Origin of the sequence: Rathayibacter sp. AY1C1, assembly GCF_002932105.1 — a bacterium.
In the GTDB taxonomy this organism is placed as follows: domain Bacteria; phylum Actinomycetota; class Actinomycetes; order Actinomycetales; family Microbacteriaceae; genus Rathayibacter.
Map to the genome: position 1 here is coordinate 56,945 of NZ_PSWH01000010.1, position 55,999 is coordinate 112,943.

Consider the following 55,999-nt stretch of genomic DNA (forward strand, 5'->3'; position numbering starts at 1 on the left):
CGCCGAGCTCCTCCCGGCCGAGACCGCCGCCTACGGCATGGGTGCCGCGATGCTCGTCGCCGGGGCCGGAGGCGGCTTCGTCGTGTCGCCGAACCAGACGCTCACCCTCGCCGAGATCCCGCCGGCGCAGGGCGGCGTGGCGGGCTCCGTGGGCCAGCTCGGCCAGCGCGTGGGCACCGCGGTCGGCACCGCCTGCGCCTCCGCCGTCTTCTTCGCGACGCTGGCGAGCGAGCAGGGGATGGCGGAGGGGCTGGACCGCTACCACGACGCCTTCCGCAACGGCTACTTCGTCACCCTCGGGCTGATCGCGCTCGCGCTCGTGCTGGGTCTGCTCGATCTGCGCCGCCGCCGGGTGACCGCCCGCGGAGCTGAGGTAGACTAGAACCCGTAACTCCACAGTGTGCGACGAACGACCCACTCCAGCGGCCTCCGGGCCGTCGAGTGCTCGCGGGGATGATCGGTTTCGACATTGCCTGCGAAACTGCGAGAAGCGGGTCGAGGATCCAGGGTCATCTCGTGAACGATCTCTGGAAAACACAGGTGCCGAACAGAAGCGCACCGACTTCGCTCTCGCTGCCTAAGCCAGAGTAGATAGTCCGTCAGCCCGTGGGTGCGTCCTCGCCCCGGATCCTGGCGTCATCTAGAGGACTTGCTGCGTCGTTACGCCTGAGGGCGACGCGGGACTTGCACTCGGGCTGGGCCCGTCGACCGATGCGCCGATGGTAAGGGTCGGGGCCGAGCAGAACGCTCTCATCGGCTACACCCGTAGAAGGCGCAGAATCACAGCGATGGACGGGGGTTCGATTCCCCCCATCTCCACCACCGGTCGTCGTCGCACACTGGGAGCTCCGCTCCGCCGCCCTCACGACGGTCGCACGTCGAGCTGTCTGATCCGCCCGTAGAGGGTGAGCATCGCCAGCCGGTCGTCGTCGTCGTGCGCCGGGCCACCGAGAGCCTGCGGCGGGGCCCAGTCCCGGTAGAGCACGCCCGGCGCCAGCACGGCGACGGCGGTGCCGACCGGGTAGTGCGCGCTGCGGTCCACCGGCAGCTCGGCGAACGCGTCGGGCAGGAGCCGGTGCAGCACGTCCAGCAGAGGACGGAGGCGTACTGCTCGCGCCTCGTGCACGCAGAGGGTCACGGCGTTCATCGCGGCGAGCGCGGCCACCAGGTGCTCGGCGGCGGCGTCGTCGTCGCACCGCTCGGTGACCAGCAGCGAGACCACCCCGCGCGGCTTCAGCCAGCCGAGCGTGGCGGCCTCGGCGTCGCCGTCCACCGAGACGACGCGGTCGGAGGCGTGGGCGTAGTCGTGCAGGAGCCGCGACCAGACGTCGCCCGGGCCGGGCCCGTCGACCTGCGCGACCGCCTCCGCCGCGGCGAGCAGGGAGCTCTGCCGGTGGAGCCTCGGGAACAGGCTGTCCGCCGGTCCCCAGTGCTGCTCGGCCGTGCGCGAGCGCTCGGGGGGTTCCTGATCGTGCCGGTCCTGCATGTCGACTCCTGAGCCGCCGGTCTCCGCGCCCCCTCGCGCCTGCCGGTCGTCCCTTCACCCTGCGCTCCGCCGGAGCGCGTGTCAATGAGCCGAACGGGGGTCGATCGGAGCCGTGGTCAGCGAGCGGAGCCGAAGAGGCTGCCGGTGGTGGAGTCGTCGGCCGGATCGAGGACCGCGCAGACGATCGTGCGGTCCCCGTGGCGCCAGCCGACCTCGGAGGGGACGAGCGAGCGGTACTCGAGGGCGGAGTCGCCGTAGGCGATCCCCATCACGGCGCCGAACTCCGGCTCGCAGCCCGCCTCGGCCTGGGCGAGCAGCGTGTTGCGGCTGGTGTAGCGGTCTCCGGGCTGCGCGAACGTGTGGAAGACCTCCAGTGCGTGCTCCTCGGCGCAGGGAACGACGTCCACGTCGGCGATGCGGTCGTCGCCCGGGTCGGCCAGGCAGTCGCCGCGCCGCAGCGAGAACACGTCGGTGACGCCGGCGGTCGCCACCGTGCCGCCCTCGTCACGCACGGCCTCCGGGCCGTCCGGCCCGACGACGGAGGAGCAGCCCGAGAGGAGCAGGAGGAGCGCCGCCGAGGCGAGCGCGGCCGTCCGGCTCCTCATCGCGGCGCCACGATCGCGAGCACCTCGTCGTGCAGCAGGCCGTTGGTGGCGACGGCGCTGCCGTGCCACGGCCCGTCCTCCCCGTCGGCGGAGGTGAAGCGGCCGCCCGCCTCCTGCACGATCGGCACCAGGGCCGCCAGGTCGTAGGGCTTCACATCGAACTCGCCCGCACCGTCGAGGAGACCCTCGGCGACGAGCATGTAGGGCCACGCGTCCCCGTACGCCCGGTCGCGCCAGACGGCGCCGGCGAGCTCGAGCAACTGCGGGAGACGGCCCGCGCCCTCCCACTGCTGAATGCTGTTGTAGCTGAAGGTCGCCGAGGCGAGCGTGTCGATCCCCGAGACGCGCAGCGGTCGCGGCTCGGCCCCGGCCTCCAGCTCGACGGCCCAGGCGCCGGAGCCCTCGGCCGCCCACCAGCGCGTGCCGAGAGCGGGAGCGGAGACGACTCCGACGACGGGGACGCCGTCGACCGCGAGCGCGATCAGGGTCGCCCAGATCGGGACGCCGCGGAGGAAGTGGGCGGTGCCGTCGATCGGGTCGAGGATCCACTGCCGCGAGGCCTCGCCCGAGGTGCCGAACTCCTCGCCGAGGATCGCGTCGTCCGGACGCTCGGCGGCGAGCAGCGCGCGGATCGCCTCCTCGACGGCGCGGTCGGCGTCGGTGACCGGGGTGCGGTCGAGCTTCGTGTCCACGACGAGGTCGAGCGCGCCGAACCGCTCCCGCGAGATCGCATCGGCCGCGTCCGCCAGGCGGAGGGCGAGTCGGAGGTCGTCGTCGAAGCTCTGGTCACTGCTCTGCGGGGTCACGCGACCACGATACCGGTGGGTCCCGCGGAGCCTCCGATCGCTACCGCGGGCTTTCCGTCGCACTCGATTTGACGAGACGGGGGGAGACGCTGGTAATGTGATCCCTCGGTTCGGCACGCACGATCAGCCGGCCGGAACGCACCTCTAGCTCAATCGGCAGAGCAACTGACTCTTAATCAGTGGGTTCTCGGTTCAAGTCCGAGGGGGTGCACCACCAGCCCCGCACCTCCTCGTGAGGTGCGGGGCTTCGTCGTTCCCGGACCGAGTCCGTTCCCGACCTCCTCGGAGCGCCCGCGGGGGGAGCGCCGGCCCGTACTCACTCGCTGGAGGGTGCGGCGGTCGACGGGTCGAGCAGCGGCAGGACTCCGCGGAAGCCGACGCTCGTGGAGCCGATCCCCGACGTCGAGCGCGTCGGAGGCCTGGCCCTGGTCGTCTGCGGCGGCGGTCAGGCTCAGGGTGATGCCCGTCCGCGTGAAGGCCCGGGCGACGGTGCTCCAGGCGAGGTCGACGTCTCCGTCCGCCGACGCCAACAGGCGCCTGAGCATCCGCACGGTGTCCGGCGCAGAATGCGGACCGACCCCCGTTCGCGTGGCAGGATCTCCGTTCGCTTCCGTTTCCCCTCCAGAAAGGACCGATGTGCCCGAAGACGTCCTCCCCGTGATCGGCTCGATCGCGCTCGCCGTGGTGATCGCGGTCGTGATCGCCGTGGTCGCGACCGCCGTCGTCGCCCTCGTGCTGCGCTCGGTCGGCAAGCGCAAGACCTGGGCGCGCCTGCTGATCCGGCGTCTGCGCATCCCGTTCCGCGTGCTGCTGATGACCATCGCGGTCTGGGCCGCGCTCGCCGCCACCGTGTCGGGCGACCCCTGGCCGGGTCTCGTGCAGCGGGTGTTCCAGATCGCCACGATCGGCGCGGCGGCGTGGGTGATCGGATCCCTGTTCGTGTTCCTCGAGGACCTGGGCGCCGAGCGCTACCGGACCGACACGGCCGACAACCGCCGGGCACGCCGCCTCCGCACGCAGATGACGATCATCCGGAGGGTCGCCGTGGCGGCCGTCGTGGTCATCGCGATCGGCGCCTCGCTGCTGACCTTCCCCGAGGCCCGCACGGCCGGTGCGAGCCTCCTGGCCTCGGCCGGCGTGCTCTCGATCGTGGCGGGCCTGGCCGCGCAGTCGAGCCTCACGAACATCTTCGCCGGGATGCAGCTCGCCTTCAGCGACGCCATCCGCCTGGACGACGTGGTGATCGTCGAGACCGAGTGGGGGCGGATCGAGGAGATCACGCTGACCTACGTCGTCGTCCACCTCTGGGACGACCGCCGCCTGGTGCTGCCCACGAACTACTTCACGACCCAGCCGTTCCAGAACTGGACCCGCACCGGGTCCGAGCTGCTCGGCGCCGTCGAGCTCGACCTGGACTGGCGGGTCAGCCCCGAGCAGATGCGCGAGGAGCTGCACCGCATGCTCGAGGAGACCGACCTCTGGGATCGGCGCACCAGCGTGCTGCAGGTGACCGACGCGACGGGCGGCTTCGTCCGGATCCGGGTGCTCGTCACTGCGAAGGACGCGCCGACGCTCTTCGACCTGCGCTGCTACGTGCGCGAGCGACTCGTCTCGTGGCTGCACGAGAACGACCCCGTCGCCCTGCCGCGTCAGCGCGTCGAGATGGAGCGGGAGCCCGCTCCCGCCGCGACCCCGCGCCGGCACGGGTCCTCCGCCCCGGACAACCTGTTCTCGGGCGACGAGCGCTCGAACGAGCGGGGGGCGATGTTCACGGGTCTCATCGACCTGCGGGACACCCCGAAGCGGGAGCTGCCGCCGAGGGACTGACTCCTGCGAGGACGCCGCTCCCACGGCCGCGCCCGGGGTGCGCGCGGCGAGCGGCGTCCCGCAGGGCGGTCAGCGGTTCACGGAGCTCATGTCGGCGTAGCGGTCGCCGACGGGGGCCTCGAGCGCGCCGAGGACGTCGAGCTGCTCCGCGGTCAGCACGAGGGCGTCCGCGGCGGCGTTCTCCTCGATGCGCGAGACGCGCTTGGTGCCCGGGATCGGAGCGATGTCCTCGCCCTGGGCGAGCAGCCAGGCGATCGCCACCTGCGCGGCGGTCGCGTCCGCCTCTGCCGCCACCCGGTCGACGGCCTCCACGATGCGGAGGTTCGCCTCCAGCGCTCCGTCGGCGAAGCGGGGGTTGTCGCGGCGGAAGTCGTCGCTGCCCAGCTCGGCGACCGAGCGGATGCTGCCCGTGAGGAAGCCGCGGCCCAGCGGCGAGTACGGGACGAAGCCGATGCCGAGCTCGCGGAGGACCGGCAGCACCTCCGCCTCGGGGTCGCGGGTCCAGAGCGAGTACTCGGACTGCACAGCGGTGACCGGGTGCACGGCGTGAGCGCGCCGGATCGTCGCTGGCGCCGCCTCCGAGAGGCCGTAGCCGCGGAGCTTGCCCTCCTGGATCAGCTCCGCGAAGGCCCCGGCGGTCTCCTCGACCGGGACGCCCGGGTCCATGCGGTGCTGGTAGTAGAGGTCGATGCGGTCGGTGCCGAGGCGCGCGAGCGAGCCCTCGACGGCGAGCCGCAGGTTCTCCGGGGAGCCGTCGAGTCCGCGGCCCCCGTCGCCGCGGTGGCGGATCATGCCGAACTTGCTCGCCAGCACCACCTCGTCGCGGCGGCCTGCCAGCGCGCGGCCGAGCAGCTCCTCGTTGGTGTACGGGCCGTAGATCTCGGCGGTGTCGAGGAACGTGACGCCGAGCTCGAGGGCGCGGTGCACGGTGCGGATCGACTCCGCGTCGTCGGTGCCGGCGCCGGTGTAGAACGCCGACATGCCCATCGCGCCGAGACCGAGGCGCGAGACCTCGAGAGCGGCGACGTCGGATCCGAGGGTGATCGTCTTCATCAGTGGGTGGTCCTCTCCTGGTACGCCGCGATCTTGATGTCGATCGCGGCGAGGCTGGCGTGTGTCCGGGCGAGCTGCGCCTCGACCTCCTCGCGGTGCGTCCGGAGCAGCGCGAGGCGCTCCGGCTCCGTGGCGGGCCCGATCCGGAGGAGCCGGGCGTACTCGCGGATCCTCGCGGTCGGCATCCCGGTCGCGCGGAGCTTGGTGAGGAAGTCGACCCAGCCGACGTCGGCCGGCCGGTAGCGGCGGTGCTGCGACGAGGCGCGCTCGACCGGGTCGAGCATGAGCCCGGCGCGCTCGTAGTAGCGCAGGGTGTGCACGGTGAGACCGGTGACGGCGGCGACCTGCGAGATCGACAGCACCTCCGGCTCGGCCGGGGCGGCGGTGGCGGTGGACATGGCGTCAACCTACGACTTCGAGTGCGCTCGAGGTCAAGCGGGAGCGGGCGACTCAGCCGACCTCGCGGCTGAAGCCCAGGAGGGCCTCGGCGATGCGGGCGTCCGCCTCCTCGTGGCTGATGGTCGCCTCGCCGTCGCCCGCCTGCGGCCCGTACCAGCCGAAGTCGGCGTGGTTGGCGCCGTCGATCTCGACGAGGTCGGCGGAGGAGGGCAGCCGGACGCTCGCGTCGGCGACCTTCTCCGGCGTGCTGAGCCCGTCCTCCGATCCGCTGACACTGAGGACGGGGAGCCCGGAGCCCGAGAGGTCGTTCGCGCAGTAGCTGCCGAGCAGCACCAGGCCCGCCACCGCCGGGTCCTCGGCCCACTGGCAGGCCTTCACGCCGCCGAGGGAGTGGCCGCCGACGAGCCAGCGGTCGACGCCCTCGGCCTGGCTGGTGAAGGTCTCGAGCGAGCGGAGATCGAAGAAGGCCAGGTGCAGGATCGGCCGCGTGATCACGACGGTCGCCCCGGCCTCGACCAGCGGAGCCAGGGTCGCCTCGTAGGAGGAGGCGTCGACCTTCGCTCCGGGGATGAAGACCAGGCCCGTGCCGGCCAGCTCGCCGGTCGAGGTCGGCGTCATCACGAGCGCGTCGTCCGTGCGCTCGACCGCGATCGCCGGATCGGCGCGCACGCGGGCGAGGGCGTCCTCGTCGGGGCCGCTGACGATCGAGCTCCAGGTGAGGAAGCCGAGGACCGCGACTCCGAGGACTCCGCCGATGCTCGCGAGCACGATGCGGCGGCGCCTCATCGGGCTGCCGCGATCGCGTCGGCCGCCTGCACCAGGGCGAGGTGGGAGAGGGCCTGGGGAGTGTTCCCCGCGTGCCGGCGGCCCTCGACGTCGTACTCCTCCGAGAGGAGGCCCACGTCGTTGCAGAGCCCGACGAGCCGGTCCATCAGGGTCCGCGCGTCGTCGATCCGGCCGGAGTCGGCGTACTGACGGACGAGCCAGAAGGAGCAGGCGAGGAACGGGTGCTCGCCGCCCGCGAGGCCGTCGACCGAGGACTCGGTCCGGTAGCGGTGCAGCAGGCCGTCCTGCAGGAGCACGCGCTCCAGCTCGGCGACGGTGCCCAGCATCCGCGGGTCGTCGGCGGGGACGAACCCGACCATCGGCAGCACGAGGAGCGACGCGTCGACCTCGGGCGAGCCGTAGGACTGCACGAAGTGGCCGCGCTCGGCGTCGAAGCCCTGGGCCTCGATCTCGGCGCGCACCTCGTCGCGGAGGCGCTCCCAGGTCTCGACCGGACCGGGCAGGCCGTTCTCGCGCACGGCGCGGACACCCCGATCGAGCGCGGCCCAGATCATGACCCGCGAGTGCGTGAAGTGCCGCGGCTCGCCCCGGATCTCCCAGATGCCGTTGTCCGGCCGCTGCCAGTTGGTCTCGACGAAGCCCAGGAGCGCGCGCTGGAGCGGCCAGGAGAACTCCGTCTCGTCCACTCCGGCCACGCGGGCCTCGTGCAGAGCGACCATCACCTCGCCGATCACGTCCGCCTGGTACTGGTCGACGGCGGCGTTCCCGATCCGCACGGGGGAGGCGCCGTCGTAGCCGGGCAGGCTCGGCATCTCCCGCTCGGGCAGGTCGCGCTCGCCGGCGAGGCCGTACATGATCTGCACGTCCTCCGGCGCGCCCGCGACCGCGCGGAGCAGCCAGGCCCGCCACTTCTGCGCCTCCTGCTCGAACCCGTGCGCGAGCAGGGCCTGCAGGGTGAGCGAGGCGTCGCGGAGCCAGACGTAGCGGTAGTCCCAGTTGCGGGCGCCGCCGAACTGCTCCGGGAGCGAGGTGGTCGCCGCCGCGACGATGCCGCCGGTCTCGTCGTCGGTCAGGGCGCGGAGCGTCAGCAGCGAGCGGACGACGGCGTCGCGGTGCGGGCCGTCGTAGTCGATCGCCGACGCCCACTCGGACCACCAGGAGAGCGTGCGCTCCAGCGCGCGGTCGACGTCGAGGCGCTTCGGCGCCCGCTGGTGCGAGGGGAACCACGCCATCGAGAGGTCGACGACCGCGTCCGCGTCGACGTCGAACTCCGCCGCGTGGGCGTGGTCGACGGCCTTCAGCCGCACTCCGCGCACCACGACCGCGTCGGGCCCGGCGACGGCGACGAGCAGCGGATCCTCGTCCGTCCCCTCCTGCCGCACCCACGGCATGGTGCGGGCGTAGTCGAAGCGGATGCGCAGCTCCTGCCGCATCCGGACGGTCCCCGACACTCCGCGCATCCGGCGCACCAGCTCGGCGCGCTCGTCGCGCAGCGGCATCACGTCGACCACCTCGACGACGCCGGTGGGCGTCGTCCACCGGGTGACCAGCGCGAGCGTGTCGCCGAGGTAGTGGCGCTCGCTCGTCGCCTCCCCGTCCACCGGCCGGAGCGACCAGCGCCCCTGGTCGTCGCCGCCGAGGAGGGCGCCGAAGACGGAGGCGGAGTCGAAGCGCGGCAGGCACAGCCAGTCGATCCCCCCGTCGCGGGAGACGAGAGCGGCCGTGCGGCAGTCGGAGAGGACGGCGTAGTCCTCGATCGGGGAGACCATGCGGCGATCCTCTCAGGTGCGGCTGTGGCCTCCCAGTCAAGGCGGAGCGGGGCTCTTCAGCGCCGCCGTAGGGTGAGCCGCATGGCACAGACCGTCTCGACCCTGCTCATCCTCGGAGCGACGGGGGACCTGTCCTCGCGGCTCCTCCTCCCCGCCGTCGGCCAGCTGCTGACCCGCGAGACCGACCGGCGGGTCCATCTCGTCGGCGCGGGACGTGAGGACTGGACCCAGGAGCACTGGCACGAGGTGCTGACCGCCTCCTTCGCCACCGTCGAGGCGCAGGGCGAGGGCGTGGACGCGCTCACCTCCGGCACGCGCTACCAGCAGATCGACGTCACCGATCCGGAGGCGCTCGCCGCACTGCTCGCGAGCTGCGACGGTCCGGTGGCGGTCTACTTCGCCCTCCCGCCGGCGATCGCGGCGAAGGCCTGCGAGGCGCTCGCCGCCCACGACCTGCCGGAGGGCACCGTGCTGGCGCTGGAGAAGCCGTTCGGGACCGACGAGGCGAGCGCGCACGCCCTCAACCAGCGCCTCGCCGCGCTGGTCCCCGAGGACCGCATCCACCGCGTCGACCACTTCCTCGGCCGCGCGACCGTGATGAACGTGCTCGGCCTGCGCTTCGCGAACCGGATCCTCGAGCCGCTGTGGTCGGCCGAGCACATCGAGAGCGTCGAGATCGTCTACGACGAGCAGCTGGCCCTCGAGGGGCGGGCGAGCTACTACGACGGCGCGGGCGCACTGACCGACATGATCCAGAGCCACCTGCTGCAGGTCCTCGCGGTGATCGCGATGGAGCCGCCGTCCTCGCTCGACGCGGCCGACCTCCGGGACGCGAAGTCGATCGTCCTGCGCGCCACCCGCCTGCACGGCGACGACCCCGCCGCGAGCTCGCGCCGCGCCCGCTACACGGCGGGGACGATCGACGGACGCGAGCTGCCCGCCTACGCGGACGAGAAGGGCGTGGACCCCGCTCGCCGGACCGAGACGCTGGCCGAGCTGGTCGTCGAGATCGACACCTGGCGCTGGGCCGGCGTGCCGTTCACCCTCCGCTCCGGCAAGGCGCTCGGGGAGCGGCGGCGCGAAGTGGTCATCCGCTTCAAGCCGGTGCCGCACCTGCCCCGCGGCTTCGTCGGCACCGAGGCGCCGTCCGTGCTGCGGCTGTTCCTCGCGCCCGACCAGATGTCGCTCGAGCTGAACATCAACGGCCCCGGCGACCCGTACACGCTCGAGCGCGCCTCGCTGGAGGCGACCTTCGGCGCGGGCGAGCTGCTGGCGTACGGCGAGGTCATCTCGGGGATCCTCGACGACGACCCGTCGCTCTCGGTCCGCGGGGACGCCGCCGAGGAGTGCTGGCGCATCGTGCAGCCCGCGATCGACGCGTGGCACGTGGACCGGGTGCCGCTCGACGAGTACCCGGCGGGCAGCGAGGGACCCGGGAGCTGGCCGACGCTCTGACGGGCGGCAGAGGCAGGGGCGGCCGCGGGGGATCTCGAGACGGCGGCTGCGCCGCCTCCTCGATCAGCGGGAAGCGCGACGTCGCTCGTCGGGTCGGCCGGAGGGCGAGCCCGCCGGCCGACCGCTCGGGTCAGGAGCGGGTCGCGACGGGGGCGTCGACGGCGACGTCGGCGGGGGCCGGCTCCGCCCAGACGGCGATCGGCTTCGGCTCCCAGGTGAGGGCGGCCGGCTCCACCGGGGGAGTGGAGGCGCGCATCACGGGGATCGCCTCGGTGACCGGGGACGACGTCCGCTCGGCGCCGGCGCGGAGCTGCTCCTCCTGGATGGCGGCGGAGAGCTCGTGGGCGAGGGAGCGCGCGAGCATCCCGTGGAAGATCGGGTCGCGGTCGTCGTGGCTGCGGCGCGTGACGACCCAGGCGCCCTCGGATCCGACGAAGGCAGCGAGCCGCTCGTGGACGACGGCGAAGAGCTCGTCCTGCGTGAGGACGGGGGCCGCATCGACGACCTCGGGGGCCGCCTTGCGACGCCTCAGACGAAACCTCATGACGAACCCCGTTTCCCGTGCCGGCAGCGACTGGGAACAGTGTCGCCGCCACCGGGTCGGGAGACCGGCTGACACGCCGCCCCGCGGGGAGGCGGCGCGTCAGGAGGGCCTAGTGGTCGCGCTTCTTGCCGCGCTCCTCCTTGACGATCTCCTTCGAGTCGTAGGACACGGAGCCCAGGGCGACGGTGACCGAGATGGCCCAGCTGACCCACTGGAGGGCCAGGCGCCAGTCGCGCGGGCCCTTGCGCGTGGTCTGCAGGATCGACCAGCCGCCGACGATCGCGCTGATGACGCTGGAGTTGAGGATGAACTTGCGCATGCGTGTGCCTCCCGTGTTCACCCCGACGCTAGCGGGTGCGAAAGCTCTCAGAGGAACGCTTGACAGCACCGAGGGGTTGTCCCGCTACGGTGGACCGCCGCCGGGACCCGAATCCTCGAGCCGGGGCACGCTGAGGAGAACGGGAACGACATGCGCACGGCTGTGATCGGGGCGGTGCTGCTCGTCGTCGGGGCGGTGGCCGTCGTCACGGGGGTCCTCCCGATGGACGCGCTGGGCGAGCTGGTCGAGCGGACGGCGCCGATCCTCGGCTTCGTGGTCGCGGTGACCGTGGTCGCCGAGCTGGCCTCCGAGGCCGGCGTCTTCACCGTGGTCGCCGAGCGCTCCGCCGAGTGGGGCCGCGGGCGGACCGCGGTGCTCTGGCTGCTGGTGGTGGCGATGGCCGTCGTCAGCACGGTGTTCCTCTCGCTCGACACGACCGCCGTGCTCTTGACCCCGGTCGTGGTCCTGCTCGCGGCGCACGTGCGCGTCCCGCCCCTGCCGTTCGCGATGGCCACGGTCTGGCTGGCGAACTGCGCCTCCCTCCTCCTCCCCGTCTCGAACCTCACCAACCTGCTCGCGCAGCGGCGCCTGGGGGTCGAGGGCCCCTTCGCCTTCGCCGCGCTGACCGCGGTGCCCGCGCTCGTCGCGGCCGTCGTGCCCGTGCTGATCCTCGCGATCCGCTACCGGCGCGAGCTGGCCGGGCGCTACACCCCGGGGGAGCGGACGCCGGTGGAGGACCGGGTGCTGCTCGTCGGCGCGGGGATCGTCGTGGCGCTGCTCCTGCCGGCGCTCGTCTCGGGCCTCGAGGTGTGGATCCCGGCGACGGTCGCCGCGGTCGCGCTGATCGTCCTCTTCGCGGTGCGCCGTCCCGCGGCGCTCACGCCCGCCCTCCTGCCGTGGCAGCTCGTCGTGTTCGCGTCGGGCCTCTTCGTGGCGATGGAGGCGGCGCACCAGCTCGGGCTGGGCGCGGCGCTCGCCGTGGTCGCGGGGGAGGGGAGCGGGACGCTCGACCTGCTGCGCCTCGCCGGCTCCGGCGCGGTCGCCTCCAACCTGGTCGACAACCTGCCCGCCTACCTCGCCCTCGAGCCCGTCGCGGCGGATCCGCTCCGCCTGGTCGCCCTGCTGATCGGCGTGAACGCCGGACCGCTGATCACCCCGTGGGCCTCGCTCGCCACCCTGCTCTGGCACCAGAGGCTGACCGCGCTGGGCGTGCACGTCTCGTGGCGCCAGTACGCGCTCCTCGGACTCGTCGCGGTCGTCCCGACGGTGGGCGGAGCGACGCTCGCCCTCGCCCTCGTGCAGGGCTGACCCCCCCCGTCCCCCGTGCGGGGCCGGCTGATAGCCTCGACGGGCACGACGACGGCTCGACCGACGAAAAGGGACCACCATTCCTCCGCACTCCGCCTCCGCCTCCTCCGCCGCTGACAGGACCGACGCCGGGACCTCGGGAGGGACAGAGCGCAACGCGTTCGTGGTCGTCTCGAACCGCCTCCCGGTGGACCGCGTCGTGGCCGAGGACGGCACCGCGTCCTGGAAGACCTCACCCGGCGGGCTGGTCACCGCGCTCGAGCCCGTGATGCGCGCGAACGAGGGCGCCTGGGTCGGCTGGCCCGGCGTGGCCGACGAGGAGGTCGCCCCGTTCGTCGACAACGGCGTGCAGATCGTCCCCGTCGCCCTCAGCGCGCAGGAGCTCGAGGACTACTACGAGGGCTTCTCGAACGACACGCTCTGGCCGCTGTACCACGACGTGATCGCGCCCCCGACCTACCACCGCGACTGGTGGGACGCCTACGTGCGGGTCAACCAGCGCTTCGCCGAGGCGGCCGCGGCCGTGACGGAGGAGGACGGCGTGGTCTGGGTGCAGGACTACCAGCTCCAGCTCGTGCCGAAGATGCTGCGGGAGCTCCGCCCCGACGTCACGATCGGCTTCTTCAACCACATCCCGTTCCCGCCCTACGGGATCTTCGCGCAGCTCCCGTGGCGCCGGCAGATCGTCGAGGGCCTGCTCGGCGCCGACGTGATCGGCTTCCAGCGCCAGGGCGACGCGGGCAGCTTCCTGCGCGCGGTCCGGCGCCTGCTGGGCTACGACACCCGCAGCACGGTCGTCGAGGTCCCGGTCGAGGAGGAGGCCGTCGGCGGCACCCGCCGCGTCAACCGCTCGCGGCGCGGGGCGAGCGTGCGCCCGGTCGTCGCCCGGCACTTCCCGATCTCGATCGACTCCGCGTCGTTCGAGGCGATGGCGCGCACCCCCGAGATCCAGGCCCGCGCCGCCGAGATCCGCGCCGAGCTGGGCAACCCCGCGACGATCATGCTCGGCGTCGACCGGCTCGACTACACCAAGGGGATCGGCCACCGCCTGAAGGCCTTCGGCGAGCTCCTGGCGGACGGCCGCCTCACCTCCGAGGACGCGGTGCTGGTCCAGGTCGCGAGCCCGAGCCGCGAGCGCGTGGACACCTACCGGCAGCTGCGCGACGACATCGAGCTGCAGGTCGGCCGGATCAACGGCGACTACAGCACGCTCGGGCACCCGGCGATCAGCTACCTCCACCACGGCTACCCGCGCGAGGAGATGGTGGCGCTCTACCTCGCCGCCGACGTCATGCTCGTGACGGCGCTGCGCGACGGGATGAACCTCGTCGCGAAGGAGTACGTCGCGTCCCGCTTCGACAACGACGGCGTGCTCGTGCTGAGCGAGTTCGCCGGAGCGGCCGACGAGCTCAAGCAGGCCGTGCAGGTGAACCCGCACGACATCTCGGGGCTGAAGGACGCGATGGAGGCCTCGGCGCGGATGCCGCGCGTCGAGCGCACCCGGCGCATGCGCGCGCTCCGTCGCCGCGTGCTCGAGAACGACGTGGCGCGCTGGTCCGAGTCGTTCCTCTCGGCTCTCGCGGAGCACGCGGCCGGCCAGCAGCTCGACGTGCGGCCCGCCGCCCGCGGGCAGGAGGCGCCGCACGGCCAGGAGGCCGAGCACCGCGACGACTCGGCGCACGGACAGGCGGCCGAGCTCGAGCGGGAGGCCGCCGACGACCGCGAGCTCGACGGCGGCGCGCGATGAGCGAGGGAGTGCCCGAGCGGCTCGCGGCGGCGCTGCGGGAGCTCGCCGCGGCCGACCGGCTCCTGGTGGCCCTCGACTTCGACGGCACACTCGCGCCCGAGGTCGACGACCCCGCCCGCGCGCGGGCGCTCCCCGAGGCGCGCGAGGCCGTGCTGCGGCTCCTCGCCCTCCCCGGCACCCGGGTCGCGCTGGTCTCCGGCCGGGCGCTCGGGAGCCTGGAGGAGGTCTCGCAGCTGCCGGACGAGGCGCTGCTGGTCGGCTCCCACGGCATCGAGATCCGCCTCGACCCCGAGGAGGACGCGGTCCGGCTCGACGACGACGAGCTCGAGAAGGTGGGAGTGCTCGAGGACGTCCTGAAGGGCATCGCCCGCGGGATCGACAACGTCTGGATCGAGGACAAGCCGGCCGGCTTCGCCCTGCACACCCGCCTCGCGACCGAGCGCCACAGCCGCGTCGCCCACGTCGTCGCCCTCTCCGAGGCGCGCGCCGAGGTGCAGGGGGTCACCGTCCGCGAGGGCAAGAACGTCCTGGAGTTCTCGGTCCGCTCGACCACCAAGGGCGAGGCCGTGCAGCACCTCCGCCGCTACACCGGCGCGACCGCCGTGCTCTACGCGGGCGACGACGTGACGGACGAGGACGCCTTCGCGGTCCTCGGCTCCGGCGACGTCGGCATCAAGAGCGGCGAGGGCACCACCGCGGCCTCCTACCGGGTCCGCGGTCCCGAGCAGGTCGCGCACGCACTCCGGCTGCTCGCCGACCTGCGCGCGGAGTAGCAGCCCCCTTCCGGCGGTCAGCGCCAGCGGGTCCCGGATCGCCGACTCGCCGAGGACGGCCGTCCGCCGACGCGGGGAGCGGCCGTTCGCGACGAGTCGGAGATCCGCGAGGACGTCCGCATCCGGTGCCGCTGCCCGAGGCCGGGGCAGGAACGGGTGCGCGGGCCGGTCCGGGTCCGCCCGGCGAGCAGGGGCACCGCGCGCGAGGCGGTAGCCTCATCGCATGCCGGAAATCGATTGGAAGCCCCGCTCGCGCACCGTCACGGACGGCATCGAGGCCACGACGTCGCGCGGGATGCTGCGGGCGGTCGGGATGGGCGATGACGACTGGGAGAAGCCCCAGATCGGCATCGCGTCCTCGTGGAACGAGATCACCCCCTGCAACCTCTCGCTCGAGCGCCTCGCGCGCTCCGCGAAGGAGGGCGTGCACTCCGGCGGCGGCTACCCGCTCCAGTTCGGCACCATCTCCGTCTCGGACGGCATCTCGATGGGCCACGAGGGCATGCACTTCTCGCTCGTCTCCCGCGAGGTCATCGCCGACTCCGTCGAGACCGTGATGATGGCCGAGCGCCTGGACGGCACCGTCATGCTGGCCGGCTGCGACAAGTCGCTGCCCGGCATGCTGATGGCCGCGGCCCGCCTCGACCTCGCCGCCGTGTTCGTCTACGCCGGCTCGATCGCCCCGGGCTGGGTCAAGCTCTCGGACGGCACCGAGAAGGACATCACGATCATCGACTCCTTCGAGGCCGTCGGCGGCGTCAAGGCCGGGATCATGTCCGAGGAGGACGCCAAGCGCATCGAGTGCGCCTTCGCCCCGGGCGAGGGATCCTGCGGCGGCATGTACACCGCCAACACCATGGCCAGCGTGGCCGAGGCGCTCGGCATGAGCCTGCCCGGCTCCGCCTCGCCCGCCGCCGCCGACCGCCGCCGCGACTACTTCGCCCGCAAGTCCGGCGAGGCCGTCGTCGAGCTGCTGCGCAACGGCACCACGGCCCGCGACATCCTCACCAAGAAGGCGTTCGAGAACGCGATCGCGGTGGCGATGGCCTTCGGCGGGTCGACCAACGTCATCCTGCACCTGCTCGCGATCGCCAACGAGGCCGAGGTCGACCTCACGATCGACGACTTCAACCGCATCGGCGACACGATCCCGCACATCGGCGACCTCAAGCCCTTCGGTAAGTACGTCATGAACGACGTCGACCGCCACGGCGGCGTCCCGGCCGTGATGAAGGCGCTCCTGGACGCCGGGCTGCTCCACGGCGACTGCCTGACGGTCACCGGGAGGACGGTCGCCGAGAACCTCGCCGCGATGGACATCGCACCGCTGGACGGCGAGGTCATCCGCACCCTCGACAACCCGATCCACGCGACCGGAGGGCTCACCATCCTCAAGGGCTCGCTCGCCCCCGAGGGCGCGGTCGTCAAGACCGCCGGCTTCGACGCCTCCGTCTTCGAGGGTCCGGCCCGCGTGTTCGAGCGCGAGCGCGCCGCGATGGACGCTCTGACCGAGGGCCGGATCGAGAAGGGCGACGTGGTGGTCATCCGCTACGAGGGTCCCAAGGGCGGTCCCGGCATGCGCGAGATGCTCGCCATCACCGCCGCCATCAAGGGGGCCGGGCTCGGAAAAGATGTACTACTGTTGACGGACGGACGATTCTCAGGCGGCACAACCGGCCTGTGCATCGGCCACATAGCTCCCGAATCGGTGGACGCAGGTCCCATCGCATTCGTTCGCGACGGAGACCCGATTCGGGTCGACATCGCCGCTCGCTCGATCGACCTACTCGTCGACGAGTCCGAGCTCGCCGCCCGCCGAGAAGGCTGGGCCCCTCTCCCTCCGCGCTACACCCGCGGTGTCCTCGCCAAGTACGCCAAGCTCGTCCGCTCGGCAGCCGAGGGTGCCGTCACCGGGTGACCCGGCCCGCTCCGGCCGGCCGCGCACTCGCGTTCCCGGGCACTCGCCTCCGGCTCTGCCCGCCGCCGCACCACCTCCTGAAGGAATCGACACCCGCATGACTCCGGATCCGTCCGCCGTGCAGCCCGCACCGACGCCCCAGCCACCCCGACCCGCCCACGCTCCCGGGGCCGCCCCCGCGGCCGAGATCCTCACCGGAGCGCAGGCGGTCGTCCGCTCGCTCGAGATGCTCGGGATCGAGGACGTCTTCGGCCTGCCCGGCGGCGCGATCCTCCCGGTCTACGACCCGCTGATGGACTCCTCGAAGATCCGGCACATCCTGGTCCGCCACGAGCAGGGCGCCGGCCACGCCGCCGAAGGCTACGCCTCGGCGACCGGCAGGCTCGGCGTCTGCATCGCGACCTCGGGCCCCGGAGCGACCAACCTGGTCACCGCGATCGCGGACGCCTACATGGACTCGGTCCCGATGCTCGCGATCACCGGCCAGGTGTTCTCGACGCTCATGGGGACCGACGCGTTCCAGGAGGCGGACATCGTCGGCATCACGATGCCGATCACGAAGCACTCCATCCTCGTGACGCGCCCCGAGGACATCCCCTCGGCCCTCGCCTCCGCCGCGCTGATCGCCACCACCGGCCGCCCCGGCCCCGTGCTGGTCGACATCACGAAGGACGCGCAGCAGGACCAGGCGCCGTTCCTCTGGCCGCCGAAGATCGACCTGCCCGGATACCGGCCGGTCACGAAGGCTCACGGCAAGCAGATCCAGGCCGCGGCCCAGCTGCTGGTCGAGTCGAGGAAGCCGGTGCTCTACGTGGGCGGCGGCATCATCCGCGCCCGCGCGGCCGCCGAGCTGAAGGCGTTCGCCGAGGCCTGCGGCGCTCCCGTGGTGACCACGCTGATGGCGCGCGGAGCGTTCCCGGACTCGCACGAGCAGCACCTGGGCATGCCCGGAATGCACGGCACCGTCCCCGCGGTGCTCGCGCTGCAGGAGGCGGACCTGATCCTCGCGCTGGGCTCGCGCTTCGACGACCGCGTGACCGGCAAGGCGGCGCTCTTCGCGCCTCACGCCAAGGTCGTGCACGTCGACATCGATCCGGCCGAGATCTCCAAGATCCGCACCGCCGACGTGCCGATCGTGGGCGACCTGAAGGACGTCCTCCCGGACCTCACCGACGCGTTCGCCAAGGCCTCCGCCGACGGCCGCGCCGACACCTCCGAATGGTGGAGCTACCTCAAGGGCCTGCAGACGGAGTTCCCGCTCGGCTACACCGAGCCGAACGACGGCCTGCTCTCGCCGCAGTACGTCATCAAGCGCATCGGCGAGATCACCGGCCCCGAGGGCGTCTTCGCCTCCGGCGTCGGCCAGCACCAGATGTGGGCGGCGCAGTTCATCAAGTACGAGCGCCCCAACTCGTGGCTGAACTCCGGTGGCGCCGGCACCATGGGCTACTCCGTGCCCGCGGCGATGGGCGCCAAGGTCGGCGAGCCCGAGCGCACCGTGTGGGCGATCGACGGCGACGGCTGCTTCCAGATGACCAATCAGGAGCTCGCCACCTGCACGATCAACGACATCCCGATCAAGGTCGCGGTGATCAACAACTCCTCGCTCGGCATGGTGCGCCAGTGGCAGACCCTGTTCTACGAGGGCCGCTACTCCAACACCGACCTCAACACGGGTCACGACACCGTCCGGGTGCCCGACTTCGTGAAGCTCGCCGACGCGTACGGCGCGCTCGGCATCCGCGTCACGAAGCCGGAGGAGATCGACGACGCCATCCGCCTCGCCATCGCCACCAACGACCGGCCCGTGGTGATCGACTTCGTCGTCAGCCGCGACTCCATGGTCTGGCCGATGGTCCCGCAGGGCGTCTCCAACAGCTACGTCCAGTACGCCCGAGACCACAGCCCGACCTGGGACGACGAGGAGTAGACCCGCATGACGCACCACGTTCTCTCCCTGCTCGTCGAGGACAAGCCGGGACTGCTCACCCGTGTCGCCGGGCTGTTCGCCCGCCGCGGCTTCAACATCGAGTCGCTGGCGGTCGGTCCGACCGAGCTGGCCGGGCTCTCGCGCATCACGGTCGCCGTGGACGTCGAGGACCTGCCGCTCGAGCAGGTCACGAAGCAGCTCAACAAGCTCGTCAACGTGATCAAGATCGTCGAGCTCGACACCGACCAGTCGGTCCAGCGCGAGCACCTGCTCGTCAAGGTCCGCGTCGACAACGTCACGCGCTCGCAGGTGCTCGAGGCCGTCACGCTCTTCCGCGCCCGCGTGGTCGACGTCGCGACGGACGCCCTGGTGATCGAGGTCACCGGCGACACCGGCAAGACCAACGCGTTCCTGCGGGTGATCGAGCCCTACGGCATCAAGGAGATCGCGCAGTCGGGCCTGCTCGCCATCGGGCGCGGCTCCAAGTCGATCACCGAGCGCGTCTTCAAGAACTGACCGCGAACTCTCCACTACAGAAAAGGACTCACCACGTGACCGAGCTCATCTACGACGCCGACGCCGACCTCTCCATCATCCAGTCCAAAAAGGTCGCGATCGTCGGCTACGGCTCGCAGGGCCACGCGCACGCGCAGAACCTCCGCGACTCCGGCGTCCAGGTCGTCATCGCGCTGAAGGAGGGGTCGAAGTCGACCGCCAAGGCCGAGGACGACGGCTTCGAGGTCAAGAGCGTCGCCGACGCCGCGGCCTGGGCCGACCTGATCATGATCCTCGCGCCGGACCAGCACCAGCGCGCGATCTACAGCGAGCAGATCGCCTCCGCGCTGACCGAGGGCAAGACCCTCGCCTTCGCGCACGGCTTCAACATCCGCTTCGGCTACATCGAGGCGCCCGCGGGCGTCGACGTCATCCTCATCGCGCCGAAGGCCCCCGGCCACACCGTGCGCCGCGAGTTCGTCGCCGGCCGCGGCATCCCGGACATCATCGCCGTCGAGAACGACGCGACCGGCACCGCCTGGGAGACCGCGAAGTCCTACGCGAAGGCCATCGGCGGCACCCGCGCCGGCGTCATCAAGACCACCTTCACCGAGGAGACCGAGACCGACCTGTTCGGCGAGCAGGCCGTGCTCTGCGGCGGCACCTCGCAGCTCGTCCAGTACGGCTTCGAGACCCTCGTCGAGGCCGGCTACCAGCCCGAGATCGCCTACTTCGAGGTGCTGCACGAGCTCAAGCTCATCGTCGACCTCATGTGGGAGGGCGGCATCGCCAAGCAGCGCTGGAGCGTCTCCGACACCGCCGAGTACGGCGACTACGTCTCCGGCCCGCGCGTCATCGACCCGCGCGTGAAGGAGAACATGAAGGCCGTCCTCGGCGACATCCAGAGCGGCGCCTTCGCGAAGCGCTTCATCGGCGACCAGGACGCGGGCGGACCCGAGTTCCAGGAGCTGCGCGCCAAGGGCGAGAAGCACCCGATCGAGGAGACCGGCCGCGAGCTGCGCAAGCTCTTCGCCTGGAAGCAGACCGACGAGGACTACACCGACGGCAGCGTCGCGCGCTAGTCGCACCGCGTCGACCGGGGGAGCCCCGGCCCGACGAGGGACCCGTCCACCGGGATCCCCTCGCCGGGCCGGGGCTCCTCCGCGTCCGGGGCGCGACTACCGCTCGAGCTCGCGGACGAGACGGCGGAGACCGCCCTTCGGCGGGACGAGGACGGGGTCCGGCCACCGGGGCGAGAGGTGGTCGCCGAGCGTGACCCGGCGCAGCTTGCGGCCGACGAGGGGGAGGACCCAGTCGGCGGCCCAGCGGCGCTGCTCGCGCAGCCGTGCGCGGAGGCGGAGCGGCTCGGGGGCGTCCCAGGGCCCGGTCGAGATCGTGTGATGCACGCCGAGCGTGTCGAGCACGCGGCCGGCCAGGACGCGGTGGCCGCGCTTGGAGAGGTGCATCCGGTCGGGCGACCAGAGCACGGGGGAGTGGAACTCCCGCATCGCCCAGTAGTCGACGAGGATCGCGCCCCGCTCGCGGGCGATCCGGCGGACGGCGCTGTTGTAGAGGTGGTTGCGGCGCAGGAACATCCGCGGGGCGGGCAGTCCCGGGATGTCGACGCCGGTGAAGAGCACGAGGGAGGCGCCGGTGGTCGCGAGCGCGTCGACGAGCGCCTCGTAGCGGGTGATCAGATCGACGGTGTCGGTGCCGAGGTCGAGGATGTCGTTGCCGCCGGCGTACAGCGTGATCAGGGTGGGGCGGAGCGCGAGGGCGGGCGCGAGCTGGTCCTCGGTGATCTGGGCGAGGCGCTTCGAGCGGACGGCGAGATTCGCGTACTCCCAGCCCGGCTCGGCCTTCGCCAGGCGCTCGGCGACGCGGTCGGCCCAGCCGCGCACCCCGTTCGGCAGGCGCGGGTGCGGGTCGCCGACCCCCTCCGTGAAGGAGTCGCCGAGGGCGACGAAGCGGCGGCGGCGGTCGTCCATCCGCTCAGCCTCGCCCCCGGGGGAGGACGCGGGGTGTCCGCCGGGTGTCGGGGAGGCGGCGGCGGGCTCCGAGCCTCCTGCGAGGTGCGCGCGGCTAGGGTGTTGCGGTGATCGATGGTGGACCGGGCCGCTCCCCGGAGGACGACGACGCGGCGACCCCGCCGGCGGACCGCGGGCCGGACGCCGTCCCGGAGGACGACGCGGACGACGAGGCCCTGGAGTGGGCGGGCGAGGGCGCGGACCCGACGCTCGCCGCGGGGACGGCGCGCGTGCGCCGTACGCCCCGCACGGTCGCGGGGGCGGGCACGGCGGACGACGGCTCGGACGACGACGACTCCGAGGTCGAGGACCCCGACGACGAGGCCGCATCCTCGTCCGCTCTGCTGATCGCGGCGGGCATCGCGGCCGGCCTCTACCTCCTGTACGCCATCGCCTGGGCGATCACGGCGACGCGGCAGTCGCCGGTCGCCGCGGCCGGCTTCGCGGGCGATGCGCTCGGCGGCGCCCTCTACTCGCTCGGGCTCTGGCTGGCGGTCCTGGCGCCGCCGGTGTGGTTCGCCGTGGTGCTCCTCGCCACCCGCGACTCCCGGGTGCGCACCCGCGTGCTCTGGCTGGTCACCGGACTCGTCCTCCTCGCTCCGCTGCCGTTCCTCAAGGGGGCCTGATGACCGACTCGACCCGGGCCACCCTCGGCGGGACCGGCCGGCGCGACCGGCCCGGCCGGCGCCTGGCCGCCTCCGTCCTCGTCGCCGTGGTGTTCGCGCTCTTCTTCGCCTGGGACGTCTGGGAGGCGGTCGGCAACCTGATCGGCCTGCGCAGCTACGCGGCCTCCCTCGGCACCGACCTGGATCCGACGGGCTGGGCGGTGCTCCTGCTCGGCCTGGTGCTGCCGGTCGCCTGCTTCGTCGCCGCCGTCCTGCTCGGGCGCCGCCGGGGGCTCCCGGCGCGCGTCGGACTGCTCGCGGCGGCCCTCTGCCTCTCGGCGGCGCTCTCGCTCGACGTGCAGCTCGTCCTCGGCGTCGAGAGCCTGGTCTCGCTGAGCTGACCGGCGGCGTCACACGGCGCGGGGCGCGCGCACCCCTCCGCTACAGTGACGGGGGGCTGCCGACGCCCCCGCCTCGGTGCCCGCTCCGTCCCCTCTCCGAAGGAAGCGCCTCTCGTGACAAAGCCGGTCGTCCTGATCGCCGAAGAACTCTCGCCCGCCACCGTGGACGCGCTCGGTCCCGACTTCGAGATCCGCTCCGTGGACGGCACCGACCGCCCGGCGCTGCTCGAGGCCCTCGCCACGGCGCACGCGATCCTGGTGCGCTCCGCGACGCAGGTCGACGCGGAGGCGATCGCCGCGGCCCCGTCGCTCCAGGTGATCGCCCGCGCCGGTGTGGGCCTGGACAACGTCGACATCACCGCCGCGACCGCCGCGGGCGTCATGGTCGTGAACGCGCCGACCTCGAACATCATCTCGGCCGCCGAGCTCACCGTCGGCCACATCCTGAGCCTCGCCCGCCACATCCCCGCCGCGCACAGCGCGCTCGCGCAGGGCCTCTGGAAGCGCTCGAAGTACACGGGCGTCGAGCTCTACGAGAAGACCGTCGGCATCATCGGCCTCGGCCGCATCGGCGCGCTGATCACCGCGCGCCTGCAGGCCTTCGGTGTGAACGTCGTCGCCTACGACCCCTACGTGACCAGCGCCCGCGCGCAGCAGCTCGGCGTCACGCTCCTCTCCCTGGAGGAGCTGCTGGCCGAGAGCGACTTCATCACGATCCACATGCCGAGGACCCCCGAGACGACGGGCATGATCTCGGACGATCAGCTGGCGCTGATGAAGCCGTCGGCGTTCATCGTGAACGTGGCCCGCGGCGGCCTCATCGACGAGGACGCGCTGCACCGCGCGCTCGTCGCGAAGACCATCGCCGGCGCCGGACTCGACGTGTTCGTGAAGGAGCCGCCGACCGGATCGCCGCTGCTCGCCCTCGAGAACGTGGTCGTCACTCCGCACCTCGGGGCCTCGACCGACGAGGCGCAGGAGAAGGCCGGCGTCTCGGTCGCCCGCTCGGTGCGCCTCGCGCTCTCGGGCGAGCTCGTGCCGGACGCCGTGAACGTCGCCGGCGGCGTGATCGACGAGTACGTGCGCCCCGGCATCCCGCTGGTCGAGAAGCTCGGCCAGGTCTTCTCGGGCCTCGCGGACTCGCCGGTCACCTCCATCGACGTCGAGGTGCGCGGCGAGCTCGCCGGCTACGACGTGAAGGTCCTCAAGCTGGCGGCTCTCAAGGGCGTGTTCACCAACGTGGTCTCGGAGACGGTGTCCTACGTCAACGCGCCGGTGCTCGCGGAGCAGCGCGGCATCGAGGTGCGCCTGATCACGGAGCCGGTCTCGGACGAGTACCGCAACGTGATCACGCTGCGCGGCGCGCTCTCGGACGGCTCGCAGATCTCGGTCTCGGGCACGCTGACCGGCACCAAGCAGGTCGAGAAGATCGTGGCGATCAACGGCTACGACGTCGAGGTCCCCCTCGCGAAGCACCTCGTCGTCATGAGCTACGTCGACCGCCCCGGGATCGTCGCGGTCTACGGCCGTGAGTTCGGCGACGCCGCGGTCAACATCGCGGGCATGCAGATCGCGCGCACCGAGGCGGGCGGCAAGGCGCTCTCGGTGATCACCATCGACTCTCCCGCCCCCGACGGCCTGCTCGAGAAGGTCCGCGTCGCGATCGACGCCGACCTCATGCAGGAGATCGACATCACCGAGCAGTGAGCACGCGGCGGTTCGCTCAGGTCGACGTCTTCGGCGCCGCGCCGTTCCGGGGCAACCCGGTGGCGGTCGTCGTCGACGGCGACGGCGTGGGCGACGCCGCGATGGCGGAGTTCGCGCGCTGGACGAACCTGTCCGAGACGACCTTCCTCCTCCGCCCGAGCGACCCCGCGGCCGACTACCGGCTGCGGATCTTCACGCCGGGCGGGGAGCTGCCCTTCGCCGGGCACCCGACCCTCGGGAGCGCGCACGCCTGGCTCGCGGCCGGAGGGACGGCCCGCGCGGCGGGGGAGCTCGTGCAGGAGTGCGCCGCGGGTCTCGTCCGACTGCGGGTGACGGAGGAGGGCATCGCCTTCGCCGCCCCGCCCCGCCGGCGGACCGGACCGGTCGACGAGGCGACGATCGAGCGGGTGGCTGCGGCTCTGCGGATCCCGCGCGCGGAGATCCTCGACCACGAGTGGGTCGACAACGGTCCCGGCTGGCTGGCCGTGCGGCTCGCATCGGCGGAGCAGGTCCTCGCGCTGCGGCCGGACCAGGCTCTCCTCGCCGGGCTCCCCGTCGGCGTCGTGGGCGAGCATCCGGCGGGAGGCGAGTGCGCGGTCGAGGTGCGGGCGTTCATCCCCGACGCCGGTGTGTCCGAGGACCCGGTGACGGGGAGCCTCAACGCGGGGATCGCCCAGTGGCTGATCGGCAGCGGCGTGCTGCCCGAGCGCTACACGGCCGCCCAGGGGGCGGCGCTGGGCCGAGCCGGGCGCGTGCGCGTCGAGAGCACGGACGGCGCGATCTGGATCGGCGGCGCGACGGTGACCCTGATCGACGGGGTCGTCGAGCTGTAGCGGGTCCGCCGGGGGCGGCGCGGCTCAGCTCCCGAGGAGGCGCTGGACGACCGCGAGGACGTCCTCGGCCTCGCCGCGCGACGGCGAGCCCGTGGGGAGCAGGGCAGAGTTGTAGTAGAGCCCGTCGCTCATCAGGACGATCGCCCGGGCGACGAGCGGGTCGCCCACGGCGTCGGCGACCACCTCGTTCCAGCTGTCGTGGATCCGCGCGAGGCCGCCGCTGGCGCGCTCGTCGTGCCCCTGCGCGATGCGCGACACGGCGAGGATCGTGCGGTCGAAGGCCGAGTCGGCGGCGAAGGAGGTGCGCAGCAGGTAGGCGACCACGCCCTCGGGAGCGGCGAGGCTCTGCGCGACGTCCGCCTCCCGCCGCGCGTCGAGGCGCTGCAGGAGCCCGTCGACGAGAGCGTCCTTCGAGGGGAAGTGGTAGAGCAGCCCGCCCTTGGAGACTCCGGCCTCGCGCGCGACGGCGTCGAGGGTCGCGGCGCGCTCGCCCTGCTCGATGAGGAGCTGCTCGAACGCGTCGAGGACGCGGTCGCGGGCGGGGGCAGGAGGCACGGCGACCATCCTACGGCGGATCAGTGGCGACTGTACCGGCTGGACGGTATACTCTCTCCGTTCTCCTCTGAAAGGTCGTTCCCGTGTCCGCGCGCACCGCTCCCGTCTCCACCCACGACACCGCCGGCGCCGCCGACAGGGTCGGGCGACGCGCCTGGGTGGCGCTCGCGGTGCTGATGCTCCCGGTGCTGCTGGTCTCGGTCGACAACACGGTGCTGAACTTCGCGCTCCCTTCGATCGCCGAGGATCTGGGCCCCTCCGGCACCGAGCTGCTGTGGATCGTCGACGCCTACCCGCTGGTGCTCGCGGGCCTGCTGGTGGCGATGGGCAGTCTCGGCGACCGCGTCGGGCGGCGGCGCCTCCTGCTGGTCGGCGCGGTCGGCTTCGCCGCCGTCTCGGTCGTGGCCGCGTTCGCTCCCACCGCCGCGGCGCTCATCGGCGCCCGCGCGGCACTGGGCTTCTTCGGCGCGATGCTGATGCCCTCGACGCTCTCGCTCCTGCGCAGCGTCTTCCCCGACCGCGACCAGCGCCGCCTCGCGATCGCGATCTGGGCGACCGGCTTCGCCGTGGGCTCGGGCATCGGCCCGCTGGTCGGCGGCGTGCTGCTCGAGCACTTCCCCTGGGGGTCGGTGTTCCTGCTCGCGGTGCCCGTGCTGCTCCCGCTGGTCGTCCTGGTGCCGATCCTGGTGCCGGAGTCGCGCGACCCGCAGCCCGGCCCGGTCGACGTGGTCAGCATCCTGCTGTCGCTGGCGACCATGGCGCCGGTCGTCTACGCGGTGAAGTCCTTCGCCGAGCACGGGATCGACGCGGTCGGCGTCGCGGCGCTCGTCGTGGGCGTCGTCTCGGGAGTTCTGTTCGTCCGCCGCCAGCAGCGCCGGGCCTCGCCGATGCTCGATCTCTCGCTCTTCCGCCGCGGCTCGTTCAGTGCGGCGATCGTGGTCAACCTCCTCAGCGTCACCGCGCTGGTCGGCGGGCTCTTCTTCCTCTCGCAGCACCTGCAGCTCGTGGTCGGGCTCTCGCCGCTGGAGGCGGGCCTCGTGCTCGTGCCGGGCCTCGCCGTGATGATCCTGGCCGGGCTCGGCGTGGTGCCGATCGCGCGCCGCGTCGCTCCGCGCCTCGTCGTCCCGGCCGGACTGCTGGTCTCGGCCGTCGGGTACATCCTGCTGGCCCTCGGCAGCGGGGCGCCCGGAGGAGCGTCCGCGCTCACCGTCGCCGTCGCCTTCGCGTTCCTCGGCCTGGGCATCGGTGCGGCCGAGACGGTGTCGAACGAGCTGATCCTGGCCAACGCGCCCGCCGACAAGGCCGGTGCGGCCTCCGCCGTCTCCGAGACCGCCTACGAGCTCGGTGCCGTCCTCGGCACCGCGACGCTCGGCACGGTCCTCACCGCCGTGTACCGCGGGGGAGTCGTGCTGCCCGAGGGCCTCGACGCCGCGCAGTCGCAGCGGGCCGGGGAGACCCTCGGCGGCGCCGTCTCGGTCGCCGGCGAGCTGCCCGCCGACTCCGCCGCGAGCCTCGTCGCGTCGGCGAGCGCGGCGTTCGACTCGGGCGTCGGCTGGTCGGCCTGGCTCGGTGTCGTCCTCGTGCTGGCCGCCGCCGCGGTCGGCGCCTGGCGCCTCCGCCGGAGCTGACGCTCCTCCTCTCCTCCCGAGGGAGGCCGCCCGGGACGCGCAGCGCCTCCCGGGCGGCCCTCGCCAGCCCGACGGGGGCGCGTGCCCCGGACCGCGGCGCGGGCGGGCCGCGAGTACGCTGGGGGGACTCCGACCCCGTACGCCTGAGGACCGCCATGCCCCGCACCGTGAAGCTCGCCGTCATCCCCGGAGACGGGATCGGGCCCGAGGTGACCGCCGAGGCCGTCAAGGTCCTCGACGCCGTCACCGCCGACTCCGACCTGGTGCTCGAGACGACCACCTTCTCGCTCGGCGCCGCCCGCTACCTCGAGACCGGCGACGTCCTCACCGACGAGGACCTCGCGGCGATCGCGGGGCACGACGCGATCCTCCTGGGCGCCGTCGGCGGAGCACCGGGGGACCCGCGCCTCCGGGACGCGAACATCGAGCGCGGGCTGCTCCTGCGGCTGCGCTTCGAGCTCGACCACTACGTCAACCTGCGGCCGACCCGTCTCTACGCGGGCGTCCCCTCGCCGCTCGCGGCTCCCGGCGAGGTCGACTTCGTGGTCGTCCGCGAGGGCACGGAGGGGCCCTACGTCGGTACCGGCGGCTCGATCCGGCAGGGCACCCCGCACGAGGTCGCCAACGAGGTGTCGGTCAACACCGCCTACGGGGTCGAGCGCGTCGTCCGACACGCGTTCGAGCTCGCCCGCACGCGCCGCTCCCGGCTGACGCTCGTCCACAAGACGAACGTCCTCGTCTTCTCCGGCTCGCTCTGGAAGCGGATCGTCGACGAGGTGGGGGCCGCCTTCGAGGACGTGGCCGTCGACTACCTCCACGTGGACGCCGCCACGATCTTCCTCGTGACCGACCCTGCTAGGTTCGACGTCATCGTCACCGACAACCTCTTCGGCGACATCCTGACCGATCTGGCCGGCGCGATCAGCGGCGGCATCGGACTCGCGGCCTCGGGCAACATCAACCCCGACGGCGCGTTCCCCAGCATGTTCGAGCCGGTCCACGGATCCGCGCCCGACATCGCAGGACGGCAGCTCGCCGACCCGACCGCCGCGATCCTCTCGGCCGCGATGCTGCTGGACCACCTCGGCCGGAGCGACGAGGCCGCCCGCGTCACCGCGGCCGTGACCGCCGACATCGAGTCGCGCGACGGCACCCCGCGCTCCACGGCCGCGATCGGCGACTCCGTCGTCGCCCGCCTCCGCTGATCCCCCGCAGAAGGACACCACAACGATGAGCACCGACTCCGCCCCCGCCGACCTCGCGTTCGAGGTGACCGCCGCCCCCGCGCCCCGCTCCGCCGAGGAGCGCGCCCGGATCCTCGCGAACCCCGGCTTCGGCATGCACTTCACCGACCACATGGTCGGCCTCCGCTGGACCCGCGCGGACGGCTGGCACAGCGCCCGCGTCGAGCCCTACGGCCCGCTCGCGCTCGACCCCGCCGCCGCCGTCCTGCACTACGCGCAGGAGATCTTCGAGGGGATGAAGGCCTACCGCCACGAGGACGGCTCCGTCTGGACCTTCCGTCCGGAGGCGAACGCGCGCCGCCTGCAGCGCTCGGCCCGCCGTCTCGCGCTGCCGGAGCTCCCGACGGACCTCTTCGTCGAGTCGCTGCGGCAGCTGATCGCGGTCGACGGCGACTGGGTCCCCTCGGAGCCGGAGACCAGCCTCTACCTGCGCCCGTTCATGTTCGCGCAGGAGGCGTTCCTCGGCGTGCGCGCGGCCGAGGACGTCGGCTACTACGTGATCGCCAGCCCCGCCGGCGCCTACTTCTCGGGCGGCGTCGCCCCCGTGTCGATCTGGCTCTCCACCTCCTACGCCCGGGCGGGCAAGGGCGGCACGGGAGCGGCGAAGACGGGTGGCAACTACGCCTCCTCCCTCCTCCCGCAGCAGGAGGCCTACAGCCACGGCTGCGCGCAGGTCCTCTTCCTCGACTCGCAGGAGTCGCAGTGGATCGAGGAGCTCGGCGGCATGAACGTGGTGCTGGTGAAGAAGGACGGCACGCTGGTCACCCCGGAATCGGACTCGATCCTCGAGGGCATCACGCGCGACAGCGTCCTGCAGCTCGCCGAGGACCGCGGCCACCGCGTCGAGCGGCGCCGCGTGAGCATCGACGAATGGCGCGACGGAGTGGCCTCCGGCGACGTGGTCGAGGTGTTCGCCTGCGGGACCGCCGCCGTGATCACCCCGATCGCCGAGCTCAAGGGCGAGGGCTTCTCCGTCGGCCGCGAGAGCGCGCCCGCCGGGGAGCTCACGATGTCGCTCCGCGAGGAGCTGACCGGCATCCAGTACGGACGCCGCGAGGACACGCACGGATGGATGACGAGGCTGGACGCATGAAGATCGCACGATTCGCCACGCAGCGCGACGGGGACAACGGGGGAGCGATCCACTTCGGGATCGTGGACGAGGACGACCTGGTCGTGCTCGCCGGCGACCCGATGTTCGCCGGGTTCGACACCACGGGGGAGCGCATCCCGATCGCGGAGGCGAAGCTCCTCGCGCCGGTGATCCCGCGCTCCAAGATCGTCGGCATCGGGAAGAACTACGCCGACCACGCGGCCGAGATGGGCGGCGACGCCCCGGCGGAGCCGCTGGTGTTCCTCAAGCCGAACACGTCGGTCATCGGCCCGGACGAGGCGATCGTCCTCCCCGAGGACAGCCAGCTGGTGGAGTTCGAGGGCGAGCTGGCGATCGTGATCGGCGCCGTGGCCCGCAACGTCCGCGCGGAGGACTACGAGGACGTGGTCTTCGGGTACACGATCGCCAACGACGTCACCGCACGCGACCTCCAGCGCTCCGACGGCCAGTGGGCGCGGGCGAAGGGCTACGACACCTTCTGCCCGCTCGGACCGGTCATCGAGACCGAGTTCGTCTGGAACGAGAGCGCGATCGAGACCCGCGTCAACGGGCGCGTGCAGCAGACGGGCAGCACCGGCGACATGATCCACGGGGTGCCCGAGCTCGTGGCCTACGTCTCGCGCATCTTCACGCTGCTCCCCGGGGACGTGATCCTCACCGGGACGCCCGCCGGCGTCGGGCCGATCGCGAACGGGGACACCGTCGCGGTGGACGTCGAGGGCATCGGCACGCTGTTCAACCCGGTGGTCGTCCGGCGCTGAGCCCGGGCCCTCCTGCGCGGAGGGACGAGCGCCTCCGGCCCGCAAGGATCCTCGGATCCGGCGGGCCGGACGCGTCCGAGCGGGACGTCAGTCGGCGCTCGCCGGGTCGCTGCCGACCGCGCCCTCGGTCTCGTCCGGCAGGTCGGCGTCGCCGGAGACGGTGTCCCCTCCGCTGTCGCCGTCGGTCACGGCGTCCGTGACACCGCGGTCGATCGCGGTGCCCCCGGGAGCGGCCCCCGCGGCGGAGGCGTCGGCCGCGTCCTCGCCGGGCAGCACCGTCTGCGCGCCGCCGGTGTTCGGAACGGCGTCGCCGCCGGATCCGGGAAGGTCCTCGTTCACGTTCTGGTCGGCCATGTCGGCTCCTCTCGTCGGGGCTCCAGCCCAGCACGCGACGGGCCCCTCCGCAGGACGTTGACAGCGCGGGGACGAGGGGGCAGAGGCGGGCCGCGAGGCCGGGCGACGCGCCTTCACCGTGCTCCCCGGCGCTGTCAAGCGGACTGCCTCCGGGGCCGTCTGGTCGTAGCGTCGAGCTATGAACTCCTCCCGCACCGACTCCGTCAGCCGCATCGCTCGGGAGGACTTCGGCTGGTCGTCGCTGCTCCCCGGTCAGCGCGAGGCGATCGAGTCGGCGGCCTCCGGGCGCGACACGCTGCTGGTGCTGGCGACGGGCGGCGGCAAGTCCGCGGTCTACCAGATCGCCGGAGCCGAGCGCGGCGGCGTCGTCCTGGTCGTCTCCCCGCTCGTCGCCCTGCAGGCCGACCAGCTCGCCGCGATCGAGGCGGCTCCGGCGGCCCCGCCCGCCGTCGCGATCAACTCCTCCCAGGGCGCCGCGGCCGTCGCCCGCGCCTGGGACCGGATCGACGAGGGCGGCCCGCTCTACGTGCTCCTGGCGCCCGAACAGCTCGCCAAGCCCGAGAACGTGGCGCGCCTGGCGGCCGCGGGAGTGTCGCTCCTGGTCGTCGACGAGGCGCACTGCGTCTCCTCCTGGGGCCACGACTTCCGCCCCGACTACCTCCGCCTGGCCGATGTGCGCGGCGAGCTCGGCGACCCGCCGGTGCTCGCGATGACCGCCACCGCCTCCGGGCCGGTGCGCGACGAGATCATCGAGCGCCTCCGGATGACCGACCCCGAGATCCAGGTGCACGGCGTCGACCGTCCGGAGATCCGGCTGGTGGTGCACCGCCACGAGAGCGAGAACGAGAAGCGCGCCGCCGTGGTCGAGGAGGCGCGCAGCTGGACGGCTCCGGGCCTGGTCTACGTCGCCACCCGCAAGGAGACGGAGGCCTACGCGGCCGACATCGCGGCGGAGGGGCGCCGGGTCGCGGCGTACCACGCCGGACTCAAGGTGTCCGAGCGCAAGGTCGTGCACGAGCAGTGGCGCGCCGGCGAGCTCGACGTCGTCGTCGCGACCTCGGCCTTCGGGATGGGCATCGACCGGGCCGACGTCCGCTTCGTGCTGCACGCGACGACCACCGAGTCGCTCGACGCCTACTACCAGGAGATCGGCCGCGCGGGCCGCGACGGCGAGCCGGCCACCGGCGCGCTGCACTACCGCGCCGAGGATCTGGGTCTCCGCCGCTTCTTCGCCAAGCGCTCGGTCGACAAGGCCGCGCTGCGCGTGATCTGGGCGGCCGTCTCGGAGCAGCCGGGGCTCGACTCCGCGGCTCTCGCGAAGGAGCTGGGGAAGCCGGCCCGCACGATCGCCCGGATCGTCAACGATCTCGCGGACGCGGGGCTGGTGGAGACCGGGTCCGGTCTGCGCGCCACGCGCGAGGCCTCGGGCGACGAGGCCGTGCACGCGGTGAAGGAGGCTCTGGCCTCCCGCGAGCGGATCGCGGAGTCGCGCCTGTCGATGATGCGCGCGTACGCGGAGACCAGCCAGTGCCGCCGCCGGGTCTTGCTGGACTACTTCGGCGTGGAGTCGGCCGAGTGGTGCGGCAACTGCGACGGCTGCGAGCGGCACGAGGCGAGCGGCGAGACCGTCGAGGCGCCCGTGGACGCCCCTCTGAGCGTCGACGAGTCGGTGGAGCACCGCGAGTGGGGCGCCGGTACCGTGATGAGCGTCGAGGCCGACCGGGCGACGATCTTCTTCGAGTCCGAGGGCTACAAGGTGCTGTCGTTCCAGGCACTCGAGTCCGGCGTCCTGCGCGAGCACGCCTCCGCCTGACCCGGGCTCTCCGCGCCGGCCGATCGCCGCTCGCGGGACGCCGCTCCGGTACGGCAGGCACGGCGTGCCGTGCACCGGAGCGGCGTCCCGCGGAGGGGGTCAGACCTTCGAGACGGCCGAGCTCACGTCGGTGGGCTTCTCGTAGTCGCCGTCCGGGATCGCACGGAGGGCCTCGAGGACGTCGCCGTCCGCGCCCTCCTTCTCCGCGGTCTCGACGATCGTGTCCTTCGAGGCGGGGTAGTCGATGCCCGAGAGGTACTTCTGGATCTGGATCGGGTTGGGTGCGTCCATCGTGCTGTCCTTTCGTCGCCTTGCTGAGTGTTACGAGTGCTCTTCGGCGAAGAGCCGGTCGAAGGCGTCGACGCGCCGGTCGGCGACCGTCGTGGGCGTCTCGAGGTGCACGGCGCCGCTGGGCACGAGGCCCGCGCCGCCGAAGCGCTCCATGACGCGCCACTGCGCGGCGACGTCCTCACCGCTGTGCTCCGGGGGCAGCTGCTCCCAGAAGTCGAAGCCGCCGACGGCCAGGAGGGCGTCGCGGCGGTAGAGGACGCACGCGCCCAGCCAGGCGACCCGGTACGCGCGCCAGGCGCCCTCCGGGACGTCGAGGCGGGCGGCGACGTGCGTGAGATTGGCCGCGTTGTGCAGCGGCCAGCGCTCGAACTCCGGGGTTCCGCGCCGCACCCGCTCGGGCTCCACGCGCTCCTCCCAGGTCTCGAACGACTCGGTCTCGTGCGGGCGCACGTCCTCGAGGTAGGACAGGCCCTGCACCGCGGAGCCGACGAAGCCGCAGTCGAGGCGCTCGAGGGCCTCGTGCAGCCGCGAGAGCGTGCCCGGCTCGAGCCACACGTCGTCGTCGAGGAAGAGGACGGCCGGGGCGGTGGCGAGGGAGAGGAGGTAGTGCCTCTGCTCCGCGAGCCCGCGCCGGGGCAGGTGCCGGCGCACCACCGGAGCCCGGCCCTGCGCCTCCAGCACGCGCAGCATCGCGAGGATCGTCGGGTCGCTCTCGGCGACCGCGTCGTCGGACTGGTCGCTGACGATCACGCGGAAGGGCGGGTCGTCCTGGGCGGCGAGTCCGGCGAGCGTGGCGGCGAGCTCGGCACGGCGGCCGACCGTCGGCACCAGCACGTCGATCAGCGGCTGCCGGGGAGCCTCGGGGACCCCCCAGCGCCCGGACCACCGGCGGCTGGTCACGGCGCGGCCGATCGGATGCGCTGGACCATCTCGGTCGTGGAGTGCTCCGAGACGTAGCCGACCGTGGTGACGACGCCCCCGTAGGAGCGGACGACGGCTGCCTCCGCGAGCATGTCGGGGTTGTAGTCCCCGCCCTTCACGTAGATGTCGGGCTGCACGCGCTCGAGCAGCGGGATGGGGGTGTCTCCGCCGAAGAGTGTCACGTAGTCGACGCAGCCCAGCTCGGCGATCACGCCCGCGCGGTCGCCCTCCGGGTTGATCGGCCGTCCCTCGCCCTTCAGCCGCCGGACGGAGTCGTCGTCGTTCACCGCGACCACGAGCACATCGCCGAGCTCGCGGGCCTGGCGGAGGTAGGCGGTGTGGCCGCGGTGCAGGACGTCGAAGCAGCCGTTGGTGAACACCACGCGGCGACCGCGGCGCGACTGCTCCGCGAGGACCTCGACGAGGGCGTCCTCGCCGAGCACGACGGCGCCGGGAGCGGCGAGGGAGGCGAGCAGGTCGTCGCCCGAGCAGACGGAGGTGCCGGGACGCTGCACGACCACGTCGGCGGCGGCCTGCGCCAGATCGACGGCGGTGGCCAGGGAGCGGCCGGCGGCGAGGGCGAGGGTGGCGGTCGCGGCGAAGGTGTCTCCGGCGCCGGACGCCTGCTTCTCCTCCGCGGGCTGAGCGAAGGTGCGGCTGACCGTGCCGTCGGCGTCGAGGGCGGTGGAGCCGTCCCGGTCGAGGGTGACCACGACGTGCCGGGCGCCCGAGCGGGCGCGCAGGTCGTCCGCCGCGTCGCGCACGGCGGCGGCCCGCTCCGTCCCGCGGCCGAGGGAGCCGCCGAGCAGCCGCTCCGCCTCCTTGGCGTTCGGGGTGACGAGGTCCGGCCGGGCGAAGGCCCAGTCGGCGAGCTCGTGCGCGTCGATCACGAGGAGGCCGGGGCGCCCGACGGCGAGCAGGCGCTCGACGGCCTCGCGGAGGATCCCCGAGCCGTAGTCGCAGACCAGGACGGCGTCGGCGCCCGAGGCGGCCTCGGCGGCGGCACCGGCGAGCAGGGCCAGCTCGTCGTCGGCCGGGCGGTGCGGGCCGGAGTCGACGCGCAGCATCACGCTGTCGCCGCCGACCACGCGGGTCTTGATCGTCGTCGCGGCGCCGGTGCGGACGACCCGGGAGGTGTCCAGGCCGGCCCGCTCGAGGGCGCGCACGAGCCGGTCGCCCTCGGAGTCGCGTCCGGCCACGCCGACCGTGCGGACGACGGCGCCCAGCGCGCGCAGGTTGGCGGCGGTGTTGGCGGCCCCGCCCGCGACGTCGACGACGTCCTCGAGCCGCAGGACCGGCGCGGGCGCCTCCCGCGTGACGCGCTCCGCCTCGCCGAGCCACCAGGAGTCGAGGATGAGGTCCCCGATCACGGCGACGACGGGCGGGCGCTCGTGGACGTGCGCCAGGAGGGCGCTCGCCCGCTGGAGCGCCGAGCCCTCGAGGCTCATCGCGCGCCTCCCGGCAGAACGGGCAGGCCGAAGTGCACGACCGTGGTGGTGGTCATCTCGTCGAGCAGCTCCGGGCCGTAGCCGAAGCCGGAGCCGGATGCTCCGCGGGGCTGGGCGCTGCCGCCCGGCGCTCCTCCGAAGACGCCGTTGACCTTGACTGTGCCGACCGGCAGCGTCGCCGCGGCGCGGTGCGCGTGCTCCATGTCGGCGGTGAGGATCGAGGAGGCCAGGCCGTAGGGGCTCGCGGCGGCCAGGTCCAGGCCCTCGTCGAAGGAGTCGACGACGCGGATCGGCGCGACGGGCCCGAAGGTCTCCTCCGTCATCACCAGCATCGACTCGGTGCAGTCGGCCAGGACGGTCGCGGGGTAGAAGGTGCCGTCCCCGGGAGTGCCGCCGGTGAGGGCGCGCGCGCCGCTGCCGAGCGCCTCCGTGACGTGCTCGTGGACGGCGTCGCGCATGCGGGCGTCGACGAGGCGGGGGAGAGGGCCCGCGCTCCAGCGGTCGGCCTCGGCGACCAGCGCCGCCGTGAACGCCTCGGCGATGTCGCGGTGCACGTAGATCCGCTCGACGGAGGTGCAGATCTGGCCGGCGTTGGCGAAGGCGCCCAGCGCGGCCTGCTCGGCGGCCCAGACCGGGTCGACGTCGCGGTCGACGACGAGCGCGTCGTTGCCGCCGTTCTCGAGGATCACGTGCGCGCCGGTGACGGCGGCGACCCGGGCGAGCGCGCGGCCGGTGGCGGTCGAGCCGACGTGGGCGAGGACGTCGACGCCCTCGGTGCGCGCCAGCTCGTCGCCGACCGCCCCGTCGCCCTCGACCAGGGTCAGCACGCCCTCGGGCAGCGCCTCGGCGAGGATGCTCGTGAAGAGGGCGCCCGTGCCCGGACTGCGCTCGCTCGGCTTGTGCACGACGACGTCACCGGAGACGATCGCGGCGCCCAGGAGGCCCGCAGCGACGGCGACCGGGTCGTTCCACGGAGTGAGGGCGAGCACGACACCGCGCGGGTGCGGCAGGGCGAGATCGACGTTGAGCGCCCCTCCGCGCAGGCTCCTCCCGCGGTGCAGCGGGCCGAGCTCGGCGTACTGGAGCAGCGTGTCGACACCGGCGCGGACGCCGCCCAGGGCGTCGCCGGCGGGCTTGCCCGTCTCCTGCGTGTTGAGGTCGGCGAGCTCCTGCTCGCGCTCGGCCACGCGGTGGGCGGCGGCACGGAGCAGGGCGCCGCGCTCGGCGGGCGCGGTGGCGGCCCACGCGGGGAACGCGGTCCGCGCGCGGCGGACGGCGTCGGCGGCGGTCGTGGCGGGGGTCGTGATGTCGATGGTCACGGTCACCTCTCGGTCGGGGGCGCCCGCGGAGTGGCGGACGCATCCGTCCGGTACCCGGGTGGTGCGCGCCTAGACACGCCGCCTCCGGAATCCGCCCCCGGATCGGCGACGGGCTCGCCCCCGATCCGGTTTCGGATCGGCCCCGGCGGGGAAGTGGAGGAGTGCACCGTCCCCGGAGCGGCGCCCGCGCGCCCTCCGCACCTGAGAGGAACCCGTCGTGGTCGCCATCGCCCCCCTCCGAGAGCCCTTCGCCGGAGTCGAGAGGATCGCCGTCCTGCGCGGCGGCGGACTCGGCGACCTGCTGTTCGCGCTGCCCGCCGTCGACGCCCTCGCGACCGCCTACCCGGGAGCCGAGATCACCCTGCTCGGGACGCCCGCGCACCGGGTCCTGCTGACGGGCGTCGAGTCGCCGATCGCCGACGTCGAGATCCTGCCGGTGGCGCAGGGCGTCCGCGACGGAGAGGGGGAGGACCCCCGGGTCGTCGAGGACTTCACCGAGCGGATGCGCGCGCGCCGCTTCGACCTGGCCGTGCAGCTGCACGGCGGCGGGCGCTACTCCAACCCGTTCCTCCAGCGCCTCGGCGCGCGCCACACGATCGGGTCGCGCACCGACGACGCCGCGGAGCTCGAGCGCACGATCCCCTACGTCTACTACCAGCACGAGATGCTGCGGGCGCTCGAGATCGTCGGGCTGGCCGGAGCGCCCGCGACCCGCCTCGAGCCTGCGCTCGCCGTGGATCCGGAGCGGCGGGACCGCCTCGCCGCCGCGCTGCCCGCGGGCGGCCCGCTGGTGCTGATCCACCCCGGCGCGACCGATCCCCGCCGCCGCTGGCCCGCCGCCTCCTTCGCCGCCGTGGCGACGGAGCTGCTGGCGGACGGCGCGCGCGTGCTGGTGGTGGGCGACGCCTCGGACGTGCCCGCCGCCGACGAGATCGTCGCCGGAGCGCCGGGAGCGGTCTCCTGGGCGGGCGTCGTGGACCTCCCGGACCTCGCTCCGCTGCTCTCGCTCGCCGACCTCGTGCTCGGCAACGACTCCGGACCCCGCCATCTCGCCGCCGCGGTCGGCGCTCCGACGGTCGGGGTCTTCTGGGTGGGCAACGCGATCAACGCCGCGGCCCTCGGGCGGCAGCGCCACCGGGTGCAGCTGAGCTGGACCACGCACTGCCCGGTCTGCGGGCGCGACGCCACGCAGGTCGGCTGGACCGCTCCGCGCTGCGAGCACGACGTCACGTTCGTCGGCGACGTGCGCGTCGAGGCGGTGCTCGAGGACGTCCGCGGGGTGCTCGCCTCCACCCGCTGAACCGCGAGACGCCGCCTCGGTACGCGACGCGCCGGGGCGTGCGGACCGAGGTGGCGTCTCGCGGCGGGGGATCCGGGGCGCGCCCGGATCAGCGGATCACGGCCAGGACGGCTCCTCCTCGTGCGTGATGACGAGCTCGCGGACCTCGCAGCCGCGCGGCTGGCCGAGGACGAACATGACGGCGTTCGCCACGTTCTCCGGGTCGTTCAGCAGCGCGTCCGGACCCGGCTTGTACTGCTCGTCGCGGTCGTCGAAGAAGCGCGTCTTCATGCCCGACGGGATCAGCGTGGTCACGCCGATCTCGCCCTTGGTCTCGGCCGCGAGCGCGCGGGTGAAGCCGAGCACGCCGAACTTCGAGGCGCAGTACGCGGTCGCGTCCGAGACGGCCTTGATCGCGAGCGAGGAGGCGACGGTGACGACGCGGCCGTGGGTCTCGGTGAGGAAGGGCAGCGCCGCCCGGACGACGGCCGCGGTGCCGAGGAGGTTGACGGAGATGACGCGCTCCCACTCCTCCGGCTCCACGTCCACGAGGCGGCCGCAGCGGTCGATGCCGGCCGCGGTCACGACGGCGTCGAGCCCGCCGTGCTCGCGGGCGATCTCGACGACCGCCTTCTCGGCCTCGCGGGTCTTCGCGACGTCGACCTGGTAGGCGGCGACGCCCTCCTTCACCGACGAGACGTCGCGGTCGAGCACGATCGGGGTGCCGCCGGCGGCGGTGACCGCGGCGGCGACGGCCGCACCGAGCCCGGAGGCTCCTCCGGTGATCAGGACGCGGCCGATGGGGGTGGGAGTGGTGCTCATGGTTTCCTTCCGGGGGTGGTCTGCGGGCCTCGTGGGCCGCGGGTCAGCCGACGCGCGCGAGCGCGGCGGCGAGATGGGTGGTCGAGCGGCCCGGGTGGTACGGCACGGTCAGGACCCGGCCGCCCCACTCCGCCACCGTCGCCGTCTCGGGGAGGGACTCGGCGGAGTAGTCGCCGCCCTTCACCCAGACGTCGGGGCGGATGCGGCGCAGCGCCTCGTCCGGCGTGTCCTCGCCGAAGACCAGCACAGCGTCGACGCACTCGAGCGCGAGCAGCAGGTCGACGCGGTCGTCCTCGGGGATGATCGGCCGCGCCGCGCCCTTGAGGCGCCGGACGGAGTCGTCCGAGTTGAGGCAGACGATCAGGCAGTCGCCGAGAGCGCGTGCCGCGGAGAGGGTGCGGGCGTGGCCGGCGTGGAGCAGGTCGAAGCAGCCGCCCGTCGCGACCACCGTTCCTCCTGCCGCGCGGACGGACTCGGCGACGCGCAGGGCGTCCACCCCGCCGCCGTGGAGGGGTGCGGGGTCGGCGGGAGCGGAGAGGGAGGCGACCCCTCCCGCGAGGAGGTAGGCGCCGGCTGCGGCGACCGCCGCCTGCACCGCCTCCGACGTGCTCGCACCCTCGGCGAGGGCGACGGCGGCGGAGGCGGCGAACCGGTCGCCCGCGCCGCACGGGTCGGTGGGCGGCACGGCGACGGCCGGTGCGACGACCGGGACGCCGGCGCCGCGGGAGCGCAGCAGGGCGCCGGAGGATCCCATCGTCACGGTGACCGCACCGCAGCCCCAGCGCTCGAGGAGGGTGCTCGCGGCGGACTCGGCGCGCGTCACTCCGCGGCCGACGGCTCCCGAGAAGGCGGTGGCCTCGGCCAGGTTCGGGGTGGCGAGGGAGGTGGCGGCGACCGGCTGCGAGCCACGCGGGTGCGGATCCCACACCAGCGGCACGGTGAGCGCGTCGAGCGCCGTGCGGAGCGACGGCTGCTCGGTCAGGCGGCGGCCGTAGTCGGCGACGATCACGGCGTCGGCGTCGGCGAGCGCGGCGAGCATGGCGTCGGTGACGCCGGGGACGGGCGGCGTCTCGCAGCCGCGGTCGATCCGTACGACGGCCTGGCCGGAGGCGGCGACGCGGGTCTTCACCGGCGTCGGCGCTCCCGTGGGTCCGGCGACCAGGCGGACGCCGGACAGCTCGGCGCGCAGCTCCGCCACGTCCGGATCCGAGTCCTCGGCGAGCGCGGTCACCAGCGTCACCTCGTGCCCGTCGCGGGCGAGCATCCGGGCGACGAGCCCGGCACCGCCGGCTCGGGCGCTGCGGGCCGACACGTCGACCACGGGGACGGGGGCGTCCGGGCTCAGCCGCTCGGCGGGTCCGGAGAGGTCGACGTCGAGCATCACGTCGCCGACGACGACGAGGCGCAGGCGGCTCACGAGGCGGCCGCCGTCCGCGCGCGGATCCGGTGCTCGAAGGCCCGGCAGAGCGCGTGCACGAGCACCAGCTGCGCCTCCTGCACGTTGGAGCCGTGGCCCTCGAGGGCGATCGCCTCGTCGCAGAGCTCGGTGAGCGGGTTCGGCCCCTCGCCGGTCAGCGCCCACGACCGGGCGCCCGCCGCACGGGCGGCCTCCGCGGCGTGGAGGAGGTTCGCGCTGCGTCCGCTGGTGGAGAGCAGCACCACGACGTCGCCCGCCCGGGCGTGCGCGGTGACCTGGCGCGAGAACACGTGGTCGAAGCCGTAGTCGTTGCCGATCGCGGTCAGGCTCGACGTCTCGGCGTGCAGCGAGATGGCGGAGAAGGGGACGCGGTCGCCGTCGAAGCGGCCGACGAGCTCGGCGGTGAGGTGCTGCGCCTCCGCCGCGGAGCCGCCGTTCCCCGCGGCGAGCAGGCGCGCGCCGGAGTGCAGGCGGTCGGCGAGCTCGACGCCCCAGGCGGCGATCCTGTCGGAGTGGCGCTCCAGCTGCGCGACCGCGTCGAGCGCGCGCGCCACGTGGTCGTCGACGAGGCGCCGGGCGGCGCCGGCCGGGGTGTCCAGAACGGTGTCGATGGTCGCGGTGTCGATGGTCATCGTCGCGGAGCCGCCTTCCGGGTGGTGGGGGATGAGGGTGCGCTCGTGGCGCCGGTGAGGAGCGACTCGTCGCCGAGGCCGGCGAGGGTCGTGACGTAGGCGCGCTCGGTGTCGGCGGCGACGCGGTCCCAGGAGTAGCGGGACTCGACGCGCTCGCGGCCGGCGGCCCCGTAGGCGCGGGCGCGGTCGGGGTCCTCCAGCAGCGAGCCGAGGGCGGCGGCCAGGGCGACCGGATCGCGCGGAGGCACGTGGACCCCGGTGACGTCCTCGACCACGGTGTCGATCAGGCCGCCCACGGAGGAGGCGACGACCGGCACGCCGCAGGCCATCGCCTCGAGCGGAGTGATGCCGAACGGCTCGTACCAGGGCGCGCAGACCACGACGTCGGCCGAGCGGAGCATCGCGGGCATCTCGGTCTGCGAGAGCTGGCCGACGAAGTCGACGCGGTCCGCGACGCCGAGGCTCTCGGCCACGCCGTGCAGCCGCTGGTACTCGGGGTCCGCGGTCAGCGCGTCGCCGGAGCCGGAGCCCCCGACGACGACGAGCTCGGCGTCGTGTCCGGCCGCGACCAGGTGCGCGAGCGCCTCGATCGCGATGCCCATGCCCTTGCGCGGCACCAGGCGTCCGATGGTCATCAGCCGCGAGCGCTCGCCGCGGGGCGCGACCGGGCCCTCGACCGAGAACCGGTCGATGTCGACACCGCAGGGCACCACCGAGATGCGCGAGGTCGGCACGCCGAGCCCCTTGAGCTCGAAGGCCTCGTCCGAGCAGGTGGCGACGACGCCGTCGGCCTTCTGGCCCACTCCGGGCTCGAGCCAGGCGCGCTCCTCGGGGCTGGTGTCGAGCGCGCCCTGCTGGCGGCGCTTGACCACGCCCAGCGCGTGGAAGGTGTGGAGGACGGGCACGCGCCGCCCGGTGGCGCGCTCCACCCGCTCGGAGGCGTCGAGCGCGGCGACCCCGGACATCCAGAAGTGGCTGTGCACGAGGTCCGGCCGCTCCTGCAGCCACTCCTCGGCGAGGTCCACGGCGAAGTCACCCATGAAGGGCAGCAGCTCGTCCTTGGAGACGCGGCGCGGCGGGCCTGCGTCGATGTGCACGACCTCGACTCCCGAGGTGAAGGGCACGCGCCGGGGCAGGGAGGTGTCGTCGCGGCGGGTGTAGACGACCACGCGGTGGCCGCGGCGGGCGAGCGCGTCGGCGAGCGCCGCCACGTGGACGTTCTGGCCGCCGGCATCGACGCCGCCGAGGGTCGCCAGCGGGCTCGCGTGCTCCGAGACCATGGCGATCGTCAGCGCGGGCGCGGCGGAGAGGTGCTGCTTCATCGGGTGCTCCCTTCCAGAGCGGGCTCCGGCGACCGGCGTCCGGGGAGGTCGGCGAGGACCTCGTCCCAGTCGCGGTGGAACCGGGCGAGGCCGTAGCGCGCGAGCGCGGCCTCGCGGGCGACGGCGCCGGCGCGGGCGGCGCGCTCCGGGTCCTCGACGAGCGCCCGGGCCGAGGCGACGAGGGCGTCGAGGTCGTTCGAGACCGCTCCGGCCTCGGGCGGGACGGCGCGCCCCGCCTCTGTCACGTCGAGCGCGACGACGGGCATCCCGAGGTGCATCGCCTCCAGCAGCGCGAGGCCGAGGGAGGTCCAGCGGAACGGGTGCAGGTAGACCCGGCGGCGGGCCAGGGCCGCGTGCATCGCCTGGGTGCGGACGTCGCCGAGGACCGTCACGTCCTCCAGGCCCGGCAGCTCGGCGAGCCGGTCGGTCTTCATCCCGAAGACGTCCAGCGGAGCGACGGCGCCGAAGCGGGGGAGCAGGTCGGTCCCGGCGACCCGGCCCCGGCGGACGGGCTCGTTGACGACCACGCCGAAGTGCGGCAGCTCGCCGGTGTAGAGGGGACCCGGGTCGTGGATCCCGTGCTCGATCACCGTCGTCCGCGTCGATCCGGTGTCCCACATCAGGGCGTTGAAGTGGGTGACGTGGACGATCAGCAGGTCGTCGCGGTCGGCGAGCGGGTGGCGGTTGTCCGGCACGTCCCCGCGGGGGGTGTTGTGCTCCACGTAGACGGCGGGCACGTCGCGGCCGAGGCGTCGCCCGAGCAGGCGCTCGGCCTCGGCGAGCTCCTCGGGCCTCTGGAGGAGGACCGCGTCGACGTCGGCGTCGTGCAGCTCCTCGGGCGCGATCTCGACGGCGCTCGGCCAGTCGCGGCCGCCGGTGCCCAGGCCCCAGCCGTCGCGGGCCGGAGTCGTGGGGAGCAGGTAGGTGTGGGCGCCGCGGACGAAGGCGTCCGCCCAGCCGCCGTGCACGTGCCAGAGCAGGATCCTCATGCGATGGCCTCTCTCGGGGAAGTCGTGGGTCGGAGTCGGAGGGCGGCGGCGACCGCCTCCTCGGCGCTCACCCCCGCGAGGCAGGGATGGCCGGGGACGGGGCACACGCGGGCGCGCGAGCCGGCGCAGGGCGCCTCCTGGTCGCCGAGCAGCGCGACCGGGACGCCGTAGGGCGCCCAGCGCACGGCCGGGACGACCGGCGCGAAGAGGCTGACCACGGGGGTGCCGACCGCGGCGGCGAGGTGCGCGGGGCCGGTGTTGCCGCAGATCACGACCTCGGCGCCGGCCAGCACCTCGGCGGCGCCGGCGAAGTCCGTCGCCCCGCCGAGGTCGATGCCGCGGGAGCCCGCGACCTCGGCCGTGAGGGAGCGCTCGCCCGGGCCGCCGGTGACGACGACGGCGAGGCCCGCGTCCGCCAGCAGCTCGACGGCGCGGGCCGCGTTCGCCGCGGGCCAGGCGCGGGCGGGGACGGCTGCCCCGGGGTGCACGACCGCGTAGGGGCCGATCCCCTCGAGAGCGGCGGGCAGCACGCCCTCGCGGCGCACGCGGAGCCGTCCGTCGTCGCCGGCGGGCAGCGCGAAGCCGGCCGCCGCCGCGATCGCGAGCGCGCGCTCCGGCTCCGGCTGGTCCTCCTCGAGGGTCTCGCCCGGGACGAGGCGCACATCGAGCAGGGCGCCCGCGAAGTCGACCGAGGCGCCCGTGATGCGGGCGACACCGGCGAGGCGGAGCAGCAGGGCCAGCGGCAGCGGCGACTGGTGGAAGGAGGTGAGGATCACGGCCTCGTCCGGCGCGAACTCCTCGACCATCGCGCGCAGCTCGTCGACGAGTTCGTCGTCGACGGGGCGGGAGGCGTCGCCGATCCACGGGCACCACCAGGTGCGGACGGAGGAGGGACCCGGCAGCAGCGCGGCCGCGGGCGCTCCCTGCGGACCGCTCAGCAGCAGCACCTCGGCGTCGGCCGCGATCGCGCGGACGGCGGGTCCGCACAGCAGGACGTCTCCCGCGCTGTCCAGGCGGGCGACGAGCACGCGGCGGCTCACTCGACGTCCTCGTCGGGCCGCATCGCGAGCAGCAGCTCGACCGCCTCGAGGAGCGTCGCCGCCTGCAGCGGGGCGGCGTCCACCTCCTCGGCGCGGGTGATCGGAGTCGGCACCAGCACTCCACGGGCGCCGGCCGCGGCGGCGGCGCCGACGTCGGCCCCGATGTCGCCGATCACGGCGAGCGAGCGGGCCGGCAGTCCCAGCTGCTCGGCGGCGCCGAGCACCATGCCGGGCCGGGGCTTCCGGCAGGAGCAGCCGTCCTCCGGGCCGTGGGGGCAGAGCATCCACACGTCGAAGCCGCCGAAGAGCTCGTCCACGCGCCGGTTCACCGCGTCGGCCTGGCCGCGGTCGATGATCCCGCGGGCGATCCCAGACTGGTTGGTGACCACGCCCAGAACCAGTCCCGCCTCGCGCGCCCGCTCGACCGCCGCGAGGGCGGTGGGCATCGGGGAGACCTGCGCCGGGTCGCCGTTGTAGGGCACGTCGACCACGAGCGTCGCATCGCGGTCGAAGAGGATCCCCCGCAGGCGCGGGGCCCTCGCGCGCTCGTCGGCGCTCCGGGAGGAGGAGTCGTTCACCTTCTCCTCGTACCCCTCGACCGGGGATGTAAACCCCCTTCCGGGGAAGTCGGTCCCTCCGGGCGCGTCGCTCGCATCTGCGGGCGGCGCGTCTGAGGTGCGCGCAGCGGGGTACGGGGACTCCGACAGGAAGGAGGCGCCGTGCGCGCTCTCACCGCCCCGGACGGGACTCCGGAGATCCTCGCGCTGCGCGCCCTCAAGCTCGGCGACCTGCTCGTCGCCGTCCCGGCGCTCAAGGCCCTGCGCCGCGGCTTCCCGGACCGCCGGCTGATCATGGCGACCACGCCCTGGCTCGAGCCGATCGTCGACCTCGTCGAGGGCCTGGACGCGCTCGTGCCCACCCTCCGCGGACTCGACGACCCGCTGCCGATGGCCGCCGGCCGGGTCGAGCTCGGCGTGAACCTCCACGGCAACGGCCCGGAGTCGCGGCTGCGGCTGCGCGAGATCGCGCCCGAGCGCACGCTCGAGTTCCGCGTCCCGACGCTGGACCCGGGCGCGGGCCCGGAGGACCCGCGGCCGCGCTGGATCGACGGCGAGCTGGAGCGCGCCCGCTGGGCCCGCCTGGTGAACTCGATCGGTCTCGACGCCGACCCCGAGGACGTCGCGATCGCCGTCCCGGAGGAGCCCGCCTCGGCCCCCGGAGCCGCCGTCGTGCACATCGGGGCCTTCTACGGCTCGCGCGAGTGGCCGGAGGAGCGCTTCGCCGCGGTGGCCCGCTCCCTCACCGCCGAGGGGCACCGCGTCGTCTACACCGGGGGCGCGAACGAGGCCGACCGCGCCCGCCGCGTCGCCGAGCTCGCCGGCACGGGCGAGGTGCTGGCGGGGGAGCTCGCGCTCAGCGGGTTCGCCGCGGTCGTCGCGGCCGCCGAGGTCGTGGTGACCGTCGACACCGGAGCCGCGCACCTCGCCTCCGCGTACGGCGTCCCCTCGGTCGTGATCTTCGGTCCGGCACCGCCCGAGGCCTGGGGCCCTCCGGCCTCGGGTCCGCACGTCGTGCTGACCGACGCCTCCCTCCGCCGCGGCGACGTCTTCTCCGCCGAGCCGGACCCGGCGCTGCTCGCGGTCCAGGTCGACGACGTCCTCGCCGCCCTCGCGTCGCTCCCGTCGCGTGCCGAGGCCCACCTCAGGCGGACTTCAGCCGCGTCGCCGGTCGGACCGGAGTGACCGTGGCCACGCGGGCCCGGGGAGCGCGCGGCTGATGGCTGCGCGAGGGGGCGCCGAGCCGGTCGGCGAGCTGCGCGAGGATCCGCCGCTGCAGGCGCGAGACCTGCATCTGCGTCGTCCCCAGGGCGTCGGCTATCTGCTGCTGGGTCCGCTCCTCGACGAAGCGCATGCGCAGGAGCTCGCGCTGGCCCTCCTCGAGCTCGGCGAGGGCCTCGGCGAGCCCGTGCCGCCGGTCGATCTCGAGCAGCCGCTCGTCCTCGCCGCCGAGGGTGTCGCCCAGGCCGACGCCGCCCTCGCCCACGGTCTCGTCGAGGGAGAGCGGATGCCCCGCGAGGCGCGCGTCGGCCACCTCCGTCGCGTCCACTCCGAGGCGGCGGGCGATCTCCTGGTCGGTGGGGTGACGGCCGAGCTCCTGCGCGAGCTCGTCGGCGACGACGGCGGAGCGGCGGTGCAGCTCCTGCACGCCGCGCGGCGGCCGGATCATCCAGCCGAGGTCGCGGAGGTGGCGCTTGAGCTCGCCGGTGATCGTGGGGACGGCGAACGCGGCGAAGCTGTCGCCGCGCTCGGGAGTGAAGCGGCGGGCGGCCTTCACGAGGCCCACGTAGGCGACCTGGCGCAGATCCGCCCAGTCGCCTCCGCTCCGGGAGACCCGGCGGGCCATGGCCTCGGCCAGGCCCAGGTGGTCGAGCACGATGCGCTCGCGGATGCGCGCGCCCTCGGCGGCCTCCGCGCTCACCGCGGCCTGGAAGAGCGAGAGCGTGCGGGCGTCCTTCTCCTCCCGTGCCGCCTCGGTGAGGGCGCTCGGGCGGTCGGTGCGGGGGTCGAGATCGATCGTGCTCATCAGTGCTCCTTCCGGGCACGCTCGCGCGGAGGCCCGGCGCGGCCTGCGGTGCGGCGCTCGGGCCCTCTCGACGAGAGGCCCGGGGTCAGCGCACCACTGCTCCTGCTCGCTCGGGGAGTCCGTTGACTCGGAGCAGTGCTGTCCGGTAGAAGCAGTCGCCGCGAGGCGCGCACCGTGCCCGGGGCGGAGGCGCCACGGCCCCCGCGATCCCGGGCGCCGCACCGGCTCCCGCCGGTAGGATCGGCCTCGTATGTCTGAGCTCACCCCGCCCCAGGAAAGCGCGCCGGACGCGCACCCGTTCACGACCGCGACCGGGAGCGACGTCCGCGTCCGCTTCTGCCCCTCGCCGACCGGGACCCCGCACGTCGGCCTCATCCGCACCGCCCTGTTCAACTGGGCGTACGCGCGCCACACCGGCGGCACGTTCGTCTTCCGCATCGAGGACACGGACGCCGCCCGCGACAGCGAGGAGAGCGTGGAGCAGATCCTCGACGCGCTGCGCTGGCTGAAGCTCGACTGGGACGAGGGCGTCGGAGTCGGCGGCCCGCACGGCCCGTACCGGCAGTCCGAGCGCACCGATGTCTACCTCGACGTGATCGCGCGCCTGACGGCCTCGGGGCACCTCTACGAGAGCTACTCCACGGCCGAGGAGATCGACGCGCGCAACGAGGCGGCCGGCCGCGCGAAGCAGCACGGGTACGACAACCACGACCGCGATCTCACCGAGGAGGAGCGCGCCGCCTTCCGCGCCGAGGGCCGCGCCCCGGCGCTGCGCCTGCGCGTGCCGGACGCCGACCTGTCCTTCGACGACCTGGTCCGCGGCCCGATCACGTTCCCCGCCGGCTCCTTCAGCGACTTCGTCGTGGTGCGCCCCAACGGCCAGCCGCTCTACACGCTGGTGAACCCGGTCGACGACGCGATCATGCAGATCACCCACGTGCTGCGCGGCGAGGACATCCTCCCCTCGACCGCCCGGCAGATCGCGCTGTACCACGCGCTGATCGACATCGGAGTGACGACCTTCGTCCCGCGCTTCGGGCACCTCCCGTATGTGATGGGCGACGGCAGCAAGAAGCTCTCCAAGCGCGATCCGTCCTCGAACCTCTTCCACCACCGCGACCGCGGCTTCATCCCGGAGGGCCTGGTCAACTACCTCGCCCTGCTCGGCTGGTCGCTCACGCACGACCGCGACGTCTTCTCGATCGACGAGATGGTCGCCGCCTTCGACGTCGCCGACGTGAACCCCAATCCGGCCCGCTTCGACCTCAAGAAGGCCGAGTCGATCAACGGCGACCACATCCGCCTCCTGGCCGTCGACGACTTCACCGAGCGGACGATCCCGTACCTCGTGGCGGCCGGAGTGCTCGCGGGCGAGCCGACCGCCGAGCAGCGCGCGGTGCTCGACGCCGCCGCGCCCCTCGTGCAGGAGCGGATCGGCCTGCTCGGGGAGGCCCCCGGCATGCTCGGGTTCCTCTTCACCGCCTCCGACGCGCTCGAGTACGACGAGGACGCGCTGAAGGGCCTGCCCGCGAACGCCGGCGAGGTGCTCGCCGCCTCGATCGGCGCTCTCGAGCTCGTCCCCGCGTCCGAGTGGCTGACGGCCTCGATCCAGGAGGCGCTCGCCTCCGCGCTGATCGAGGGCCTCGGCCTCAAGCCCCGCATCGCCTACGGGCCGCTGCGCACCGCGGTCTCCGGGCGCCGCGTCTCGCCGCCGCTGTTCGAGTCGATGGAGATCCTCGGCAAGCAGGAGTCGATCGCCCGCCTCGACCGCCTGGGCGCTCACCTCGGCGCCTCCCGGCAGGCCTGACCGTGGCGGAGACGGTCGGCGGACGCTACGACGTCGTCGTGATCGGCGGGGGCCCCGCCGGGCTCTCCACCGCGCTCAACCTCGTCCGGGCGCGCCGCAGCGTGCTGCTGCTCGACAGCAACCGCCCGCGGAACGCCGCGACCCTGCACTCGCACGGGTTCCTCACCCGCGACGGCATCTCGCCGCTCGAGCTGCGCCGCCTCGGCCGCGAGGAGTTCGAGCGCTACGAGGCCGCCGAGGTGCACAACGCCCTGGTGACCTCGGTCGAGCGCTCCGGCGGCGAGTTCGTCGTCGGCGCCCGGGGCGTGCGCGGCAGCGCCGACCGCTCCGTCGTCGCCACCGCCGTCGTGGTCGCCGCGGGACTGCTCGAGACGCCGCCCGCGCTCCCGAGCCTGCGCGCCTACTACGGCACCGCCGTGCACAGCTGCATGGAGTGCGACGGCTACGAGAAGGCGGGGGAGGCGCTCGCCCTGATCGGCGAGACCGACGACCTCGCGGAGCGGGCCATGCTCCTCTCGCAGTGGTCGACCGACCTGATCGTCTTCACCAACGGCGTCGGGACGGTGAGCGACGCCGACGAGTCGCTGCTCGCCTCCATCGGCATCCGGGTCGACCGGCGCCCGGTCGCCGACCTCGCCGGGGAGCGCGCCGAGATGACCGGCGTCCGCCTCGTCGACGGCGACGTCGTCCCGCGCACCGGGGCGTTCGTCCGCCCCGTCTGGACGCCCGCGCTGGACTACCTGGACGCGGCCGGCCCCGACCGCGACGCCGACGGCTTCCTCCGCGTCGACGCCGGTGGCCGCACGTCCGTCCCCGGCCTCTACGCCGCCGGCGAGGTCACCCCTCCCGGCCCGCAGCAGCTGATCGTCGCCGCCGGATCGGGCGCCCAGGTCGCCTCCGCGATCAACCGCGACCTCGTCCGCGCCCGCCTCGGCGAGGCCGCCCCGGAGTCCGAGGGCAGCGTCGTCCGCGGCTCGATTTGAGCGGGATGCCCGCGTAGGGTACTGTCGTCTCTCGGCGCTCGGGTCTCGATCCGGTCGCCGCCTGGTCCCGGGATCACCTCCGGATGACCATTGGGGTATGGTGTAATTGGCAACACGGCTGATTCTGGTTCAGTTGTTCTTGGTTCGAGTCCAGGTACCCCAGCACTGATCTCCTCCGCGGCACTCCGCGCGACGCCCTCGTTCGTGGCGTCCTCCTCCGGGCCCGCCCCCTCGCGAACCGCTCTCGGCGGCGTCCGCAGTATCCCCCCTCCGGCCGACGCGGCCGTCCGACGCGCTGTGACACGATGGAACCTGTACGTCTCTCAGGTACCCGCGTCGCGCGGGTCGGACGAAAGGTCGCCCGCCCATGGAACCGGATCTCCTCTGGATCGTCCTCGCCGGAGTCGCCGTCGGCGCACTCCTGCTGATCGCCCTCATCGGCTTCTTCCTCTTCCGCGCCTGGTACCAGGTGCCGCAGGCCGACGAGGCGATCGTGATCGTCGGGAAGAAGCAGAAGGGCGAGGACGGCCTCACCTCGAACATGACCGTCATCACCGGCGGCGGCGCGTTCGTGAACAAGCTGACCCAGCGGTCCGACCGCATCTCGCTGCGCTCCCGCCAGATCAAGATGGAGCCGGTCGCGCAGACCAAGAACGGCGTGACCATCCACCTCGCGGGCGTCGCCCTGGTCAAGATCGGGTCCACGGCCGACCAGGTCCGCGCCGCCGCCGAGCGCTTCGCGTCGCAGGACCAGTCCATCGACGTCTTCACGACCGAGCAGCTCGAGGGCGCCCTCCGCGGCGTCGTCGCGAAGCTCAGCGTCGAGGAGGTCATGCAGGACCGGCAGAAGCTGGGAGACGAGATCGCCGAGGGCATCAAGGGCGACCTGCTCGCCCAGGGCCTCGTGCTCGACTCCTTCGCGATCCAGGGCGTCACCGACCGCAACGGCTACATCGAGGCGCTCGGAGCGCAGGAGATCGAGCGCGTCCGCCGCGAGGCCGACGTCGCGCGGATCAACGCGGCCCGCGAGGTCAAGGCTCGCCAGCTGGCCACGGACGAGGCGAACCTGATCGAGCAGACCGCCTACGACAAGAACACCGCTGCCGCGAAGTCCGAGGTCGGCCGCGCCAACGCCGAGGCCGAGCAGGCCGAGAACCTGGCTCGCGCCGAGCGCGAGCAGGCCGTCCTCGTGCAGCGCGCCGAGAACCGGCAGGCCGAGCTCGACGCCGACGTCAAGCGCGTCGCGGACGCCGAGAAGTACCGCCGTCAGACCGAGGCCGACGCCGACGCCTACGGACGCGAGAAGAAGGCCGAGACGGACCGCCAGGTCGCGCAGCAGGTCTCGGACGCCGAGGCGTACGCCGTCCAGCGCCAGGCGGAGGCGCGCCAGGCGTCCGCCGCCGCCGAGGCCGCCGCCGTGAGCGCCCGCGCCGAGGCCGAGGCCCACGCACTGCGGGCCAAGGCGGGCGCCGAGGCCGAGGCGCTGCGCGCGAACGCGACCGCCGAGGCGGAGGCCATCCGCGCGAAGGGAGAGGCGAGCGCGGCGGCCATCGCGGCCGAGGCGGAGGCGCTCCGCGAGAACCAGGAGGCGATCCTGGGTCGCGAGCTCATCGGGCAGCTGCCCTCGCTCATGGCCGAGTTCGCGAAGGGCTACCAGAACGTCGGCTCGGTGACGCTGATCGGCGGCGACACCGCCGGCACCCACATCGCGCGCGAGCAGGCGGCGGGTCTCGCCGCGACGTTCGACAGCGTCAGGTCGGCGACCGGCGTCGACCTCGGCGCGATCCTCCAGGGCCAGGCCTTCGGCCGGGGGATGGCGACCGGCGGCACCGTCGTTCCGACCGGCGCGTCGGTGGCGACCGGATCGGGTGACGCCCCGCGTCCGTCCGGCACCGGCGACCCGACCGCCGTCGCCTCCACGAGCTGACCGCAGGGTCCCGCCGATCCCCGGCGGTTCCACCACTGCCGCCGCCGTGCTCGTCGGTGGGCGCCCGTCGGCGTCCGCCCTCGAGCACGGCGTGCGGCGTTCTGCGCGACCGGGTCGTGCCCCTGCCCGGCGTCGAGCGGCCCCGCTCAGACCAGCGGCTTGCGCACCTGCAGGGACGTCGTCTCGTAGCCGAGCGACTCGTACAGAGCCCGCGCGGCGGTGTTGAAGCCGAACACGTTCAGCGCGAGGGCGGAGCCGCCCTGGGAGCGGACGTGCGACTCCGCGAGCAGCATCGCCGCCCGGCCGAGGCCGCGGCCGCGCTCGGCGGCGTCGATCTGCACGTCCCAGACGTACCCGACGCCCTCGAGTCCGCTCGGGTGCGGGCCGAGCCAGAGCGACCCGACCGCGCGGCCGTCCTCGGAGACGAGGAGCACGTCGTGCCCGGCGGCGGGGGAGCCGCCCGGGAAGTACTTCTCGTACGAGGCGTCGGCGTTGCGGGTCGCGGCCGCCTCGTCGTCGCCCGCCCGCATCCGGTCCTCGATGTACGCCGAGCGCTGGACCCGCATCCAGGTGGCGAGAGCGGCGGCGGGCATCGGCTCGAGCGTGACGGTCATCCCCTCACGATCCCACTCCTCACCGCCCCCCGCGATCGATCCGCCGCGGACGGCCCGCAGGGGATCCGTGGACGGGCCGCTCGCGACGGATCGCCGCCGGCCCGGATCAGTCCGGGGTCCGCTCCGCGTGCTTCCGCTTCCCCAGGCGGGTGGCGAGGAACAGCAGCGTCCCCACGACCACGTAGCCCGCTGTCGCCAGCCAGACCACGCCCGTCTGCTGCGTCAGCAGCACCACGCTCGCGATGGTCGCGAGCACCGGCACCACCCGCGGCACGGAGTAGTGGGCGTGGTCGACGCGGTCCTTCTTCAGCACCAGCACCGACACGTTCGCCGCGATGAACACCAGCAGGAGCAGCAGCACCGTCGTCTCGGCGAGCGTGCCGACGTCGCCGATCAGGCTGAGCAGCATCGTCACTCCGCCGACGACCACGATCGACACCCACGGCGTGCGGCGGCCCGGCAGCACCTTCCCGAAAGCGCTCGGCAGCAGCCCGGAGGTGGCGAGCCCGAAGCCGACCCGCGACGCCATCACCATGAACAGCAGAGCGCCGTTCGCGATGGCGACGAGCGCGATCAGGCCGAACAGCCACGGCGGCACCGCCACTCCGCTCGCCGCGACCACGTCCAGCAGGGGGCCGCTGGAGGCCGCGAGCTCGTCGTTCGGCAGCACGATCACGGCGCCGAGCGCGATCAGGAGGTAGACCACGGCGGCGGTGATCAGCGCACCGAAGAGGGCCCGCGGGTAGACCCTCGAGGGGTTCCGCACCTCCTCGGCCATGTTCGCCGCGGCCTCGAAGCCGAGGAACGAGAAGAAGGCGACGATCGAGGCGGCGAACGCCCCCTGCAGCGGAGCGACGTCGGGGTTGAACTCGAGCACGCGGGAGGCGTCGCCGTCGCCGGAGCCGAAGAAGACCGCGGCGCAGACGATGACGATGACCAGTCCGCTCACCTCGATCACCGAGGCGACCAGGTTCGCGGTCAGCGACTCCTTCACCCCGCGCAGGTTCACCAGGGTGAGGATCGCGATGAAGACGATCGCGGTGGGGATCGGCGGCACGTCCAGCAGAGCCCCGAGGTAGTCGCCGGCGAACGCGTTCGCCAGGGAGGCCGCCGTCGTGATGCCGGACGCCATCATCAGGAAGCCGATCAGGAACGAGAGGTACGGCTTCCCGAACGCGCGGTCCACGTAGCGCGCCGCCCCTCCGGCGTGCGGGTACTTGGTGATCAGCTCGGCGTACGTGCCCGCCGTGAGCAGGGCGACGACCAGCGCGATCAGCAGCGGCAGCCAGATCACGCCGCCCACGTCCTCGGCCATCGTGCCGACCAGGGTGTAGATGCCGGCGCCGAGTGTGTCGCCCACGATGAAGGCGAACAGCAGCGGCCCGGTGATCACCCGCTTGAGCGACGCCTTCCCGGGAGCGGTCTCGGCGGTGTCCGTCGTGTCGGTCATCCGGACACTCCACCGAAGCGGAGGGTCCGAGCGCAAGCCTCGCCGCCCGATCGCTGCGAGATTTCTCATCATCGCGACCCGTGTGGCAGGGGCCCGGGCGGCGAGGACTCCCACAGCGCGCGGATCCCGGGACTCGGGCGATCGGCCGCATCAGAGGGAGCGGACCCGGTGCGCACAGGGTGAACAGGGGGCGACCGCGCGTGCCGCCGCGCGCCCGCACTGGGTAGGCTGGAGCGCTTCGTCGTGAGTGGAGCGGTCGCGGAGGAATCATGGGCAAGAAGCGCAACCAGGGACGATCCGGAGGCGGTCAGGGCGGGTCCGGCGGTCAGGGCGGCGGCCGAACGGCCGAGACCGCTCTGATGGTGCGGTTCCGCAGCTGGTACCGCTCGCACCTCGCCGAGGTGGGCATGCAGCACGAGCACCTCGAGGCCGACGAGGCCGTCGAGGTGCTGACCGACCTCTTCGCGATGACCCGCGACCTGCGCCCGCGCGGCTCCTTCGCCCAGCCCGACGCCGAGCTGCTCGAGGCCGTCTTCGACCAGATCGAGGCCGACCTGTCGGGGGAGGAGAGCGAGGCCGACCTCGACGACACCCTCTTCACCGTCGCCGAGGTCGTCGAGCACTTCCTCGACTTCCTCACCGACGAGGACCTCTGGACCGGCACCGACGAGGAGCTGGACGAGTGCCAGGCCGTCCTCGACGAGGTCCTCGACCTCGCCGGCTCCTTCGTGGAGGCCGTGCTCGACGACCTCGCCGAGCTCGACGAGGTCCCGGCCGAGGAGCAGCTCTCCGCCGTGCGCGCCACCGCTCTCGTGCACGCCGCCGACGTCGTGGTCGAGCACCTCGCCGCCGACGACGGCGCGACCCTCACCGAGCGCGCCGCCCGCGAGATCGCGGTCGAGGCGGGCATCTCCTCCGCGGGATCCACCCCGAGCGACGACTCCGTCCGCATCCCGGTCTCGGCCTGGTGGGACGCGCTGGTCGGCTCGGCCGTGCTAGAGCAGGAGGGATCCGCCGCAGGTCTCGGCGAGGCCGCCGTGCTCTGGCGCAGCTCCGACGCGCACGAGGCCGCCGCCGAGCGCATCGCCTACGTCGCCCGCTTCCTCGAGCAGTGGATCCTCAGCGCCCAGACCGCGCTGGCGGCCGCCGACACCGAGGACGGCGCCTTCTCCCCGGAGGAGCGCGCGGTCACCACCACCGACGCCGTGCTGGTCCGCATCGCGGTAGCCTGCCAGGCCGAGATCCACCCGGGCCTGGTCGTCGGCGAGCTGGTCGACGAGCTGGCAGCCGACTCCGGAGTCTCGCTCGACGAGGCCCTCGACGAGCGCGAGCGCATGGTCGGCACGGCCGAGCGGATGCTCGACGACACCGCCGAGCTCGGGCTTCTGCTGCACTCGCCCGAGTTCGGCTACGCGGTGCCGGAGGGCCTGGCGCCCGTCCTCGCCTCCGTCGTCCGCGCGACGGTCGTCCTCCTCGGAGAGCGCGAGGCCACCCGCCTCGAGATCCTCGACGAGGCGACCCAGGACACGGCGACGGCCTACGCGCTCCACGTCGCCCTGCTCGGGACCAAGCCCGTCGTCTGGCGGCGCCTCGAGCTCTCCTCCGAGTCGTCGCTGCGCGATCTGCACCTCGCGCTCCAGCTCTCGCTGGGCTGGACCGACGCGCAGCCGCACTACTTCAGCGTCGGCGTGCCCGACGAGGAGCAGGCTCCGATCGGCTCGCCGTCCGACGCGGAGGAGTTCGGCGCCGACCTCGTGGACGAGGCGGGCGTCGCGCTCGCCGAGGTGCTCGAGCAGGAGCAGGACGAGCTCTTCTACGTCTACGACCTCGAGGACGAGTGGCGCCACGTCATCCGTCTGGAGTCGATCGCGCCGCTGTCGTCGGCTCTGCCGCGCTGCACGGGCGCGCGCGGCGCGGCTCCGCTCGACGTGCCGGGAGGCCCCGCGGCCTGGGCCGACACGGTGCGGGCGGCGACGGACCCGTCCTCGGCCGACCACGCGGAGGCGCTCGAGGCTCTCGGCCTCGCCGCCGGAGCCTCGTTCGATCCGGCCGCGGTCGACGTCGACGGCATCAACCGCTCGCTCGGTCTCCTGCGCTCCGCGGTCTGACGCCCCGCCGGAGGGCGTCATCGGAGGAGGCCCCCGCTCCCGCTCACCGCGGGAGGCGGGGGCCTCCTCCGGTGTGGGGCGTCACGGGGTGAGCAGCAGCTTGCCGATGTGGCCGGAGGAGCGCATCACGTCGTGCGCCCGCTCGGCCTCGGCGAGCGGGACCACCTCGTCCACCACCGGGCGCACCGTCCCGGCGGCGACCAGCGGCCAGACCTCTGCGCGCACCCGCGCGACGATCGCGCGCCGCTCCTCGAGGGGCCGGGCGCGGAGGGTCGTGGCGTGCACCGCCCCGCGCTTGCGCATCAGCACCCCGAGGTCGAGCGAGCCCAGCGCACCGGACTGGTTGCCGATGAACACCACGCGCCCGCCCACGGCCAGCGCCTCCAGGTCTCGGGCCAGGTAGTCGCCGCCGACCGGGTCGAGGATCACGTCGACGCCGCGCCCGCCGGTCGCCTCGCGGATCCGCTCGACGAAGTCCTCCTCGTGGTAGTCGATCAGGACGTCGGCGCCGAGCGCGCGGCAGGCCTCGAGCTTGCGGGGGCTGCCGGCCGTGACGGCGACGCGGGCGCCGAGGGCGGCGGCGATCTGGATGCCCGTGGTCCCGATCCCGCTCCCGCCGCCGTGGAGGAGGACGGTGTCGCCGGATCCGAGCCCGGCCACCATCACGAGGTTCGACCAGACGGTGGACGTCGTCTCCGGGAGGGCGGCGGCCGAGACGAGGCCGACGCCGTCCGGCACCGGCAGCACCAGGCCCGCGTCGACCGCGACGTACTCCGCGTAGCCGC

At 73.7% G+C, this 55,999-nt stretch carries 52 protein-coding genes, 2 tRNA genes and 1 other RNA gene (2 of these 55 cut by a window edge); 28 read left to right on the forward strand and 27 right to left on the reverse strand.

Annotated features, from left to right (window positions below; genetic code table 11):
* Nucleotides 1–382, forward strand: the 3' portion of a protein-coding gene (locus C5C71_RS06855; RefSeq protein WP_104223557.1) for an MFS transporter. 1,106 nt of this gene lie to the left of the window's left edge; the window shows 382 of its 1,488 coding nt (coding positions 1,107–1,488); its start codon lies off the left edge, out of view; the stop codon is at nt 380–382.
* Nucleotides 383–449: 67 nt separating this feature from the next.
* Nucleotides 450–822: a transfer-messenger RNA gene (ssrA, locus tag C5C71_RS06860) on the forward strand.
* A 40-nt stretch (nt 823–862) separates the two neighbouring features.
* On the opposite strand, the gene C5C71_RS06865 is transcribed toward ssrA, so the two are convergent.
* From C5C71_RS06865 to C5C71_RS06875, 3 genes are all read right to left on the reverse strand, one after another.
* Nucleotides 863–1,486, reverse strand: coding sequence for a hypothetical protein (locus C5C71_RS06865; RefSeq protein ID WP_104337382.1), 624 nt, complete (start codon nt 1,484–1,486; stop codon nt 863–865).
* A gap of 116 nt (nt 1,487–1,602) precedes the next feature.
* Nucleotides 1,603–2,091 (reverse strand): septum formation family protein, encoded by a 489-nt coding sequence (locus tag C5C71_RS06870; RefSeq protein WP_104238162.1) that lies wholly within the window; start codon nt 2,089–2,091, stop codon nt 1,603–1,605.
* Nucleotides 2,088–2,897 (reverse strand): inositol monophosphatase family protein, encoded by an 810-nt coding sequence (locus C5C71_RS06875; RefSeq protein WP_104223554.1) that lies wholly within the window; start codon nt 2,895–2,897, stop codon nt 2,088–2,090. Before C5C71_RS06875 ends, C5C71_RS06870 begins: the two co-directional genes overlap by 4 nt.
* Before the next feature lie 138 nt (nt 2,898–3,035).
* Between C5C71_RS06875 and C5C71_RS06880 the strand changes: the two genes are divergently transcribed.
* Together C5C71_RS06880 and C5C71_RS06885 are read left to right on the forward strand one after the other, a co-directional pair.
* Nucleotides 3,036–3,111, forward strand: a tRNA-Lys gene (locus C5C71_RS06880).
* Between the two features lie 422 nt (nt 3,112–3,533).
* Complete coding sequence (locus tag C5C71_RS06885) at nt 3,534–4,724, forward strand: mechanosensitive ion channel family protein (RefSeq protein ID WP_181065661.1); 1,191 nt, start codon at nt 3,534–3,536, stop codon at nt 4,722–4,724.
* Nucleotides 4,725–4,793: 69 nt separating this feature from the next.
* On the opposite strand, the gene C5C71_RS06890 is transcribed toward C5C71_RS06885, so the two are convergent.
* From C5C71_RS06890 to C5C71_RS06905, 4 genes are read right to left on the reverse strand one after another with little or no spacing between them, the layout of a single operon-like run.
* Entirely contained in the window at nt 4,794–5,777 is a 984-nt protein-coding gene (locus C5C71_RS06890; RefSeq protein WP_104337384.1) for an aldo/keto reductase, read from the reverse strand.
* Nucleotides 5,777–6,175 (reverse strand): MerR family transcriptional regulator, encoded by a 399-nt coding sequence (locus C5C71_RS06895; RefSeq protein ID WP_104337385.1) that lies wholly within the window; start codon nt 6,173–6,175, stop codon nt 5,777–5,779. Before C5C71_RS06895 ends, C5C71_RS06890 begins: the two co-directional genes overlap by 1 nt.
* 52 nt (nt 6,176–6,227) lie before the next feature.
* Complete coding sequence (locus C5C71_RS06900; protein WP_104337386.1) at nt 6,228–6,962, reverse strand: alpha/beta hydrolase; 735 nt, start codon at nt 6,960–6,962, stop codon at nt 6,228–6,230.
* The gene (locus C5C71_RS06905) at nt 6,959–8,731 is read right to left on the reverse strand and encodes a glycoside hydrolase family 15 protein (RefSeq protein ID WP_104337387.1); all 1,773 of its coding nucleotides are present in this window, start codon (nt 8,729–8,731) and stop codon (nt 6,959–6,961) included. Before C5C71_RS06905 ends, C5C71_RS06900 begins: the two co-directional genes overlap by 4 nt.
* 81 nt (nt 8,732–8,812) lie before the next feature.
* Between C5C71_RS06905 and C5C71_RS06910 the strand changes: the two genes are divergently transcribed.
* On the forward strand, nt 8,813–10,186 hold the full coding sequence (locus C5C71_RS06910) for a glucose-6-phosphate dehydrogenase (protein ID WP_181065662.1): 1,374 nt from the start codon (nt 8,813–8,815) through the stop codon (nt 10,184–10,186).
* 130 nt (nt 10,187–10,316) lie between these two features.
* Here C5C71_RS06910 and C5C71_RS06915 read toward each other — a convergent pair whose 3' ends face one another.
* The gene (locus C5C71_RS06915) at nt 10,317–10,730 is read right to left on the reverse strand and encodes a hypothetical protein (protein WP_104337389.1); all 414 of its coding nucleotides are present in this window, start codon (nt 10,728–10,730) and stop codon (nt 10,317–10,319) included.
* A gap of 109 nt (nt 10,731–10,839) precedes the next feature.
* Nucleotides 10,840–11,049 (reverse strand): hypothetical protein, encoded by a 210-nt coding sequence (locus C5C71_RS06920; protein ID WP_104327450.1) that lies wholly within the window; start codon nt 11,047–11,049, stop codon nt 10,840–10,842.
* Nucleotides 11,050–11,199: 150 nt separating this feature from the next.
* Between C5C71_RS06920 and C5C71_RS06925 the strand changes: the two genes are divergently transcribed.
* The 7 genes from C5C71_RS06925 (at nt 11,200) to ilvC (ending at nt 20,302) form a co-directional block, all read left to right on the forward strand.
* Nucleotides 11,200–12,357 carry an SLC13 family permease gene (locus tag C5C71_RS06925; protein WP_104233214.1) on the forward strand — a complete coding sequence of 386 codons (1,158 nt, stop codon included), beginning with the start codon at nt 11,200–11,202 and terminating at the stop codon, nt 12,355–12,357.
* 163 nt (nt 12,358–12,520) lie between these two features.
* The gene (locus C5C71_RS06930) at nt 12,521–14,104 is read left to right on the forward strand and encodes a trehalose-6-phosphate synthase (RefSeq protein WP_104226244.1); all 1,584 of its coding nucleotides are present in this window, start codon (nt 12,521–12,523) and stop codon (nt 14,102–14,104) included.
* Nucleotides 14,101–14,877 carry a trehalose-phosphatase gene (gene otsB, locus C5C71_RS06935; RefSeq protein WP_104226245.1) on the forward strand — a complete coding sequence of 259 codons (777 nt, stop codon included), beginning with the start codon at nt 14,101–14,103 and terminating at the stop codon, nt 14,875–14,877. Before C5C71_RS06930 ends, otsB begins: the two co-directional genes overlap by 4 nt.
* Nucleotides 14,878–15,100: 223 nt before the next feature.
* Nucleotides 15,101–16,795 (forward strand): dihydroxy-acid dehydratase, encoded by a 1,695-nt coding sequence (ilvD, locus tag C5C71_RS06940; protein ID WP_104250142.1) that lies wholly within the window; start codon nt 15,101–15,103, stop codon nt 16,793–16,795.
* A gap of 97 nt (nt 16,796–16,892) precedes the next feature.
* Nucleotides 16,893–18,725 (forward strand): acetolactate synthase large subunit, encoded by a 1,833-nt coding sequence (locus C5C71_RS06945; protein ID WP_104233216.1) that lies wholly within the window; start codon nt 16,893–16,895, stop codon nt 18,723–18,725.
* A 6-nt stretch (nt 18,726–18,731) separates the two neighbouring features.
* Entirely contained in the window at nt 18,732–19,241 is a 510-nt protein-coding gene (ilvN, locus tag C5C71_RS06950) for an acetolactate synthase small subunit (RefSeq protein ID WP_104223540.1), read from the forward strand.
* A gap of 35 nt (nt 19,242–19,276) precedes the next feature.
* Complete coding sequence (ilvC, locus tag C5C71_RS06955; RefSeq protein ID WP_104223539.1) at nt 19,277–20,302, forward strand: ketol-acid reductoisomerase; 1,026 nt, start codon at nt 19,277–19,279, stop codon at nt 20,300–20,302.
* A 96-nt stretch (nt 20,303–20,398) separates the two neighbouring features.
* On the opposite strand, the gene C5C71_RS06960 is transcribed toward ilvC, so the two are convergent.
* Nucleotides 20,399–21,208: an SGNH/GDSL hydrolase family protein gene (locus C5C71_RS06960; protein WP_104226248.1), complete on the reverse strand. Its 810-nt coding sequence runs from the start codon at nt 21,206–21,208 to the stop codon at nt 20,399–20,401.
* Nucleotides 21,209–21,315: 107 nt separating this feature from the next.
* Here C5C71_RS06960 and C5C71_RS06965 point away from each other — a divergent pair, with 107 nt between their 5' ends.
* The 4 genes from C5C71_RS06965 (at nt 21,316) to C5C71_RS06980 (ending at nt 24,793) form a co-directional block, all read left to right on the forward strand.
* Complete coding sequence (locus tag C5C71_RS06965) at nt 21,316–21,873, forward strand: DNA polymerase III subunit gamma/tau (RefSeq protein WP_104337390.1); 558 nt, start codon at nt 21,316–21,318, stop codon at nt 21,871–21,873.
* Nucleotides 21,873–22,253 (forward strand): hypothetical protein, encoded by a 381-nt coding sequence (locus C5C71_RS06970; RefSeq protein WP_104223536.1) that lies wholly within the window; start codon nt 21,873–21,875, stop codon nt 22,251–22,253. Before C5C71_RS06965 ends, C5C71_RS06970 begins: the two co-directional genes overlap by 1 nt.
* Nucleotides 22,254–22,367: 114 nt before the next feature.
* A complete protein-coding gene (gene serA, locus C5C71_RS06975; protein WP_104223535.1) occupies nt 22,368–23,960 on the forward strand; it encodes a phosphoglycerate dehydrogenase in 1,593 nt (530 codons plus the stop codon).
* Nucleotides 23,957–24,793, forward strand: coding sequence for a PhzF family phenazine biosynthesis protein (locus C5C71_RS06980; RefSeq protein WP_104226251.1), 837 nt, complete (start codon nt 23,957–23,959; stop codon nt 24,791–24,793). The genes serA and C5C71_RS06980 overlap by 4 nt, the downstream gene beginning before the upstream one ends.
* A gap of 24 nt (nt 24,794–24,817) precedes the next feature.
* Here the strand turns inward: C5C71_RS06980 and C5C71_RS06985 are convergent, their stop codons facing one another.
* Nucleotides 24,818–25,357: a TetR/AcrR family transcriptional regulator gene (locus tag C5C71_RS06985; protein WP_104239274.1), complete on the reverse strand. Its 540-nt coding sequence runs from the start codon at nt 25,355–25,357 to the stop codon at nt 24,818–24,820.
* Between the two features lie 74 nt (nt 25,358–25,431).
* Between C5C71_RS06985 and C5C71_RS06990 the strand changes: the two genes are divergently transcribed.
* The 4 genes from C5C71_RS06990 to C5C71_RS07005 all read left to right on the forward strand — a co-directional run bounded on the left by C5C71_RS06990 (nt 25,432) and on the right by C5C71_RS07005 (nt 30,095).
* Complete coding sequence (locus tag C5C71_RS06990) at nt 25,432–26,976, forward strand: MFS transporter (RefSeq protein ID WP_258068667.1); 1,545 nt, start codon at nt 25,432–25,434, stop codon at nt 26,974–26,976.
* Between the two features lie 155 nt (nt 26,977–27,131).
* Nucleotides 27,132–28,181, forward strand: a complete 1,050-nt coding sequence (locus C5C71_RS06995; RefSeq protein ID WP_104223533.1) for a 3-isopropylmalate dehydrogenase — start codon at nt 27,132–27,134, stop codon at nt 28,179–28,181.
* 25 nt (nt 28,182–28,206) lie between these two features.
* Complete coding sequence (locus tag C5C71_RS07000) at nt 28,207–29,313, forward strand: branched-chain amino acid aminotransferase (RefSeq protein ID WP_104247447.1); 1,107 nt, start codon at nt 28,207–28,209, stop codon at nt 29,311–29,313.
* Nucleotides 29,310–30,095, forward strand: a complete 786-nt coding sequence (locus C5C71_RS07005; RefSeq protein WP_104337391.1) for a fumarylacetoacetate hydrolase family protein — start codon at nt 29,310–29,312, stop codon at nt 30,093–30,095. Before C5C71_RS07000 ends, C5C71_RS07005 begins: the two co-directional genes overlap by 4 nt.
* An 87-nt stretch (nt 30,096–30,182) precedes the next feature.
* Here the strand turns inward: C5C71_RS07005 and C5C71_RS07010 are convergent, their stop codons facing one another.
* A complete protein-coding gene (locus C5C71_RS07010) occupies nt 30,183–30,449 on the reverse strand; it encodes a hypothetical protein (RefSeq protein WP_104226254.1) in 267 nt (88 codons plus the stop codon).
* A 178-nt stretch (nt 30,450–30,627) separates the two neighbouring features.
* Between C5C71_RS07010 and C5C71_RS07015 the strand changes: the two genes are divergently transcribed.
* Entirely contained in the window at nt 30,628–32,262 is a 1,635-nt protein-coding gene (locus tag C5C71_RS07015) for a RecQ family ATP-dependent DNA helicase (protein WP_104337392.1), read from the forward strand.
* 99 nt (nt 32,263–32,361) lie between these two features.
* Here C5C71_RS07015 and C5C71_RS07020 read toward each other — a convergent pair whose 3' ends face one another.
* From C5C71_RS07020 to C5C71_RS07035, 4 genes are read right to left on the reverse strand one after another with little or no spacing between them, the layout of a single operon-like run.
* A complete protein-coding gene (locus tag C5C71_RS07020) occupies nt 32,362–32,553 on the reverse strand; it encodes a DUF2795 domain-containing protein (RefSeq protein WP_104223528.1) in 192 nt (63 codons plus the stop codon).
* 30 nt (nt 32,554–32,583) lie between these two features.
* A complete protein-coding gene (locus tag C5C71_RS07025) occupies nt 32,584–33,453 on the reverse strand; it encodes a glycosyltransferase family A protein (RefSeq protein ID WP_219814157.1) in 870 nt (289 codons plus the stop codon).
* On the reverse strand, nt 33,450–34,922 hold the full coding sequence (rfaE2, locus tag C5C71_RS07030; protein ID WP_104337393.1) for a D-glycero-beta-D-manno-heptose 1-phosphate adenylyltransferase: 1,473 nt from the start codon (nt 34,920–34,922) through the stop codon (nt 33,450–33,452). Before rfaE2 ends, C5C71_RS07025 begins: the two co-directional genes overlap by 4 nt.
* Nucleotides 34,919–36,241 (reverse strand): aldehyde dehydrogenase, encoded by a 1,323-nt coding sequence (locus tag C5C71_RS07035; protein ID WP_258068668.1) that lies wholly within the window; start codon nt 36,239–36,241, stop codon nt 34,919–34,921. The genes rfaE2 and C5C71_RS07035 overlap by 4 nt, the downstream gene beginning before the upstream one ends.
* Nucleotides 36,242–36,458: 217 nt before the next feature.
* Between C5C71_RS07035 and C5C71_RS07040 the strand changes: the two genes are divergently transcribed.
* Nucleotides 36,459–37,541, forward strand: a complete 1,083-nt coding sequence (locus tag C5C71_RS07040; RefSeq protein ID WP_104337395.1) for a glycosyltransferase family 9 protein — start codon at nt 36,459–36,461, stop codon at nt 37,539–37,541.
* Between the two features lie 96 nt (nt 37,542–37,637).
* Here the strand turns inward: C5C71_RS07040 and C5C71_RS07045 are convergent, their stop codons facing one another.
* The 7 genes from C5C71_RS07045 to C5C71_RS07075 are packed head-to-tail and all read right to left on the reverse strand — an operon-like array spanning nt 37,638 to nt 44,320.
* Nucleotides 37,638–38,342 carry an SDR family oxidoreductase gene (locus tag C5C71_RS07045; protein WP_104250150.1) on the reverse strand — a complete coding sequence of 235 codons (705 nt, stop codon included), beginning with the start codon at nt 38,340–38,342 and terminating at the stop codon, nt 37,638–37,640.
* Nucleotides 38,343–38,385: 43 nt separating this feature from the next.
* Nucleotides 38,386–39,750, reverse strand: a complete 1,365-nt coding sequence (locus C5C71_RS07050) for a PfkB family carbohydrate kinase (protein ID WP_104337408.1) — start codon at nt 39,748–39,750, stop codon at nt 38,386–38,388.
* A 5-nt stretch (nt 39,751–39,755) separates the two neighbouring features.
* Nucleotides 39,756–40,391: an SIS domain-containing protein gene (locus tag C5C71_RS07055; RefSeq protein ID WP_104226260.1), complete on the reverse strand. Its 636-nt coding sequence runs from the start codon at nt 40,389–40,391 to the stop codon at nt 39,756–39,758.
* The gene (locus C5C71_RS07060; RefSeq protein WP_104337409.1) at nt 40,388–41,683 is read right to left on the reverse strand and encodes a glycosyltransferase; all 1,296 of its coding nucleotides are present in this window, start codon (nt 41,681–41,683) and stop codon (nt 40,388–40,390) included. The genes C5C71_RS07055 and C5C71_RS07060 overlap by 4 nt, the downstream gene beginning before the upstream one ends.
* A 26-nt stretch (nt 41,684–41,709) precedes the next feature.
* Nucleotides 41,710–42,702 (reverse strand): glycosyltransferase, encoded by a 993-nt coding sequence (locus C5C71_RS07065; protein ID WP_104337396.1) that lies wholly within the window; start codon nt 42,700–42,702, stop codon nt 41,710–41,712.
* Nucleotides 42,699–43,742, reverse strand: a complete 1,044-nt coding sequence (locus C5C71_RS07070; protein WP_219814159.1) for a glycosyltransferase family 9 protein — start codon at nt 43,740–43,742, stop codon at nt 42,699–42,701. Before C5C71_RS07070 ends, C5C71_RS07065 begins: the two co-directional genes overlap by 4 nt.
* Entirely contained in the window at nt 43,739–44,320 is a 582-nt protein-coding gene (locus tag C5C71_RS07075; RefSeq protein ID WP_104337397.1) for an HAD-IIIA family hydrolase, read from the reverse strand. The genes C5C71_RS07070 and C5C71_RS07075 overlap by 4 nt, the downstream gene beginning before the upstream one ends.
* Nucleotides 44,321–44,461: 141 nt before the next feature.
* Between C5C71_RS07075 and C5C71_RS07080 the strand changes: the two genes are divergently transcribed.
* Entirely contained in the window at nt 44,462–45,484 is a 1,023-nt protein-coding gene (locus C5C71_RS07080) for a glycosyltransferase family 9 protein (RefSeq protein ID WP_104337398.1), read from the forward strand.
* Here the strand turns inward: C5C71_RS07080 and C5C71_RS07085 are convergent.
* A complete protein-coding gene (locus C5C71_RS07085; protein ID WP_104226266.1) occupies nt 45,444–46,325 on the reverse strand; it encodes a sigma-70 family RNA polymerase sigma factor in 882 nt (293 codons plus the stop codon). The two genes, C5C71_RS07080 and C5C71_RS07085, sit on opposite strands and share 41 nt — an antisense overlap.
* A gap of 250 nt (nt 46,326–46,575) precedes the next feature.
* Here C5C71_RS07085 and gltX point away from each other — a divergent pair, with 250 nt between their 5' ends.
* The 4 genes from gltX (at nt 46,576) to C5C71_RS07105 (ending at nt 51,042) form a co-directional block, all read left to right on the forward strand.
* Entirely contained in the window at nt 46,576–48,132 is a 1,557-nt protein-coding gene (gene gltX, locus C5C71_RS07090) for a glutamate--tRNA ligase (RefSeq protein ID WP_104287959.1), read from the forward strand.
* 2 nt (nt 48,133–48,134) lie between these two features.
* A complete protein-coding gene (locus tag C5C71_RS07095) occupies nt 48,135–49,115 on the forward strand; it encodes an NAD(P)/FAD-dependent oxidoreductase (protein ID WP_104276156.1) in 981 nt (326 codons plus the stop codon).
* Nucleotides 49,116–49,206: 91 nt separating this feature from the next.
* Nucleotides 49,207–49,278 (forward strand) — tRNA-Gln (locus C5C71_RS07100).
* 204 nt (nt 49,279–49,482) lie between these two features.
* On the forward strand, nt 49,483–51,042 hold the full coding sequence (locus C5C71_RS07105; RefSeq protein WP_104226268.1) for an SPFH domain-containing protein: 1,560 nt from the start codon (nt 49,483–49,485) through the stop codon (nt 51,040–51,042).
* 146 nt (nt 51,043–51,188) lie between these two features.
* Here the strand turns inward: C5C71_RS07105 and C5C71_RS07110 are convergent, their stop codons facing one another.
* Entirely contained in the window at nt 51,189–51,656 is a 468-nt protein-coding gene (locus C5C71_RS07110) for an N-acetyltransferase (RefSeq protein ID WP_104337399.1), read from the reverse strand.
* 106 nt (nt 51,657–51,762) lie between these two features.
* Nucleotides 51,763–53,106: an APC family permease gene (locus C5C71_RS07115; RefSeq protein WP_104337400.1), complete on the reverse strand. Its 1,344-nt coding sequence runs from the start codon at nt 53,104–53,106 to the stop codon at nt 51,763–51,765.
* Nucleotides 53,107–53,375: 269 nt separating this feature from the next.
* Here C5C71_RS07115 and C5C71_RS07120 point away from each other — a divergent pair, with 269 nt between their 5' ends.
* Nucleotides 53,376–55,214 (forward strand): plasmid pRiA4b ORF-3 family protein, encoded by a 1,839-nt coding sequence (locus tag C5C71_RS07120; RefSeq protein ID WP_104337401.1) that lies wholly within the window; start codon nt 53,376–53,378, stop codon nt 55,212–55,214.
* A gap of 81 nt (nt 55,215–55,295) precedes the next feature.
* On the opposite strand, the gene C5C71_RS07125 is transcribed toward C5C71_RS07120, so the two are convergent.
* A protein-coding gene (locus C5C71_RS07125) for an NAD(P)H-quinone oxidoreductase (protein ID WP_104287956.1) crosses the window boundary here: on the reverse strand, nt 55,296–55,999 show its 3' portion. The gene runs 274 nt beyond the window's last position; 704 of the gene's 978 nt are visible here — the last part of the coding sequence; its start codon lies off the right edge, out of view; it ends in the stop codon at nt 55,296–55,298.

Bases quoted from the DNA above. Each gene is read 5' to 3' on its own strand.
- C5C71_RS07120 (WP_104337401.1), top strand. From the start codon at position 53,376: ATGGGCAAGAAGCGCAACCAGGGACGATCCGGAGGCGGTCAGGGCGGG.
- C5C71_RS07055 (WP_104226260.1), bottom strand. From the start codon at position 40,391: ATGACCATCGACACCGCGACCATCGACACCGTTCTGGACACCCCGGCC.
- C5C71_RS06890 (WP_104337384.1), bottom strand. From the start codon at position 5,777: ATGAAGACGATCACCCTCGGATCCGACGTCGCCGCTCTCGAGGTCTCG.
- C5C71_RS06905 (WP_104337387.1), bottom strand. From the start codon at position 8,731: ATGGTCTCCCCGATCGAGGACTACGCCGTCCTCTCCGACTGCCGCACG.
- C5C71_RS06915 (WP_104337389.1), bottom strand. From the start codon at position 10,730: ATGAGGTTTCGTCTGAGGCGTCGCAAGGCGGCCCCCGAGGTCGTCGAT.
- ilvN (WP_104223540.1), top strand. From the start codon at position 18,732: ATGACGCACCACGTTCTCTCCCTGCTCGTCGAGGACAAGCCGGGACTG.
- C5C71_RS06925 (WP_104233214.1), top strand. From the start codon at position 11,200: ATGCGCACGGCTGTGATCGGGGCGGTGCTGCTCGTCGTCGGGGCGGTG.
- C5C71_RS06895 (WP_104337385.1), bottom strand. From the start codon at position 6,175: ATGTCCACCGCCACCGCCGCCCCGGCCGAGCCGGAGGTGCTGTCGATC.
- C5C71_RS07000 (WP_104247447.1), top strand. From the start codon at position 28,207: ATGAGCACCGACTCCGCCCCCGCCGACCTCGCGTTCGAGGTGACCGCC.
- C5C71_RS07005 (WP_104337391.1), top strand. From the start codon at position 29,310: ATGAAGATCGCACGATTCGCCACGCAGCGCGACGGGGACAACGGGGGA.
- C5C71_RS07105 (WP_104226268.1), top strand. From the start codon at position 49,483: ATGGAACCGGATCTCCTCTGGATCGTCCTCGCCGGAGTCGCCGTCGGC.
- C5C71_RS07115 (WP_104337400.1), bottom strand. From the start codon at position 53,106: ATGACCGACACGACGGACACCGCCGAGACCGCTCCCGGGAAGGCGTCG.
- C5C71_RS06870 (WP_104238162.1), bottom strand. From the start codon at position 2,091: ATGAGGAGCCGGACGGCCGCGCTCGCCTCGGCGGCGCTCCTCCTGCTC.
- C5C71_RS07085 (WP_104226266.1), bottom strand. From the start codon at position 46,325: ATGAGCACGATCGATCTCGACCCCCGCACCGACCGCCCGAGCGCCCTC.
- C5C71_RS07065 (WP_104337396.1), bottom strand. From the start codon at position 42,702: ATGAGGATCCTGCTCTGGCACGTGCACGGCGGCTGGGCGGACGCCTTC.
- C5C71_RS07110 (WP_104337399.1), bottom strand. From the start codon at position 51,656: ATGACCGTCACGCTCGAGCCGATGCCCGCCGCCGCTCTCGCCACCTGG.
- rfaE2 (WP_104337393.1), bottom strand. From the start codon at position 34,922: ATGAGCCTCGAGGGCTCGGCGCTCCAGCGGGCGAGCGCCCTCCTGGCG.
- C5C71_RS06865 (WP_104337382.1), bottom strand. From the start codon at position 1,486: ATGCAGGACCGGCACGATCAGGAACCCCCCGAGCGCTCGCGCACGGCC.
- C5C71_RS06945 (WP_104233216.1), top strand. From the start codon at position 16,893: ATGACTCCGGATCCGTCCGCCGTGCAGCCCGCACCGACGCCCCAGCCA.
- C5C71_RS07045 (WP_104250150.1), bottom strand. From the start codon at position 38,342: ATGAGCACCACTCCCACCCCCATCGGCCGCGTCCTGATCACCGGAGGA.
- gltX (WP_104287959.1), top strand. From the start codon at position 46,576: ATGTCTGAGCTCACCCCGCCCCAGGAAAGCGCGCCGGACGCGCACCCG.
- otsB (WP_104226245.1), top strand. From the start codon at position 14,101: ATGAGCGAGGGAGTGCCCGAGCGGCTCGCGGCGGCGCTGCGGGAGCTC.
- ilvD (WP_104250142.1), top strand. From the start codon at position 15,101: ATGCCGGAAATCGATTGGAAGCCCCGCTCGCGCACCGTCACGGACGGC.
- C5C71_RS06910 (WP_181065662.1), top strand. From the start codon at position 8,813: ATGGCACAGACCGTCTCGACCCTGCTCATCCTCGGAGCGACGGGGGAC.
- C5C71_RS06995 (WP_104223533.1), top strand. From the start codon at position 27,132: ATGCCCCGCACCGTGAAGCTCGCCGTCATCCCCGGAGACGGGATCGGG.
- C5C71_RS07020 (WP_104223528.1), bottom strand. From the start codon at position 32,553: ATGGACGCACCCAACCCGATCCAGATCCAGAAGTACCTCTCGGGCATC.
- C5C71_RS07015 (WP_104337392.1), top strand. From the start codon at position 30,628: ATGAACTCCTCCCGCACCGACTCCGTCAGCCGCATCGCTCGGGAGGAC.
- C5C71_RS06960 (WP_104226248.1), bottom strand. From the start codon at position 21,208: ATGGACGACCGCCGCCGCCGCTTCGTCGCCCTCGGCGACTCCTTCACG.
- C5C71_RS06900 (WP_104337386.1), bottom strand. From the start codon at position 6,962: ATGAGGCGCCGCCGCATCGTGCTCGCGAGCATCGGCGGAGTCCTCGGA.
- C5C71_RS06970 (WP_104223536.1), top strand. From the start codon at position 21,873: ATGACCGACTCGACCCGGGCCACCCTCGGCGGGACCGGCCGGCGCGAC.
- C5C71_RS06985 (WP_104239274.1), bottom strand. From the start codon at position 25,357: ATGGTCGCCGTGCCTCCTGCCCCCGCCCGCGACCGCGTCCTCGACGCG.
- C5C71_RS06920 (WP_104327450.1), bottom strand. From the start codon at position 11,049: ATGCGCAAGTTCATCCTCAACTCCAGCGTCATCAGCGCGATCGTCGGC.
- C5C71_RS07010 (WP_104226254.1), bottom strand. From the start codon at position 30,449: ATGGCCGACCAGAACGTGAACGAGGACCTTCCCGGATCCGGCGGCGAC.